This window comes from Rhizobium sp. 01N424 (genome assembly GCF_056399485.1).
Map to the genome: position 1 here is coordinate 224,790 of NZ_JBFTRK010000006.1, position 57,671 is coordinate 282,460.

Consider the following 57,671-nt stretch of genomic DNA (forward strand, 5'->3'; position numbering starts at 1 on the left):
GGCGCTATCGCGCTTTCAATTTGCGCTGACCGCGCTCTATCATTTTCTATTCGTACCCCTGACGCTTGGGCTTTCCGTGCTGCTTGCCATCATGGAAACCACCTATGTCATGACCGGCCGCCAGATCTGGCGGCAGATGACGAAATTCTGGGGCACGCTTTTCGGCATCAATTTCGCCATCGGTGTCGCAACCGGCATCGTCATGGAATTCCAGTTCGGCATGAACTGGAGCTATTACAGCTATTATGTCGGCGACATCTTCGGCGCGCCGCTCGCCATCGAAGGCCTGATGGCCTTCTTCCTGGAAGCGACCTTCGTCGGGCTGTTTTTCTTCGGCTGGGACAAGCTTTCCAAGGTCGGGCATCTCGTCGCCACCTGGGCCGTGGCGCTCGGCTCGAACTTCTCGGCACTCTGGATCCTGATCGCCAATGGCTGGATGCAGAACCCGGTCGGTTCGGCGCTCAATCCTCAGACGATGCGCATGGAAGTCACCAGCTTCTTCGACGTGGTCTTCAATCCGGTCGCCCAGGCAAAGTTCGTGCACACGGTCTCGGCCGGTTACGTCTGTGCGTCGATCTTCGTGCTCGGCGTCTCGGCCTGGTACCTGCTCAAGGGACGCCATGTCGAGATCGCCAAGCGGTCGATGACGGTCGCCGCCTCGTTCGGCCTCGCCTCATCGCTGTCGGTGGTCGTGCTCGGTGACGAAAGCGGCTATCTGGCAACGGAAAACCAGAAGATGAAACTCGCTGCGATCGAGGCCATGTGGAAGACGGAGCCCGCTCCGGCCCCCTTCACCGCCTTCGGCTTTCCGGATCAGGAAGCCCGCGAGACGCATTTCGCCGTCCATATCCCCTGGGCGATGGGCCTGATCGGTACCCGCTCGCTGACCACCGAAATCCCCGGCATCGACAAGCTGGAGAAGGAAGCCGAAACCCGCATCCGCGACGGCATCAAGGCCTATGACGCCCTGATGCAGATCCGCGCCGTCCGGGCGCCGGGCCAGCCGACGCAGGAGGTTCGCACCTCCTTCGAAGACCTCGGCCACGATCTCGGCTATGCGCTGCTTCTCAAGCGCTATGTCGACGATCCGCGACAGGCGACGGACGCGCAGATCGCCCAGGCCGCCCGCGATACGATCCCGCATGTGCCGACGCTGTTCTGGTCGTTCCGCATCATGGTCGGCCTCGGGATGTTCTTCATCGTGCTGACGGCAACCTTCTTCTGGCTGTCGGCCCGCCGGCATCTCGACAAGTATCCGCTGCTGCTCAAGGTCGCCGTCTTTGCGATCCCGCTGCCATGGGTGGCGATCGAAGTCGGCTGGATCGTTGCCGAATTCGGCCGCCAGCCCTGGGTGATCGAAGGCGTGCTGCCGACAGCGGCTGCCGTCTCCAGCCTCGGCGCCAGCACCGTGCTTCTGACGATCATCGGCTTTGCGGTGCTCTACACGACGCTGATCATCATCGAGATGGGCCTGATGCTCAAGGCGATCAAGAAAGGCCCCGAGCCCGATGACGAGCCGGAAGCCGAGCTGATCTCCGAAACCCTCGTTCCTGCTGGGGAGTGATTGTCATGATCCTTCACGAACTCATCGACTACGATACCCTGCGGGTCATCTGGTGGCTGCTGCTCGGCATCCTTCTCATCGCCTTTGCCACAACAGGTGGCTTCGACCTCGGCGTCGGAACACTCCTGCCCTTCGTGGCGAAGACCGATACCGAACGGCGGGTCGCCATCAACAGCATCGGCGCCACCTGGGAAGGCAACCAGGTCTGGCTGATCCTCGGCGGCGGCGCCATCTTCGCCGCCTGGCCGCCGCTTTACGCGGTCTCCTTCTCGGGCTTCTACCTGGCGATGTTCGCAATCCTCTTCGCGCTCATCCTGCGTCCGGTCGGATTCAAGTACCGCTCGAAGCGCGACAGCGCGCGGTGGCGCAGCAACTGGGACTGGGCGCTGTTCATCGGCGGCTTCGTTCCGGCGCTGATCTTCGGCGTCGCCGTCGGCAACGTGCTGCAGGGCGTGCCCTTCCGCTTCGCCGACGACATGCGGATCTTCTACGAGGGTTCGTTCTTTGGGCTGCTGAACCCCTACGCACTCCTTTGCGGATTGCTGTCGGTGGCGATGCTCGTCATGCATGGCGCAGCATGGCTGATCCTGAAGACCAGCGGGTCGGTCGCCGAACGCGCCCGGACCTATGGCAGCCTTGCCGCCTTCGCCGCCATCCTGCTCTTTGCGCTCGGCGGCATCTTCCTCGCAGCCGGCGTCGATGGCTACCGCATTACCAGCGACATCAGCCCGACCGGACCGTCCAATCCGCTCTTCAAGACGGCGGAACATGCCGGTACCTGGTTTGCCAATTATGGCACCTACCCGTGGCTGCTGATCGCACCGGCCTGCGGCTTTGCCGGAGCGGCCCTTGCCCTGCTCAGCATGCGCGTTCGGCTGGAGGTCACCACGCTGCTCTTCAGCAAACTGTCGATCTTCGGCATCATCTCGACGGTCGGCGTTTCGATGTTCCCGTTCATCCTGCCGTCCTCGCTCGACCCCCGCTCAAGCCTGACAGTCTGGGATGCATCATCGAGCCATCTGACGCTGTTCATCATGCTCGTCGTCACGGCAATCTTCCTGCCGATCATCTTTCTCTACACAGCCTGGGTCTACAAGGTGCTGTGGGGCAAGGTGGATGAAAAAGCCATCACCGACAAAAGCGGCCACGCCTATTAAAGGAGAAAGACGATGTGGTACTTCGCATGGATCCTCGGCCTGCCGCTCGCAGCCGCCTTCGCTGTCCTCAACGCCATGTGGTACGAGCTGATGGACGACGAAGCCAAGAAAAAGAAATCCTGAGCTTCACGAATTGAGACGATGTCGGGCGCCACAATTGCCGCCCGGCATCCTGCAAACCTGGCACAAGCCTTGCTTCATATTATTCAGGCGGAATATGCCCGCCTGAAGAAGAGGGGTAAGATGGTGTCAGTCACGGATATGATCGGTGCAACGTGGCGTCTCGAGGATGCGATCCGGGACGTGATCGCTGAAAGCCTGAATTTCTCCAGCAATTCCAAACCGATGAGGGACAAGGCGCGCCTGCTGCCACACCTCCTCGTGCAGAAATATCCGCAGCTGTCGGACATCGAGCACGAGCTGCGCGGCGTCTTCGAAACCTGCCGCATCGCGATTGACCATAAATCCATCAGTCCGGTCGTTGCGAAGGCAGCCATTGCGATCGCCGACGAATATCGCGAGATCATCATCAAGCTCAAACATTAGGCGATAGCCTCCCCGCGCGTTTCCAGCGTGGGACTGGCAGGACACACATCCGGGACATTTGCGTGGACCCGGGTGATTGCCGGTTGACGTAACGTTTTACGGGCTCTAGTTCGGCTTCCGAACATCGGGGGACGTTTTTCATGGAAATCTTTACTGCCGCGGGCCTGACTGCGCTTATGCAGGTCATCGCGATCGATCTCGTGCTTGCCGGCGACAACGCCGTCGTTATCGGCCTTGCCGCCGCCGGCCTTCCGGCCGATCAGCGCAAGAAGGCCATTCTGGTCGGCATTCTGGCCGCAACCGTTCTGCGTATCATCTTCGCTTCGATCACCGTTCAGCTGCTCGCCATCGTCGGCCTGCTGCTCGCCGGTGGCCTGCTGCTGCTCTGGGTCTGCTGGAAGATGTGGCGCGAGCTGCGTTCGCAGCATGGTGCGGAAGGTGAAGACGCGCTTGAGGGCGCCGAAGGCAAGCCGAAGAAGACCTTCTGGCAGGCTGCGAGCCAGATCGTCATTGCTGACGTCTCGATGTCGCTTGACAACGTGCTGGCTGTCGCCGGTGCCGCCCGCGAACACCCGACGGTCCTCGTCGCAGGCCTCGCCCTGTCGATCGCCATGATGGGTATTGCCGCAAACTTCATCGCGCGCCTGCTCACCAAGCATCGCTGGATCGCCTATGTCGGCCTCGCAATCATCCTCTATGTCGCGCTCGACATGATGTATCGCGGTGCACTTGAGGTCTGGCCCTATTTGGCCGGCTGACAGGCTTTTCTGAAAAGAGACATCAGGCGGATCGGCGAAAGCCGGTCCGCCTTTTACTTTTCCCAGTAGCTGCCGACGCGCATGCACTGCCGGTCATATTGCAGCTCGTCCTTCAGATATTCGCGGATCGCCACGGCTTCCGCGTTCTCGCAGCCAACCCAAATGAAGGTGGGCGCGGCGCATTGCGGCGCCAGTGAGCGGATCAGCTGCTGAATACCGCCCATCGTGCCGGCCGCAGCACCGTTGCGATGCAGCCAGACAGCCTGGATATCAGCCGCGGATGCGATCGGCTGCTCTTCGAACGCGCTATCCACTTCGCCGAAGAAGCGGACCTTGGTTCCGGCCGGTACCGCTTCGGCAATGCGCAGCATGGCAGGCAATGCCGTTTCGTCTCCGGCAAGGATAAGGTCGGCCGCCTCAGGCATCCAGCCGCCACCCGGTCCCATGATGCCGATCAGATCACCGGCCGCCGCCGTCGCCCCGAAAGTGGCGCCGGGCATGGTTTCGCCCTCGTGCAGCACGAAATCGATATCGACCTCACCGCGCTCCAGATCGACGTTGCGGATCGTGTAGATGCGGACTGCGGTGTTGTTCTCATCCGGCCATTGAATGCGGCCATCATCGCCGACAACGGGCCAGACCGGCGCCTCGCCATTCTGCGGCAACAGCAGGCGCACATGCAGGCCGCCCTGCTGGAAATCCTGAACATTGGCGCAGGCGAACGTCACCCGGCGCATATGCGGCGTGATATTGCGCGCAGCCGCCACCGTCGCCAGGCGCATATTTCCCGGCAGCGCCGGCTTCGGCTTTTCCGACCATGTCAGCTCGAATTTCTGCTCCCCGGCGAAATGGAAAAGGTGCTCGGCCAGCACGGAGCGGATCATCGTCAGCTCGTCCTCGCTGTTCGAGGCAAGCTCGATCGCCAGCGTCTCGCCAGCGATGCGAATATTGGCTGCGCCGATCTCATGCTCGAGATGCACCGTTTCCCCATTTCTGGTTACCGATGCATGCTCTGCGAAATGCTCGGCGATCTCTTCCAGCATGTGCCTGGCATCCGCTGGAATTGCCGTACCCGAAAGCCGAAATTGCGCCGTCATGCCGCTTCCTTTCGCGTCAGGAGCCAGATGAGATAGGGGCCGCCGATCAGCGCCGCGAAGAGGCCGAGCGGGACCTGATAGGGATAGATCACCACGCGCGAGAGCCAGTCGGCCACGACAAGCACGCCTGCGCCAAGCAGGATCGCGGCGGCAAGCTGCTGGCCCGGCCGGTGGAAGCCGGTGAGCCGCGCCAGATGCGGTGCGATGAGGCCGGTGAGGCTGAGCGGCCCGACGAGAAAAGACGCAACCGCGGTCATCAGCGCCGCGATCATCGCCAGCAGCAGACGGCTGGCGCCGACAGGCAGGCCGAGGCTGCGCGCCGAGGGACCGCCGAGTGGCAGGATGGTGAGCCAGCGGCTGAGAAAGGGCAGCGGTGCGGCGAGAACGGCGAGCGAAATCACCGCCGTCCAGGCCTCGAAGCTGCCGGCACGGTTGGTGGAGCCGGTGAGCCAAGTCAGCAACACGTAGCCACGCATATCGCCCTGCGCCAGCACCATCGAGACGATCGCCATCGAAAAGGCGCCGATGGCGATACCGGCAAGCAACAGACGCTCGGGCGCGAACTGGGCGCGGGCGGCGATGGCGATCATGATCAGGAAGGCGGCGAGCGCGCCGATCGCCATGGATGCCAGCATGACGAAGGGCGGCGGGAAACCGAAGATGAAAAGCGCAACCGTGAGGCCGGCGCCGCCACCGGTGCTGACGCCCAGCACTTCCGGGCTGGCGATCGGATTGCCCGTCACCCGCTGCATGATGAAGCCGGCGGCCGCCAGCATCGCGCCCGCACCGGCGGCAACGATGGTGCGCGGCAGGCGAAGCGGCAGCAGATCGGTAAACAGCGTACCGGTGGCGATATGCCAGCCGTCGTCGGCCGGTGCCGTCGTCAGCACCAGTGCGACGACAAGCGCAAGCGCCAGGAGCAGCAGCAGGAACGCGCGGACAGGGCTTTGAAGACGCCTGATCGCCACCGTCGTCTGCGCCGTGACCGACGCGAAGGAGTGGACGCGTGGCAGGAGATAAAGCAGCAGCGGGCCGCCGAGCAGCGCGGTTGCCGCGCCCGCGGGAGCAAGATCGGTAAAGCCCGGACCAAGAAGCTGCGTCAGGCAATCGGTGAAGAACAGCAGCGCGGCACCTGTCAGCGGCGCAGCGATGACGAGCTGCGTCGTGGTGCGGGCACCGGCAAAACGAGCGATCGCCGGGGCGGCAAGGCCGAGGAAGCCGATAATGCCGACCTCTGCGGTGACCGAGGCTGACAGCCACACGGCGAGCAACAGCACGGCGAGCCGGGTCGTATGCAGGGCGACGCCGAGGCTTTTCGCACCGGCATCGTCGAGCGACAGCACCTGCAGCGGACGCAGCAGAAGAACGGCGGCAGCAAGGCCCACGATTAGCCGTGGCGCCAGCGATATCACCGCATGCCAATCCTGCTGGCTGAGCGAACCCGCGCCCCAGATGAAGATCGACATGGCATATTCGCCGCGGGCGAGAATGAGGGTGACGCTGAGCGCCGAGGCAATCAAGGTCACGATCATGCCCGACAGGGCGACGGTTACCGGATCGAGACTGCGCCGCCAGCTAAGTGCCAGCACGATCGCCACCGCCACAAGCCCGCCTGCAAACGCCACCAACTCGCGCGAAAACCCGAGCAGCAGCGGCGAAACGCTGATGCCGATCGTCATGGCAAGCTGCGCGCCGGACGCGATGCCGAGCGTCGAGGCATCGGCGATCGGGTTGCGCAGCACTCGCTGCAGCAGAAAGCCGGAAAGGCCGAGGGCCGCGCCAGCGATCAGCGAAAGTGCTGCGCGCGGCATCATGCTCTGCCATAGCAACACCGCATCGAGCGCCGCCTGCCCTTCCGGCAGACGTGGCCGGAAGGCGACGAGCAGAGCGAAAACCAAGGCGCAGGCCGCAAAAGACGCGGCTATGCCGATGAGCGTGCCGTTCGGGCGGCCATCGGCCGCCCGGCGGCTAACCATTCCATGCATCGGTGAGCCCCTTCGCAAGCAGATCGGCAAAGCGCGACGCCGCAGGCAAGGCGCCATAAGGATTGATGGAGCCAAGTGTCAGCACCCGGCCTTCCCGGACGGCGGGAAGCGCCTGCCAGAAGGCACCGCTCTGCAGCGTCACCATCGCATCCGGCGGATGCGGCGGGATGAAGACGATCCAGGTGTCCGGCATCGATGCCAGCGTCTCGATGCCGATCGGCGCCATCGCCGTATAGCTCGTCTTGCCCTGCCAGGCGTTTTTCAGCCCGGTACGGGCCAATACTTCGCCGAACATGCTGTCGCTGCCGAAGACGCGGTAGTGGCGCGCATCGCCGAGATTGATCGGCAGGATCGTGCGGCCATCACCGGCCGCAAACAGCGCCCGGTAATTGTCGAGCCTGGCCATCAAATCGTCGGCATAGCGCTTGCCGCTATCGAGCTGCAACTCGGCCGCCATCGCCAGTGTCACATCCTGCGCCCGTTGGAAGGGACTATCGCCCATGCGGTAGATCGCATGTGTCTTCACCGGCGCGATCCGGCTCATCAGGCCATCGGCCCAGCTGTAGAAATTGGAATTGAAGATCAGGTCCGGCCTGGCGAAGCGCAGCACTTCGAAATTCGGCGTGCCCCGAAGGCCGAGATCGGCAACGCCCTCGGGCACGGCGGGTTCGACGGCGATCTGCCGGTAGCCGCGCAACTCGCTTCCCGCCACCACATTGGCGCCGATCGCCAGCAGCGTTTCCAGCAGGGCCCAATCGAGCGCGGCCACACGCGGCTGCGCGGCAGCCCTAAGCACCGAAGGAGCGGCCAGAGCCGCCGACATCGCCAGGAAATTGCGCCGTGTCAGAGCTTTCATCGGCATCACAGCAGGTAGCTGACCGGCTCGCCGCGCGCCGGATGGGTGAAGACGCCCATGCCGACGCCGAAGATCGACTGAAGCCGTTCGGCCTGCATGATCTCTTCAGGCTCGCCCTGCGCGGTGATCCGGCCGCGATTGAGGGCGATGATCTCGTCGCAATGGCGGGCCGCCAGATTGATATCGTGGAGAACGATGACGACGGTCAGCCCGCGCTCGTGGCTGAGCGATTCCACCAGCGACAACATGGAGGCCTGATGTGCCAGATCCAGCGCCGAAGTCGGCTCGTCGAGCAACAGGCAGCTGGCATTCTGTGCCAGCATCATGGCAATCCACGCCCGCTGACGCTCGCCGCCGGACATGTTGGCAACCGGACGCGCGGCGAATTCTTCGAGACTCGTCCGGGCGATAGCATCATCGACCAGATCGTGATCGGCCTTGCCGAAGCGGCCAAGCGTGCCGTGCCAGGGAAAGCGCCCCAGCGCCACCAGCTCGCGCACCGTCATGCCATCGGTCGCGGGCGTGAACTGCGGCATATAGGCGATCTTGCGGGCAAATTCCCGCGCGCGCCAGGCGGCCGCGTTCCTGCCTTCGAGTTCCAGTGTCCCGCCGGTTGCCGCATGCTGGCGGGCGATGATCTTCATCAGCGTGCTCTTGCCCGACCCATTCGGCCCGACCAGCCCATAGATCCGCCCGCTCTCCAGTGTCAGATCGATGCCCGAGAGGATGGTGCGCTCACCTGCAGAAAAGCGGACATCCGACATTTTCAGAAATGGCGTGGACATGAAACGGGCTCCTGAAACAGCTGCGGGAGGGGCACCGCCCTCCCGCCGTTTTGCTTGGTGCAAAACTTTACTATGATTGTCAACTTACCATTTTTTGCTGAGCTTGAAGGTGATGGTGCGGGCGTCGCCGTAGCCGCAGGTGGTCAAGCCGCCGCAACCTTTCACGTATTCCTTGTCAAAGAGATTGGTCACGTTGAGAGACGCGCCCCAACCCTCGTTCTCGTAGCGAATAGCAGCGTCGAAGACAGCGGCACCCGGAACCTTGCTCGTGTTGGCAAAATCAGCCCAGGACCAGCCCTGATAGCGAACACCACCGCCGACGCTGACGCCTTCCAGCGCGCCGCGCGGGATCGTGTAGTCCAACCACAAGCTGGCCTGAACCTTCGGCTGAAGATAAGGCGAGTTGCCGATGAGCGACGTGTTGGCGTCCTCAGTGATTTCGAGATCAGTATAGGAGAAGCCAGCGATTGCCTTCCAATCGTCGGTGATATTCGCCTTGCTTTCGAATTCGAAACCACGTGAGCGCACCTCGCCGATCTGGCTGGACAGTGTGGTACCCGGATCCGTGACAACAACGTTCTGCTTGGTGATCTGGAAGAGCGATGCGGTGATGGTCCCGTCGAAGAAGGTGGGCTCGTATTTCACGCCTGCTTCGACCTGACTACCTTCCTCGGGCTTGATGGTGTTCGACAGGCTTGTCGCGATGATTGGATTGAAGAAGGTAGCGACACTCACATAAGGCGTGATGCCATTGCTGAATTCATATGCAAGACCAGCCCTGCCGCTGACGGCCGTCTTGTCGTACCCGTAGCTATTGTTTTGCGTCGGCGCCCAGAAAGTCGGGCCGTTGTCGGTCTTCGTGTCCACGTAGTCGTAACGGCCATTCAAAGTCGCGAGCCAGCCACCACCGAAGCGGAACTGATCCTGGATATAGGCGCCGAGCTGCTGCTGGGTCGTGACCTGATTGATGTAGCTGCGATTGGCGGGCTGCGGGAGCCCGTAGATCGGGTCGGTTACGCTGATCGGCGTCGCGCTGTTTGCAGCCTGCACCTGATCGATCTGGAAATACTTGTAGTCCAGCCCAAGCATCAGCTTGTGGCTCGTCTCACCAAGATCGAATTCGGTCTCGGCGCGATTATCGACAGAGAATGAATTGACTTCAGTCTGATGCTCGAAGTTGATGCGATTCAACTCGATTGGGCTCGCATAACCATAGGCGTAGGGCGCAACCTCATGCTTGTTGAGATGCCCATAGCGGGCGTTCTGTGTCACCGTCCAGCCGCTGTCGAACTCATGCTTGATCTCGTAGCCAAGCATCTGTTGCTGGTAATTGCCTTGATCGATATCCGGTTCGCCCGGGAAGAAGTCGCGCGGAATCCTGCCAAAGGGCGCATCGACGACAGTCCCGACATAGGGGAAGAAGCCGTTGCCGGTGTGAACCTGATCGAGCACGCCCGCATAGCCCCAGATATTGATGGAAGTGGCATCATCGGGTGCGATCGTCAGCTGCGGCATGATAAAACCGCGCGTGTCGTGCGAAAAGTCGGAGTAGTTGTCGCCACCAGCAACCTTGCCAGTCAGGCGATAGGTCATCGTGTCGCTTGAGCCGACCTTGTCGGAAAGGTCAACACCGGTGAAAGCGTTGCCGTTACTATTGATGCCGATATCGGTATAGTAGAGCGGCTCATCGGTTGGCCGCTTGCGGACCAGATCGATGATACCACCAGGGTTCGAACCACCGTATAGAACCGAAGCGGGGCCTTTCAGCACTTCGACGCGTTCGAGCATAAAAGGATCGGCCTGGAAGCCGCCAAAGCTGTAGCTGAACAGGTTGAGGCCGTCCATGAACACGCCGGTCTGGGTCGCGTCAAATCCGCGTATATAGAACCAGTCCGTATCACCGTCATTGCCGAAAGGCTGCGCGTTGACTCCAGGCGTATAGGACAGAGCCTCATCGACCTTGTTGACGACACCGCGATCGTCCATTTCCTGCGTTCCGATCACCGACACAGACTGCGGAATCTCGTTGATCGGCGTGTCGCTCTTCGAGCCCGTCGCCGACCGCTTTGCCACATATCCCTTGACCGGGCTGGTCGCCGTCACCTCGGAATTTGCCGCTCCGGCCTGCCCCTGGATGGTGATCGGCGCCAATGCCGTCGCGTCCTGGGCCTGCGCCGGCATGGCGGCTGCAAGGCCGATGGCGGCGGCGCCGGTCAGAAGGTTGGTCTTGAAGATGAGAGCCTTGGTCTGCCCACGCATTGTCTTACCCCACTCGCGCCGCGCAAACCCCAAAGTCACCCGGCTAAACAGCTTGTTGATAAGATGAGCGTTTAACTCAGATTTAAGGGGTTGGATTGTCGCGATCCGGGGAATTTGAACGTTCTTGGGCAAATTTCTGCGCTTTAAACAAATGCTCGTGAGGCGTGGTTTTCAGGCAACGTGAGCCTTCTTCCACAGCGCCGGGGTGGCGCCGGTCGTCTTGCGGAAGACGCGGGTGAAATGGGCCTGGTCGGAGAAGCCGGTCTCGGCGGCAATCGCTGGAAGACTGAAATCGCCCTGCAGAAGCAGATGCTTGGCTTTTTCGACCCGGGCATTGGTCTGCCACTGATGGGGCGCGATCCCGGTCGAGGCCTTGAAGGCGTGGCTGAAATGCGATTGCGACAACCCGGTCAGGTTTGCAAGCTCCTCGAGCCTGATGTTGCGAAGGCAATTCTGTTCAATGAAATCGGTTGTGCGGCGAAGCTGCCAGGTGGCCAGCTTGCTGCGCTTGCGCGGCTGCGCCTTGGACAGCTTCAATACGTCGATGATCAGCGACAGGCACAGGCCATCGCCATAGAGATCGTGTAGCGGCTGCGGGTTCAGGCATTCGGCACCGATCAGATTGGCAAGCGCCATCACCCGCTCGTCGTGAAACAGCAGTCGGGCATCGGCAAGCCGTGACGGGTCGATATCTTCCATCAGCCGCCGTCCGACAATGTCGGCATCGAAATGGATATCGAGATGGCGGACGAACTGGACATCGACGAGATCGGCCCAGAGTTCCATCCCGGCGGGCACATAGGAGATCGGCCGGCGCACGGTGTCCTGGACGGCTCCTGCGCTCTTCGGTGTCAGCTTGACGCGTGAATCGCCGGGGCCGCGCATGTCGAGCAGAATGAAAAGCCGCGGATCGTGGGCGACATAATAGCCACCAGCATAGGGCGCGCACTCGACATCCCAGACATCGGCCACGATGCCATTCCAGTTGCGGCGGTTCATTTCGCCGACGACAGAAAAGCCCTCGATCCTGTTCTGCATGCGCGGCTGAAAGGTCATTTGCGGCCCAATTAAACCTTCTTTTTATAATCAAGTTTTCTCTAGCGAATATGTGCGGGAATGGCAATAAGCATTCGCTGCAGCGCAATAGACCGGAAGAGGCCCCTTCATTTCCGGCTGCGGCTGTTCTAGCATCGGCCCATGAGCCTCGAATCCGTCCGCGCCTTTTTCAGCGCCCATGCACCCGATATCGCCATCATCGAAACCGAAGCCAGTTCTTCGACGGTGACGCTTGCGGCCGAAGCCCACGGGGTCGAGCCCGCGCAGATCGCCAAGACGATCTGCCTGCGCGTCGGCGACGAGGCCATGCTGGTGGTCGCCAGCGGCACGGCGCGGCTGGATAACCGCAAATTCAAGGACACGTTCGGCGGCAAGGGCCGCATGCTCGGGGCCGACGAAGTGCTCGAAATCACCAGCCATCCGGTCGGCGGCGTCTGCCCTTTCGGCTTGCCGTCGCCGCTGCCGGTTTATTGCGATGCGTCGCTCAAACAATTCGCCGAAGTCATCCCCGCTGCCGGTTCGCCAAATTCGGCGGTGCGCATTCAAACCGGGCGACTGGCGGAGCTGACGGCTGCAAAATGGGTCGATGTATGCCAATAGAACTTTGGCATAACTTCAAATTGCCGAAAGAGCCCCTATATTAGGCTGCAACATGCCGTGGTTGTGCATGAGAGGAGATGAAATGCCGGGTGCCGTTTCGCGTTTTGCCAAGATTGCGGCGATTGCCGTTCTGACGAGCGCTACTGTTTTTGCTGCCTATGGTGAGGCCGAGGCCCGGCGTGCGGGCGGCGGTTTCAGCAGCTTCGGCAGCCGTGGCACACGCACCTTCCAGGCTCCTCCCGCAACCCGCACGGCGCCGGCACCTGCTGCACCCGTCGAGCGCTCCATGACACCCCAGCCGCAGACGACGGCCCCTTCGATGGCGCAGCCCGGCATGGCGGCGCAGCGTCCCGGCGGCATGTTCGGCGGCTTCGGCCGCTCGATGGTCGGCGGCCTGATCGCCGGTGGCCTGCTCGGCATGATGCTCGGCCATGGTTTCGGCGGCGGCTTCGGCTTCCTCGGCCTGCTGCTGCAGATCGCGCTGATCTTTGGCGCCATCACGCTCGCCATGCGCTTCTTCGCCAATCGCCGCCAGCCCTCCTACGGCTCGGCAGGCGGGCCGTCCTATAGCAACATGTCGTCGAACAACAACAGCTCGTTCCGCATTCCGGCGATCGGTTCGGGTGCCGCCGCCACTGCTCCGCAGCGCAACAACCAGCGCCCCAGTGACGAAATCGGTCTGGCGCAGGCAGACCTCGACCAGTTCGAGGAGCTGCTGACCGAAGTGCAGACCGCCTATGGCGCCGAAGACTACGGCACGCTGCGCAAGCTGACGACGCCGGAGGCGATGTCCTATCTGGCGGAAGAACTTGGCGAGAATGCCACCAATGGCATTCGCAACCGGGTCTCCGACGTGAAGCTGCTGCAGGGCGATATTGCCGAAGCCTGGCGTGAAGACGGCCTCGACTATGCAACGCTTGCCATGCGCTATTCGTCGATCGACGCGATGGTCGAGCGCGACAGCGGCCGCGTCGTCTCCGGCGACGATCAACGCCCGAGCGAAAGCACCGAAGTCTGGACCTTCGTTCGCAAGAACGGCGCCGACTGGAAGCTTTCCGCCATTCAGGGCACCGAGCAGCGCGCCGCCTGAGCGGCGCGCGTTTTCTTCCTCAGCCCTTGAAGGTGTAGTCGGCGATCGACTGCGCCTTCATCTCGATCGAGAACCCCGGCTTCGACGGCGGCATATAAGCCGCGTTCCTGATATCGCAGGGGTCGAGGAAATGTTCGTGCAGGTGGTCGACATATTCGATCACCCGTCCTTCCTTGGAGCCTGATACGGCGATGTAATCGATCATCGACAGGTGCTGCACATATTCGCAGAGCCCGACGCCGCCGGCATGCGGCCAGACCGGCAGGTCAAATTTCGCGGCAATCAGCAGCACCGCCAGCACCTCGTTCAATCCCCCCATGCGGCAGGAATCGATCTGCACGATATCGATCGCGCCTTCGGCGATGAACTGCTTGAACATGATGCGGTTCTGGCACATCTCACCGGTCGCGACCTTCACCGGCGCGATCGCCTGGCGGATCTTGCGGTGACCGGCAACATCGTCGGGGCTGGTCGGTTCCTCGATGAAGAAGGGCTTGGCGAAGGCGAGCTTGTTCACCCAGTCGATCGCCTGCGGCACTTCCCAGACCTGGTTGGCGTCGATCATCAGGTAGCGGTCTGGCCCCATGACCTCGCGGGCGATCCGCAGGCGGCGGATGTCATCCTCAAGATCGCGTCCGACCTTCATCTTCACATGGTTGAAACCTGCATCGATCGCTTCCTGGCAAAGGCGGCGCAGCTTTTCGTCGTCATAACCCAGCCACCCGGCGGATGTCGTATAGCAGGCATAGCCATCGGCCTTCAGCGTCGCAATCCGCTCCGCCTTGCCGGCCTCGGCCTTCTTCAGGATTGCTATCGCCTCGTCGCGCGTCAGAACGTCGGTCAGGTAGCGGTAATCGACGATATCGGCAATCTCTTCGGCCGGGAGTTCTGACACTAGCTGCCAGACGGGCTTGCCTTGCTTCTTCGCCAGCAGATCCCAGAAGGCGTTAACGACGGCGCCGGTTGCCAGATGCATGGCGCCCTTGTCGGGGCCGATCCAGCGCAGCTGGCTATCGCCCGTCAGGTGGCGCCAGAACTTTCCCGGTGCTGCACGGAAAGCTTCGAGATACTGGCCGACGACGAGGTGATCCATCGCCTTGATTGCCAGGCAGCAGATGTCGTTGCCACGGCCGATCGTGAAGGTCAGGCCGTGGCCGTTAAGACCCGGCTCATCGGTATCGAGGATCACGTAGGCGGCGGAATAATCCGGATCCGGGTTCATCGCATCCGAGCCGTCGAGGCTCTGCGAGGTCGGGAAACGGAGATCGAAGACACGAAGGCCGGTGATACGAGTCATGATTTTCCTCCGGATTAAATCGTCCAGCCGCCATCGATGGCGTAGGCCTGACCTGAGGTGTAAGTGGCGCCGGCGAGATAGACGGCGAGCTCGGCGATCTCTTCCGGTGAGCCCAGACGGCCCATTGGCTGGCGCGAGATGAAGGCGGCGCGCGCCGTCTCGTAATCGCCCTGCGCCTTCATGCGATCCTGCAGCGATGGGCTCTCGACAGTGCCGGGGCAGATGGCGTTGCAGCGGACACCCTGCGCCACGTAGTCGGCAGCAACAGACTTCGTCAGGCCGATGACGGCAGCTTTGGTGACGCCATAGGCGAAGCGGTTCGGCACGCCCTTGATGCTGGATGCGACGGAGGCCATGTTGATGATCGAGCCATCCTTGCGCTGGAGCATGCCGGGCAGCACGGCGCGGATGGTGCGGATCATCGCCTTGACGTTGAGATCGAGGGCGAACTCCAGATCGGCGTCCTTCATCTCCAGGATCGAGCCTGCATGGACGAAGCCGGCGCAATTGAAGAGCACGTCGACCTGGCCGATCTCTGAGACCAGCGCATTGACCGCCGCTTCGTCGAGAACGTTCAGCTTGTGGGTCGCAATCCCGGTTTCGGCCGTCAGCTGCGCCAGTGCATCGGCGTTGATGTCGGTGGCATGTACCGCAGCACCTGCCTGCTGGAAGGCGATCGCCGAAGCGCGGCCGATGCCCTGTCCTGCGGCGGTGATCAAAACGGTCTTGCCGGAAAGTGAAATGGTCATATGTCGGAGCCTCCCTTGATGTCGCGCATGGAAGGAGCGAAGGCGGTCTTCGCCGCTTCTTCGCTCGCATTGTCATATTATCGATAAAAAACAGAACTGGAAAAAGCAATGCCGAAGTTTGCGATTGCTGGCCTTGACAGCGAGGCACGCCGGCCGGGAGCGGTGAGCGATTTTTCCTGCGGCTATATATTCTATTAATTTAGACGCCTTATGATTGCGCCTACAAATATCCGTAACCCATTATTTAGACATCATTAAAAGACTTTCGCTTTCCTGATGAACGACCAAACGAACGACAAATTGAGCGCCCGATGAGCGAATATCAGAACCGAGCCGTCGAACTCATGCAAACGCTGATCGGCAACCAATCCACCGCGGACATCAACGACCGCCGCAACGCCTTCATCTTCAGGGCCATCGGGCTCTACCAGGCTCTGGGTGGCGACCCGGAAGCCGTGCAAGGCGTCGTCGAGAAGGTCTATGCCGTCCGTGCGCCGCGGATCGACACCGCCGTCGGCGATCTCATGTACAATCTGGCGGGCGTCGGCCATGCCTCGGATCTCGACATCATCCAGGCTGCCTATAACAAGCTCGATCAGGCCACGCCGTCAGCCGTTCCGCTGAAGCGCGCCCGTACCTGATCTCCGTCGCCGGTCTCAAGCCTTCCCGTAGCCACCGCCTGTCGGCGTGGTGACGATGAAGGCTTCGCCGGCTTCCAGCTGCGTGTGGGCACTGCCGATCAACACATCGAGTGCGCCGGAATTCCGGCGCACCGCATTGCGGCCAAGCCCGCCCGGCTTCCCGCCGTCTAGCCCGAAGGGCGCCACGCGGCGATGGCCGGAGAGAATCGCGAATTCCAGCTTTTCACGCGCCCGGATCGTCCGTTCGGTACCATCGCCCGCCGACCATTTTCCGCGGCCGCCGGAACCCTTGCGGATATGGAAATCCTCCAGAACGACAGGGAAGCGCGTCTCCAGAATTTCCGGATCGGTCAGCCGTGAATTGGTCATATGCGTGTGGACGGCGTCCGCGCCGTTGAAGCCCGGACCAGCGGGCGCACCGGAGCAGATCGTCTCGTAATACTGATAGGTCGCGTTGCCGAAGGTCAGGTTGTTCATCGTGCCCTGCGCCGCTGCCATGGCGCCGACGGCACCGAAGAGGCAGTTGGTGACCGCCTGGCTAACCTCGACATTGCCGGCGACCACAGCCGCCGGATATTCCGGCGTCAGCATCGTGCCCTTGGGAACGATGATGCGGATCGGCCGCAGGCAGCCTGCATTCATCGGGATATCGGCCTCGACGAGGACGCGGAAGACATAGAGCACGGCTGCGCGGGTGACCGGCTGTGGCGCATTGAAATTGTCGGCGCGCTGCGGCGAGGTGCCGGTGAAATCGACGGTCGCCTCGCGCTTTTCCTTGTCGACAGTCACCTTGACGACGATCTTGCAGCCTTGGTCCATCTCGTAGCTGAATTCGCCGTCCTTGAGACGGTCGAGCACACGGCGCACGCTCTCGGCGGCATTGTCCTGGACATGGCCCATATAGGCATCGACGACATCCTCGCCGAACAGCACGATCATCTTGGCGAGCTCGGCGACACCCTTTTCGTTGGCTGCCACCTGCGCCTTCAGATCGTTGACGTTCTGCGCCAGCTGGCGAACCGGATAGCGGGCGCCGGTGAGCAGCGCTGCCAGCTCTTCCTCGCGGAAACGGCCGCGATCCAGAAGCTTGAAATTGTCGATATAGACGCCTTCCTCCTCGATATGGGTCGCGAGCGGCGACATCGATCCCGGCGCAATGCCGCCGATATCGGCGTGATGGCCGCGGCTGGCCACCCAGAAGCGAATGCGGCTTCCTTCGTTGTCGAAAACCGGCGTACAGACCGTCAGGTCGGGCAGATGCGTACCGCCATTATAGGGCGCGTTGATCAGGAAGACGTCGCCCGGATGGATGACCGGGTTCTCGCGGATCGCAGTCGCCACTGAAGCATCCATCGATCCCAGATGCACAGGCATATGCGGCGCGTTGGCGACCAGATTGCCTTCGGCATCGAAGACGGCGCAGGAGAAATCGAGGCGTTCCTTGATATTCACCGAGTAGGCGGTGTTCTGCAGCGTCACGCCCATCTGCTCGGCGATCGACATGAAGAGATTGTTGAAGATCTCCAGCATGACAGGATCGGCCTTGGTGCCGATCGCGGTGCGCTCCGGCAACGCCTTGATGCGGGTCAAGACGATATGGTCATGAACCGTCAGCTTCGCCTGCCAGCCGTCTTCGATGACGATCGTCTGGTTCGGCTCGATGACGATTGCAGGACCTGTCACGGTCTGCCCTGATTGCATCGAGGAGCGGAGAACGACGGCCGCGTCATGCGCTTCGCCCTGCGAATGGAAGCGCGTACGCCGCGCGGATTCAGCCTCCCCGCCCGTGCCTTCCTCGTTGCTGACATCGATCTGCGCCGCCGCACCACCAATCGCCTCCACCTCGATCGCCTCGACCACCAGCGGCTTGTCTTCGGCAACGAAGCCAAAGCGACGCTTGTGCAGCTTTTCGAACTCTGCCCGCAGCCGCGCCGCATCGTCGGCTGCGGGAAACAGCGTTTCGACCGATATCAGCGTATCGGTACCGGCATAGCGGATATGGGCGCGCGCAATGGTTTCGATGGCAGACGCCGGAACGCCTTGTGCCTCTAGCTCCGGAGCGCATTCGCGCTGCAGCTCGGCTGAAAGCGCGGAGATCGCCGATGGCGCATCGGCATCGAGCGGAACGCCGAGGGCCTTCTGGCGGGTGGCCCGGATATCGGCGAGGCCCATTCCATAGGCCGAGAGCAGGCCGGACATCGGATGCAGCAGGATGCTCTTCATGCCGAGCGCATCGGCCACCAGGCAGGCATGCTGCCCACCGGCACCGCCGAAACAATTCAGCGCATAGCGGGTGACGTCATAACCGCGCTGGACCGAGATCTTCTTGATCGCCTCGACCATGTTGGCGACGGCGATACGGATGAAGCCATCGGCCACTTCTTCCGGGCTCCTGCCGTCACCGATCCGGGCTGCCAGTTCGGCGAATTTCGCCCTAACGGTATCGACATCAAGCGGCTGATCCTGGTTCTGCCCGAAGATCGCCGGGAAGAATTCCGGCAGCAGCTTGCCGGTCATGACATTGGCATCGGTGACCGCCAGCGGCCCGTCGTTGCGGTAGCAGGCAGGACCCGGATGAGCGCCGGCCGAATCCGGACCGACGCGAAAACGGTTGTCCTCGAAATGCAGGATCGAGCCGCCGCCGGCGGCCACCGTATGGATCAGCATCATCGGTGCGCGCACGCGGACGCCCGCGACCTCGGTCTCGAAGGCCCGCTCATACTCGCCGTCGAAATGCGCGACGTCGGTGGAGGTGCCGCCCATGTCGAAGCCAATGACACGGGAGAAGCCCGCCTGCTCGCCTGTCTTGGCGAGGCCGACGACGCCACCAGCCGGACCTGAAAGAATGGCATCCTTGCCCTGGAACATATCGGCGGCGGTCAGGCCGCCCGATGACATCATGAACATGACGCGGGCGCCAGTGCGCTTGACGTCGAGTTCATCGGAAACCTGCGCCACATAGCGGCCGAGCACCGGCGACAGATAGGCATCGACCACCGTCGTGTCCCCGCGGCCGACCAGCTTGATCAGCGGCGAGACCTCATGGCTGACGGAGACCTGCTCGAAGCCAATCTCGCGGGCGATGCGCGCGACAGCTGCCTCGTGCGCCGGGAACTTGTAGGCATGCATGAAAACGATGGCGAGCGCCCGGTAGCCCTCGGCCCGCAAGGCCTCCAGCGCATGGCGCGCCTCAGCCTCATCGAGCTCCGACTCGACCGTGCCGTCGGCCAGCACGCGTTCGCCGATCTCGGCAACCGTATCGTAAAGCGCATCGGGTTTGATGATCTCGGTCGCGAAGATCTTCTTTCGCTCCTGATAGCCGATCCGCAGCGCATCACGAAAGCCCTTGGTGGTGACCAGCGCCAGCCGCTCGCCCTTTCGCTCCAGCAGCGCATTGGTCGCAACCGTCGTGCCCATTCGCACTTCGCCGATCAGCCCGGCCGGGATTGGCTCGCCCGCCGTCAACCCCAGATGCAGCCGGATGCCGTGGACTGCCGCATCGCGATAGGCGGCCGGATTTTCCGAGAGAACCTTGCGCGCATGCAATTCGCCCTCGGGGTCGCGGGCGACGATATCGGTAAAGGTGCCGCCGCGATCGATCCAGAAATCCCAGCGCTTGGCGTCCGTCGCTTGCATTGAACCGTCCTCAAGATGGATTGTGGAATTGCACGTTGATAAAATATCGATAAAATGACGACATATTCTCGTCAAGACAGGAGATGGATGTGGCGGATCAGAAAAGCGAAGGTGGCAACTGTTTCTCCGGCACAGTACCGTTCGGGCCAATCGTCTCCTCCGCCCATCTCGCCGAAGGCGGCTCACCTGCTTTGTCGGAGATAGAGTACGGCCTCATCCTCGCCTCGCATGCCTTCGACCGCTGGATCGTCCGCTGCATGGCGGCGGCCGGATTTCCGGGTCTATCGCCGATGGAAATCCTCATCCTTCACTCGATCCGCCATCGCGATCGGGAAAAGAAGCTCGCCGATATCTGCCTGGTGCTCGATATCGAGGACACGCATGTGGTCACCTATGCGATCCGCAAGCTCCAGGCCGCAGGCCTCTTGACGACCGGACGCACCGGCAAAGAAAAGACCGTAAAGATCACCGAGAGGGGTGCGCAGGCTTGCAAGACCTATGCGGAAGTGCGCAAACATCTGCTCGTCGATCCGACCGCCAATGCCCGCCCCGCGGAGCAGACGCTGTCGGAAACGGCCGCCATCCTGCGCTTCATCTCCGGCGCTTTCAATCAGGCGGCGCGGGCAGCCGCGACGCTTTAGGCACCGGCGGAAGCCGGCCCGAAAATTGTTGATCGCCACACGCCGTTTGTGGCCTTGACAAAGAACGGATGCCTGTATTTTATTCAAGCCTGCGGATTAGGCAGACGAGCCATACCGCATTCACATGACTCCGATAGTCGCTGGGCAGTTTCGCCCCATGACGCCCCATCGATGATGGGCCCGCGTCGTGGGGTTTTTGGTTTTTTAGGTTCCGCATGACCGACGCGCTGAAAATCGGCATTCTCTACTCGACCACGGGCCCCTACGGCTCGATGGGACGGGATGCGCGCGACGGCGCGGAATTCGCGCTGGCGGAAATTTCCGCCGCCCGCCAGGTGAGGATCGAGCCGGTCTTCTTCGACCCGCATGCCGATCTTGCCGCCTATCTGGAAGGCGCGCGTCAGCTGCTGCGCTCCGGCTGCCGCCATATCGTCGGGACGATCACGTCGGCCGCCCGCAAGGAAGTCATTCCGCTGGTCGAAAAGCATGACGGCCTGCTCTGGTACATGTGCCCCTACGAGGGTTTCGAGGCCAACGAGAATGTCATCTATGTCGGCGGCTGCCCGAACCAGCACCTGATCCCGCTATTCGAACATCTGATCCCGCGCTTCGGCGCCCGTCCCTATCTCGTCGGCGCCAACTATGTCTGGGGCTGGGAAATGAACCGGCTGGCCCGCGAACTGATCACCAATGCCGGCGGCGAGGTGCTTGGCGAGCGCTATCTGCCGCTGGAGGAAACCGCGGTCGAGCGGATCGTTGCCGATATCGAGCAGCGCCGCCCGAGCTTCATCCTCAACAACTTGATCGGTCCGTCGAGCTATGCGTTTCTCGCCGCCATCGGCCGGCTTGCCGAACGCGATCCGGCTTTCCGCCCGGAAAATTGCCCGGTCGTCAGCTGCGACCTGATGGAATGCGAGCTTGCCGATATCGAGCCCGGTAAGGCAATCGGCCAGCTTTGCGCCGCCTCCTATTTCGACAATCTCTCGACGCCCGAAAACCTCTCCTTCAAGATCCGTGTCGCAGCCCGCTATGGCGCGAACCGGCGCATTTCGAGCGTCTTTGCCAGCGCCTATACGGCCGTCAAGCTTTGCGCCGATGCGATCATCGCCGCAGGCAGCGACGAACCGGCCGCCGTGCGCCGTGAACTCTACGACACACAGCGCCCAAGCCTGTTCGGCTCGATTGCCATCGACCGTGAAACCCATCATGCGCCGCTGCCCTTCCATCTCGGCCAGATCAATGCCGAAAATGGCTTCGACGTCGTGGCCTCGCGGCCGCCGCTTGCCGCCGATCCCTATCTGACCGGCCGCAACAAGCCGGCCTCGCCGAAATTGCGGGTGGTCTCATGAGACAAACGCCGAATTTCACAGGCTGGCACGCCGCCATCATCCACCGCGAAGACAGTAATACCGAAAGACTGATCCGTCAGCTTCGGCTGCTCGGCATCCGCACCAGCCTGCAATGGGCACCGCTTGCGGCCACCGACCTGCCGGATCTCGTCATCGTTGATGCAGACCAGGGCTGGGACGATCTGTTGCCCTGGAAGGATCCGGCAGCGGCCTGCCCCGTCGTCGCCCTTCTCGGCTCCGAAGCGCCGGGCCGCATCGCCTGGGCGCTGGAACAGGGCGCGGGTGCCATCATCGCCAAACCGATCGCCACCTCGGCCGTCTATCCGGCCCTTGTCATGGCCGTCTCTATCCATCAGGAACGCAAGAACAATGCCGAACGGCTGCAATATCTCGAAGAGCGCGTGCGCCTTCGCCCTCTCGTCCATGCCGCGGTGGAAAAACTGATGGCCGCACACCGGGTCGATGAGGAACGCGCCTACGCGATCCTGCGCGATTGCGCCATGCGCCGCCGCCTGCCGATGGAGCAGATCGCCGCCTTTATCGTTGGCGGTGCCGAGCCCCTGCCGGAGGCCGGCTGATGCGCGTGCTGAAAGAAATGCTGCGCCAGCCTGCGGCGCTGTTCGGTCTCGTGGTCGTCCTGCTCGTCGTGGTGATGGCAATCGCCGCTCCGTGGATTGCGCCCTTCGACCCCGACAACCAGATGTTTGACGGCCTTTCGCTCGAAGGCGCACCGCTCCCGCCCGGCGGGCAATTCCTGCTCGGCACCGATACGCTCGGCCGCGACCTCTTCTCGCGCCTGCTCTACGGCGCCCGCACCTCGCTGGTGATCGGCCTGGTGGCAAACGGCATCGCGGTGGCGATCGGCCTCTTCGTCGGCATCATCGCCGGCTATGTCAAAGGCTTCGCCAGCAATGTGCTGATGCGCTTTACCGACCTGATGATGGCCTTCCCGGCGCTGCTGCTCGCCATCGTGCTCGCCGCCCTGCTGCGCCCCAGCCTCTGGATCGTCGCGATGGTCATCGCGCTGGTCAACTGGGTTCAGGTCGCCCGTATCGTCTATACCGAGACACGTGGCCTCTCCGAGCGCGACTTCATCATGGCCGAACGCTCGCTCGGCGCCGGTCACATGCGCGTGCTGTTCATGCATATCCTGCCGCATCTGGTGCCGACGGCGATCGTCTGGGGCACGCTCGGCATCGCCACCACGGTGCTGCTCGAAGCAACGCTCTCCTTCCTCGGCATCGGCGTGCAGCCGCCGCAGGCTTCCTGGGGCAACATCATCTTCGAAAGCCAGAGCTACTTCCAGGCGGCTCCCTGGCTGGTGTTCTTCCCCGGCATCGTCATCCTGCTGACCGCGCTGTCCTTCAATCTCGTCGGTGACGCGCTGCGCGATATCCTCGACCCGACGCAGCGGGGGAGAAACTGATGTTCCTCGTTCTCCGCCGCCTCGCCCAGGCGTTTCTCATCCTGCTCGGCGTTGCCGCCATCACCTTCGTGCTGCTCTATGCGCTTCCCGCCGATCCGGCGCGGATGATCGCCGGGCGCAGTGCCACGGCGCAGACGGTCGCCAACATCCGCCACGAGCTCGGCCTCGACCAGCCGCTGCTCGTGCAGTTCTGGCACTATCTGACCAATCTTCTCTCCGGCAATCTAGGCCGCTCCTATGCGCAGAAGACCGATGTCTGGACGCTGATCATTGCCCGCCTGCCAGCCACGCTGACGCTGATGCTTGCAGGCATCCTGGTCGAAGTCATTCTCGGCCTGACGCTCGGCACCATCGCCGCCATCCGCCGCGGCGGCTTCGTCGACCGTCTGGTGATGATGGCCTCCTTCGTCGGCGTCTCTGCCCCGCAATTCGTCGTGGCACTGCTGCTTCTCTACGTCTTCGCCGTCACGCTCGGCTGGTTTCCGATGAGCGGTTACGGCACGCTCGCCCATGTCGTGCTGCCGGCCACCACTCTTGGCGTTCTTGGCGCCGGCTGGTATGCCCGCATGGTGCGCTCGGCGATGATCGACGTGCTCAATCAGGATTATGTCCGCACCGCCCGCGCAAAGGGCCTGTCGTCGCGCCGCATCATCTTCCGCCATGCGCTACCCAACGCCATCCTGCCGATCATCGCGATGATCGGTATCGACATCGGCCAGTTCATGGGCGGCGTGGTCGTGGTCGAGGCCGTTTTTGGCTGGCCCGGCATCGGCCAGCTTGCCTGGCAGGCGATCCAGCAGGTCGATATCCCGATCATCATGGGCGTGACGCTGACGTCAGCTCTGGCAATCGTCATCGGCAATCTGCTTGCCGACCTCATTGCGCCGGTCATCGACCCGCGTATCCGCACACGTTGACAGCAACCAAAGAAGGGGAACCAATATGTTCAAAAGCTGGCTTCGAATGACAACCATGGCATCGGTGGTGGCACTGGGGCCGCTCTCGGTCATAGCACAGGATGCACCCAAGCAGGGCGGCGACATTATCGTCACCTACAAGGATGATATCGCCACTCTCGACCCGGCCATCGGTTACGACTGGGTCAACTGGTCGATGATCAAGAGCCTCTACTCGCGCCTGATGGACTACGAGCCGGGTACACCGAACCTCGTTCCGTCGCTCGCCGAAAGCTTCACCGTTTCGGATGACGGCCTCACCTACACGTTCAAGCTCCGCAAGGGCGTGAAGTTCTCGAACGGCCGTGAAGTCGTCGCTTCCGACGTCAAGTACTCGATCGAACGCGCCGTCAACCCGAAGACGCAGGGCCCGGGCGCCGGCTTCTTCGGCGCCATCAAAGGCTTCGAGGACGTGACGGGCGGCAAGTCCGAAACGCTTTCCGGCATCGAGACACCTGACGCAGGCACCGTCGTCTTCACGCTGTCGCGTCCGGACGCCACCTTCCTGCACGTTCTCGCCATCAACTTCGCCTCCGTCGTTCCGAAGGAAGCAGTCGAGGCAGCAGGCGGCGATTTCGGCAAGAAGCCCGTCGGCTCCGGCACCTTCACCCTGAAGGACTGGACGATCGGCCAGAAGCTCGTGTTCGAGCGCAACAAGGACTACTTCGTCAAGGACGTCCCGCATGTCGACAGCTTCACGGTCGAAGTCGGCCAGGAGCCCCTGGTCGCACTGCTGCGCCTGCAGAAGGGCGAAGTCGATATCGCCGGCGACGGCATTCCGCCGGCCAAGTTCCTCGAGATCAAGAATTCGGCCGATGGCGCGAAGATGATCGTCGATGGTGCGCAGCTCCACACCGGCTACATCACGCTGAACACCAAGGTGAAGCCGTTCGACAACGTCAAGGTTCGCCAGGCCGTCAACATGGCCGTCAACAAGGACCGCATCACCCGCATCCTGAACGGCCGCGCAACGCCTGCCAACCAGCCGCTGCCGCCGCTGATGCCGGGTTATGACAAGTCCTTCACCGGCTATACCTACGACGTTGCCAAGGCCAAGGCGCTGCTCGCCGAAGCCGGTTTCCCGGATGGTTTCGAAACGACGCTCTACTCCACCAACACCGATCCGCAACCGCGTATCGCCCAGGCGATCCAGCAGGATCTGGCCGCTGTCGGCATCAAGGCTGAAGTCCGTGCGCTGGCACAGGCCAACGTCATCTCGGCCGGTGGTACCGAAGGCGAAGCGCCGATGATCTGGTCGGGCGGCATGGCCTGGATCGCCGACTTCCCGGATCCGTCCAACTTCTACGGCCCGATCTTGGGTTGCTCGGGTGCGGTTGCCGGTGGCTGGAACTGGTCCTGGTATTGCAACAAGGATCTCGATGCCCGCGCTGTCGCGGCAGACTCGATGTCCGACCCGGCCAAGGGTGCTGAACGCACCGCTGCCTGGGGCAAGATCTTCACCGACATCATGGCCGATGCGCCGTGGGTTCCGGTGATCAACGAGCGCCGCGTCGTTGCCAAGTCGCTCCGCATGGGCGGCGCTGACAACGTCTATATCGATCCGACGCGCGTCATCAATTACGACGCGATCTACGTCAACCAATAAGCCCTGACGGGTGAACGTCCTCCCGGCTCCGGCCGGGAGGACGCCATAAGAACGAGGGAGACACACAAGATGTGCATTGCCTGCACCCACACCATTCACCGCGCCCAGCACAATTTCGGCTGGAACAAGGATTTTGCCCCGGCTGTCGTCGCCAAGCCGGGCGAGACGATCCATTTCGAATGCATGGATTCCTCGGGCGGCCAGCTCGGCCGCGATGCGACCCTCGATACGCTGCGCGATCTCGATTTCGGCAAGATCAACCCGGTTTCCGGCCCTGTCTATGTCGAGGGCGCGAAACCCGGCGATGCGCTGAAGGTGACGCTGCGCAAATTCATTCCGTCGGGCGTCGGCTGGACGGCCAATATTCCGGGATTCGGCCTGCTCGCCGACCAGTTCAAGGAACCGGCGCTGCATGTCTGGTCCTATGATGCCAACAGCATGGTTCCGGCGCTCTTCGGCCCCGGCGGCCGCGTGCCGTTGAAGCCCTTTGCCGGTACGATCGGCGTGGCTCCGGCAGAGCCCGGCACCCATTCCGTCGTCCCGCCCCGCCGCGTCGGCGGCAATATGGACATCCGCGACCTCACGGCCGGCGTGACGCTCTATCTGCCCGTCGAAGTCGAGGGCGCCCTGTTCTCGATCGGCGATACCCACGCCGCCCAGGGCGACGGCGAAGTCTGCGGCACGGCTATCGAAAGCCAGATGAATGTCGAGGCTACGATCGAGCTCGTCAAGGACGCACGGCTGCAGTCGCCGCGCTTCACCACGACGGAGCCGGTTACCCGCCACCTCGACGGCATGGGCTATGAAGTCACGACAGGCATCGGCCCCGGTCTGATGACCGGCGCGCGCGAAGCCGTCATGCGGATGATCGATCTTCTGACGGTCGAACACGGCCTCAACCCTGTCGATGCCTATATGCTCTGCTCCGTCTGCGGTGACCTGCGCATCAGCGAAATCGTCGATATGCCGAACTGGGTGGTGTCCTTCTACTTCCCGAGGATCGTGTTCTCGTGACATTGCCCGCCACTACAGCGCCGGTCCTTTCCGTCCGCAATCTCAGCGTCGATGCACGCACGCCCGAAGGGCTGAAGCCTGTCCTCAGGGACATCAGCTTCAGCCTCTCAAGCGGCGAAACGCTCTGCATCGCCGGCGAATCCGGCTCGGGCAAATCGGTGACCTCGCTTGCCATCATGGGACTGCTGCAGAAGGCGTCGCTGCGCGTCACCTCCGGCAACATCCTGCTTGGCGAGCGTGACCTGCTGACGCTGTCGAACCGCGCCATGCGCAGCGTGCGCGGCGGCGATGTCGCCATGGTATTCCAGGAACCGATGACCTCGCTGAACCCGGTCATGTCGATCGGCGCACAGCTGACCGAGGCGATCCGCGAGCACCAGGGCAGCGAGAATGCCGAAGCGACAGCGCTGAAGATGCTGGATGCGGTGCAGATCACCGATCCGGCGCGGCGGCTGAAGCAATATCCGCACGAGCTATCCGGCGGCATGCGCCAGCGTGTGATGATCGCCATGGCGCTCTCCTGCCAGCCGAAGGTGCTGATCGCCGACGAGCCGACGACGGCGCTCGATGTCACGGTTCAGGCGCAGATCCTCAAGCTGATGCGCGAGTTGAAGGCCGAGTTCGGCACCTCGATCGTGCTCATCACCCATGACATGGGCGTTGTCGCCGAAATGGCCGATCGCGTGCTGATCATGCAGAACGGCCGGATCGTCGAGGAAGGCCCATCGCTCGCGATCTTCAACCGTCCCCAGGAAGACTATACCAAGCAGCTGCTCGCCGCCGTGCCGCGCCTCGGCGCACTTGCCGGCACCGATGGCCCGCCGCGCGTGACGCCACGCAAGATCGAGCCCGAGCGGACCGGTGCTGCACCCGTGATCGCCGTTCGCGATCTCGACGTCCACTATGGCAGCCCGGTGGGACGGTTCTTCAAGGGCAAGCCACAGGTGCAGGCCGTCAGCGGCGTTTCCTTCGACCTGATGCCCGGCCAGACCCTCGGTCTCGTCGGTGAAAGCGGGTCCGGCAAGTCGACGACGGGCAAGGCCGTACTCGGCCTCATTCCTTTCACCGGCAGCGTGCTGATCGACGGCCAGAACATTGCCGGCCTGACGCAGCGCCAAATGCGCCCGGTTCGCCGCTCCGCGCAGATGATCTTCCAGGATCCCTATGCCTCGCTCGACAGCCGCATGGCCGTCGGCCCCGCCATCGCCGAACCGATGCTCATCCACGGCATCGGCAACAAGAGTGAGCGGCAGGATCGTGTCGCCGAACTGCTGCGTCGCGTCGGCCTGACGCCGGATGCGGCAACCCGCTATCCGCACGAATTCTCAGGCGGCCAGCGCCAGCGCATCTGCATCGCCCGCGCACTTGCCGTCGGCCCGAAGGTGATCGTCGCCGATGAGAGCGTGGCGGCACTCGACGTTTCCGTCCGCGCCAAAGTGCTGGATCTGATGCTGGAACTGCAGGAGACGATGGGGCTCGCCTATCTCTTCATCTCGCATGACATGGCGGTGATCGAGCGCATGTCGCATCACGTCGCCGTCATGCGCGGCGGCAAGATCGTCGAGACGGGAACGCGGCGGGAAATCTTCGAAAATCCGAAGGACGACTACACCAAGGCGCTGATCGCCGCGGTGCCGATCCCCGATCCCGAGGTCTATCAGAAGCGGGCGCAGGCGCTCGCTTGAAAGTCCGCCGGGGCCGCAAAGCCCCGGCGTTTCTTTTTGATGCTTACTGACGCGAGGTCAGATCGTCGGGCAGTTCGGCATTGTGGAACTGGCGATAGATATCGCGCAGCACCTTGTTGTCGAAATTGGTCTTCACCCAGCCATCGAGCCAGCCCTTCAGCGCCGTTTCGCCCTTGGGTATACCGATACCGAGGTTGGTTTCCTTCTGGGTGAACTTTATCTGCAGCGGATTGGCGGTCATCTTCTTGTTGATGCCGTTGATGACGGCCGACTGGCTGGAGAGAATATCGACCTGGCCGGAGACGACGGAGGTGATCAGCGTCGCATCGTCTTCGAATCGAACGATGTCGGCACCCTTGGCCTTGGCCGTGATGTCCTGGTCGTTGGTGGTGGCGCGCGTCACGCCGATGCGCTTGCCGTCGAGATCGGCATAGTCCTTGATCGCGGCGTCAGCCGGACCGGCAACGACGAGCGCCAGCGTTGCGTAGGGAACCGAGTAATCGATCGCCTTCTTGCGCTCTTCGGTGATGCCGAGCGAGGAGACGACCATGTCGGCCTTGCCCGTCTGGACCGAGGGAACGCGGGCAGCGTTGGTGATTTCCACCAGTTCCAGCTCGACGCCGAGATCCTTGGCGATCAGCTTTGCGGTTTCGACGTCGGAGCCTGTCGGCTTCAGGTTTTCGTCGACGAAGGAATATTCCGGAATACCCATCGCAACCGCGATGCGCACTTTTCCGGCCTTCTTGATATTGTCGAGTACATCGGCATTGGCGGCCGATGCGAAGGCCAGCAGGCTTGCGCCTGCGATGAGTGCCAGTTTCGAAATCATTGTCGTCGGCATATGAGTCTCCTCTCTCGTTTACCCGACCCTGCGCGCATGCGTGCAGGTACTCCTCCTTGAATTCAGAGCTCTTCGGCCATGAATTCCTTCAGTTCCGGCGTCTGGGGATTGGAAAGGATGTCTGCCCCTCCCGTCTCCCAGACCTTGCCGGTATGCATGTAGATGACGCGGTTGGCGGCGCGTTTGGCGAAGCCCATCTCGTGGGTGACGACGATCATCGTCATGCCGCCGCGGGCGAGATCTTCCATCACGCGCAGCACTTCGCCCGTCAGCTTCGGATCGAGCGCCGAGGTCACCTCGTCGAACAGCATCACCTTCGGCTGCATGGCGAGCGAGCGGGCGATCGCCACGCGCTGCTGCTGTCCGCCGGAAAGCTGTTCCGGATAATTGTCGATCTTTTCCGACAGGCCGACCTTGGCGAGAACCTCAGTGGCGATCTCGCGGGCCTGATCCTTGCGCATCGACTTCACGCGGCGCAGCGCCAGCATGATGTTTTCGGCCACCGTCATGTGCGGGAAGAGATTGTAGCTCTGGAACACCATGCCGATATCCCGGCGCAGTGAGCGCAGATCGAGCTTCGGATCCTCGACCTGGTGGCCGCAGACCTCGATGGTGCCGTCCTGGATCGTCTCCAGCCGGTTGATGCAGCGCAGCGCCGTGCTCTTGCCCGAACCGGACTGGCCGATCAGCGCCACGACTTCGCCGGCGTTGATTTCGAAGGAGACGCCCTTCAGCACCTCCAGGGCGCCGAAGCGCTTGACGACATTGGTGAGTTTAACGGCGGCCGACATTGAGTTTCCTCTCAAGCGAACGGCTCCAGACCGACAGCGGATAGCAGACGCAGAAGTAGAAGAGCGCTGCGACGCCGAAGACCAGGAACGGCTGGAACAGGGAATTGTTGATGACCTGCGCCGCACGCGTCAGCTCCAGGAAGCCGACGACGGACGCAAGCGAGGTGTTCTTGACGAGCTGCACGAGGAAGCCGACCGTCGGCGGCGTGGCGATCTTCAGCGCCTGCGGCAGGATGACGTCGCGCAGCGCCTGCCAGCGGGTCAGACCCAGGCATTCGGCAGCCTCGAACTGGGTCTTGGCGATCGATTCCACCGAGCCGCGCCAGATCTCGCCGAGATAGGAGCTCGAATAGACCATCATGCCGAGACCGGCGGCGGCAAGCGGCGGCACCGAGATGCCGAAGACGCCGAGACCGAAATAGAGCAAAAACATCTGGATCAACAGCGGCGTGCCCTGAACGATCTGGATGTAGACGAGAGCGGTACGCCGCAGCCAGCGGAAGCGCGAGATGCGTGCCAGCATGACGAAGAAGCCGGCGATGCCGCCGAGAATGAAGGCGAGCGCGGACAGCACGATCGTCCAGAGCAGGCCATCCAGCAGGTAGATCAGGTGATTGGTCGAGAAAGCTCCGAGCATCGTCACCTCACACGCCGAGCCCGAGCCGGCGGCGGCGCGGGAATGCAATGAGGCCGAGTCCGAAGAAGGCGGCACGCATCAGATAGGTGATGACGATATAGAGAAGCGCCACGACGAAATAGGTCTCGAGCGAGCGAAAAGTGTTCGACTGGATGTTGTTGGCGACACCGGTCAGTTCCTCGGCCGAAATCTGCGAGCAGATCGAGGTCGACAGCATCATCAGGATGAACTGGCTGGAGAGCGCCGGATAGACGCGCTCGATCGCCGGCAACAGGATGATGTCGCGATAGATCTGGAATTTCGAAAGGCCAAGCGCTTCGGCAGCCTCGATCTGGCTTGGATGGATGGAATCCATCCCGGCGCGCGCGATCTCTGCCGTATAGGCGCCGACATTGATCACCATCGCGAAGACGGAGGCGGCAAGGATCGGCAGGCGGAAACCGATGGACGACAGCCCGAAGAAGATGAAGAAGATCTGCACGATAAACGGCGTATTGCGCACCGCTTCGATATAGATGCCGACGACCGTGCGCAGCAGCGGCACATCGGACCGGCGCGCGATGGCGCAGGCGATGCCGATCGCAAGCCCGATGATCACCGAAAACACGGTGATCTCGATCGTCGTCAGCGCGCCCGACAGGAAATCCTGCCAATAGGGCATCAGCGCCGCAAAATCGAACTGGTACTGCATGTCTCCTCCAGACGCGGCCCGCGGGCGGGCGCGAATTCACTCACTCGTTCAGCGCGCCAGCCAGCCGCCATCGACGGGGATCACGGTGCCGTGGACATAGTCGGATGCAGCCGACGCCAGGAACACGGCCGTCCCGCCAAGTTCGGCCGGCGTGCCCCAGCGGCCTGCCGGAATACGCGCAAGGATCGCAGCGTTGCGGTCCGGATCGTCGCGCAGCGCCGTGGTGTTGTTGGTGACAAAATAGCCGGGCGCGATCGCATTGACGTTGACGCCCTTGCCCGCCCATTCGCAGGCGAGCAGCCGGGTAATGCCGGCAAGCCCGCTTTTCGAAGCCGTGTAGGACGGGATGCGGATGCCGCCCTGGAAGGAAAGCAGCGACGCGATGTTGACGATCTTGCCGCGGCCCTTCTCGATCATGTGGCGGCCGGCTGCCTGCGACAGGAAGAAGGCGGTCTTCAGATTGGTGTCGATGACCGCATCCCAATCCTCCTCGGTGAAATCCACCGCATCGGCGCGGCGGATGATCCCGGCATTGTTGACCAGAATATCGAGGCCGCCGAAGGTCGAGACCGTCTCCGAGACGATATCCTTGACCGGCGCGATGCTGCCAAGATCGGCCTTGATGGCGTGGAAACGGACGCCCGCCTTGCTGACCAGCGCCTCGGTCTCGTCCATCGACGAGCGGCCGACAGCGACGATTGCGGCACCGGCCTCGGCCAGCGCCAGTGCAATGCCCTTGCCGATGCCGGTATTGGCGCCGGTGACGACGGCGGTGCGACCCGAGAGATCGAAGGGATTGGCCATCGTCCTACCTCAGATCCGCAATGGCGATATGGTCCATGTCGGTGAAGCTCTTGTTGTCACCGGCCATCGCCCAGATGAAGCTGTAGTTCTTGGTGCCGGCACCCGAATGGATCGACCAGGGCGGCGAGATGATCGCCTGCTCGCTAGCCACCAACATGTGACGGGTCTGCTGCGGCTCGCCCATGAAATGGAACACGCGCTGATCGGCTTCGAGATCGAAATAGAGATAGGCTTCCATCCGCCGGTCATGGGTATGCGACGGCATGGTGTTCCAGACGCTGCCCGCATCGATCATCGTGAAGCCCATGGTCAGCTGGCAGGATTGGCAGACTTCAGGATGGATGAACTGGTAGATCGAACGCTTGTTGGCGGTCGCAGCTTCCCCCGGCGTCAGATGACGCGCCTTGTCGCGGGTCAGGAGAACGGTCGGATGGGTCTGGTGCGCCGGCGTCGAGACCAGGTAGAACTTGGCCGGGTCTGCCGCATCGGCGCTTTCGAAGCTGACGTCTTTGGCGCCCTTGCCGACATACAGGCAATCATATTTGGCGAGATCGTAGCGCTTGCCGTCAACGGTGACGCTTCCCGCGCCACCGACATTGAGGGCGCCAAGCTCACGCTCGGCGAGGAACGTCTCCTGACCGATTTCCTTCGGCGCACCAAGGACCAGCGCAGCAGCAAGCGGCGTGGCGCCACCGATCACCATGCGATCGTAATGCGAGTAGGTCAACCTGATGTCTCCGCCTTCGAAGACGGTCTCGATCAGGAAATGGCGGCGCAGCGTATCGGTGTCGTAACCACGGACGGTTTCCGGATGCGAAGCATGGCGGACGTCGATCTTCATTGAATTTTTCCCTTCTGATCAGCGGATGCCAAGGGAGATTTCGCATCCTCGATGAAATAGTTCGGATCCCAGATTTCGGCCTTCTCGACTTCGCCGAGCAGCTTGCCGAGATGGAAGCCCATTGCCGAGGCAGCACCCGCCTTGTCGCCTGCCTTCATGCAGTCGATGACGGTGGAGTGCTCTTCGATGACACGGGCGAGACGCCCTTCCTGCGGCAGGGTCAGCAGGCGGTAGCGGTCGGAATGGACCTTGACCTGCTGGATGATCGCCCAGATGCCGAGAAAGCCGGCAATATCGCTGATCAGCTTGTGAAAATCATTGTCGACCACATGGAAGGCAGCGACATCGTCRTCGCGGACGCAGGCGCTGAGATCGGCGAGATTGCGTTCAAGCGCGCGCAGACCGGCGGGCGTCATCTTCTCGACGGCGATCGAGACGGTGGTGTCTTCAAGCGCCTTGCGCACAAGGATCGCCTCGTAGAGCGCATGGCGCGGAATGCGGGACACGAAGGTTCCGGACTGCGGAAAGACATCGACCAGACCATCGTCCGACAGACGCAGCATCGCTTCGCGGATCGGCGTGCGGCTGACGCCGAACTGCGCTTCCAGCTCCTTCTCGTTCAGGAGATCCATCGGCTTGCGGCGGAGCGAGATGATGTCGTCGCGCAGCGCGTTATAGACCAGCGTCGCGGCACGTGGCGCGGCGGCTCGCTGATGCGAGAGATGGGTAACGCCGGCGAGCGAGCGCTTCTTGCGGGTCTCGCTCATCGCGTCCCGGCCCCCGTTTCAATCGTGATGCACTGACCTGTTGTCCTCACCCGTCGCCACCTCCCGTTGGCTTGGAAGAAGTAGTATATTAGTATCCAACTTGGCGCAAGCGGGTAAAGGCAAGGACTTTTCCACAATGAAAAAGCCGCGGAGATCGCTCTCCGCGGCTTACTTTTGCTATTATTTTTCAGGTACTTAATTTTCTGAAAGCCTGAAGCGGGCAATGAGGTCGCCCTCGCACCACATCGGAAAATTCGTGCCCCACTTGTTGTTGTGGAGATTGAACCGGATGCCGCCGGAGAAATCCGGACGCGCCTTGCAGAAGGTCATGAAGTCCCAGCTTGCGGGTGCTGCGAGCGGCGTATCCAGCGGCTCGATCTGCAGCGCACTGGTGCGCGCGGCGCTGACGACCTGCAGCTGCGCCCCGCCGCTTTCGGCGATCGCGCCCGACTTGTGCCAGAGCCCCATCTTGCGGAAACTCCACGCCGCATCCCCGGCAGGCGTGACGAAGAAGAAGCTCGCCTCCGGCATGCGATTGGCAGGTTTGGCATGCAGCGTCAGCTGAATGGAAAGCGCATCGCCTTCATCCAGGAACCGCAGCGAAACATGCTTTGGCGCCCCATATGACGACGATGCGCGCTCGGGCAGCGACAGCAGCATCATGTTGCCGGCGGCCGCCTCGAGAACCGGTGGAAACACTTGAGACAGCGCCGCGCCGGATTGGGCGAGGCCAAGCTTGTCATGATCGAGCACCGCCCATTCCTGGCGGTGCGTCAGATAGGTGTCCATATGCCTGCCGACATCGGCGGCATCGTAGCTTTCGTAACGATAGCCAAGAAGCGCGCCGCCGCGGCCCGAGATCGTCGTTCCCGCCGGCGTTGCGATCGAGGCAATGTCGCCGCTTTGACCGTCGAGCGTCACCGTCCAGCCGCCTGCCGTCAACTCTGTCTGCTTGGCCGACAGCACGGGCAAGGCGGGCGCCCCAAGCGTAGCAACAGCTTGGGCCGCCGCCGCGGCGTCATCGGGCTCCAGCATCGAAATGGCCTTGTCGAGATAATCGCGCTGCTCCTGCCAGGACTGTTCGGCATAGGCGAAGCGGTAATCGGTCTTGCGCGCCGCCTCGAAATTCAGGCGCGACCAGGCCTTTTCTTCTCGGAGATAGGATTTGATATCGACGCCGCATGTATGTTCGGCGACCATCGCCAGCTCACGGCCAAAAGCCAGACGGCTGCGGTTCAACCCCTCGCCCGCGAAGCGGTCATAGAGCCGCTGCAGCGCCAGGAAGCCGGCGGTCTTCTGCGGGTCGGTGGCGCTGCCATGGATCCAGCTGTCGCCGAGCTCGACGTCGAGAACCGGAAAGCGCTCGCGGGCTTCCCAGAGCAGCGCGCCGTAATCTTCCAGCGTCGCCGCGCGGATCACCGCATCCGGCTCACGGTTGCGGATCTCGCGCAGCGCTTCCGCCGTCTGCGGCACGCTTTGCGGGCCGATATTGTCGTTGGTATGAGCAAAGCTCAGCCCATCCGAGAAGCCTTCAGGGAAATAGGTCTCGCCATAGGAACGCTGATACATGACCACGACTTCGGCGCCATCGGGTGCCCGCCAGCGAAAAACATCCGGCACGTCGGGCGGTGGCGAGGCGGTGTTGACGCCGAGATGCAGGAAGCGGATCCCGGCTTCGGCGAGCAGCGGCACCATGCCGAGCGTATGGCCGGGCACATCGGTCATCTTCGCTGCAATCGTCGTCTTGCCGAAGCGGCGGTCGAGCTCCTGAGAATAGGACAGACCAGCGCGGAAAAGATCCGGCGACATCAGCTCCGTATGCGTCGTGAACGGCAGGCCGTGCCAGCGGATCAGCCCGCGCTCGATCGCCTGCTCAAGGGCTGCGACTTCCGCAGACGAGCGCGAATTCAGATGATCCCAGATCAGCCAGGCACCCGTCGTCCAGATGAACTTCGGCTCATGGGGGTTCTCTGCATGGAAATGCGCCCCGGTTTCAATCGCCTGCGGAATGAACCGCTCGTGATACTGGCGGCGAACCTTTTCCGCGTGATCCGTGAAACCGATATCCAGATGGGTCTTGAAGACCAGATGCACGCGCTTTTCTGACATGTCCATTCCGCTCGCTGGCCTCGGCAACCGCACCGGCCGCTTCGACATCTACGAGACAATGTAAACGTGTTCAAGACGACTTTTGTCACAGGTTGCAAAGCTGAGAGGTCGCCGGATCGCGCCTCTGCCCGTTACAGACGTGAAATCAGAGCTTTATACGGTAGAATCAGCTTTGCGCGGAGAAGCTCCAGCCGGTGAAAATCAGTGTAATCGTATGCACAGATCGGCTCAACGCTATCATCCGCCGCGGATCGAGCCCCGCCACACAAGCTCCGCATGCAGCCTGATTGACCGCCCCTGTCCGTCGTCCTCCGCGCTTCCGGGCTCCGCCAGAAAAGCGACGGCTTCACGCGCGATGGCTTCGACGGGCTGGGCGAAGGTGGTGAGATCGTAGGATGACCAGGAGGTCTGCTCGATATCATCGAAGCCGGCGACGCAGAGCTGATCGGGGACCGACATCATGAACTGATGGCGGGCCGCGTCCATGACACCGCAGGCAAGCAGGTCGTTGGCGCAGAAGATCGCGTCGGGCCTTTCCCTGCGGGTCAGCAGCCGCTGGGCGACGACCTTGCCCGCCTCGTAGCCGGTGGGACCGAAGCGCTCGACGGCGACCTCCATACCGAGTGCTGCGGCAGCGGCAACGAAGCCGTGCTCGCGGGCCATCAGGCTGGGCGTCCCGACTTCCGAATTAGCGAAAGCCAAGCGCCGGCAGCCGGCGCGCACGAAGGCGGTGAGGATGCGGCTTGCCGCTTCCTTGTCGTCGAGATTGATCCTGAACGGGCCCGGCTGCGCGTCGTCGCGGTTGATCAGCACCAGTCGCTGGCCGTTCTTCAGGCAGAGCTGGGTGATCGACTTGTCGGGCTGGCCGGACAGGATGATCGAGGCATCGGCGCGGTAGCGGATCGCCTGCCGCAACGCCCGGTCGACACTGCCGTCGGAGCGGTCGGTATTGATCAGCATGGCGATCTTGCCGGAGTTCTGCAGATATTGCGTCACCGCCCTGATCAGCGACGAGCGATAAGGCGTGCCCATCTCCGAAACGATCAGGCAGACGATGCCGCTCTCGTTGCGCATCAGCCCGCGGGCGAGATGATTGACGTGATAGCCGAGCGCCTCGGCCGCCTCCATGACCCGCTTGCGTGTCTCGGGCGCGACGCTGGCCCCTGGCGTAAACGTGCGCGACACAGCCGAACGGGAAACCCCCGCTTTTTCCGCGACTTCCTGCGCGCTGACAAAGACCTTCGTGACCAACTGAATCTCCCCTTGCACGCGACTGTGCACGATATTGCAATTGCGTGCAATATCCCTGCGAATGGATTTATGACAGTTTTGTGACAAAAACTGTTGACAGGCTTTCCTGGGTCATGCAGCATTTGCACACGCTTGCAAAGGCGATCGGCGTGGAGGCGCCGCCACATCCAGGAGGAAAGAATGCGTTCAGCTAAACTTGCCGCGGCAGCGCTTGCCGCGAGTGTGACTTTTGCTGCCTTTTCGGCTCATGCCGCTGGCAATCTCAATGTGATCTGCTCTGCAGACCAGGAGGTCTGCGACCTCATGAAGGGGCTGTTCGAGAAGCAGTCCGACATCAAGGTCAACATGGTGCGCCTCTCGGCCGGCGAGACCTATGCGAAGATCCGCGCCGAGGCCCGCAACCCGAAGACCGACATCTGGTGGGCCGGCACCGGCGACCCGCATCTGCAGGCAGCCGCCGAAAACCTGACGCTGGAATACAAGTCGCCGCTTTTCGACCAGCTGCAGGATTGGGCCAAGAAGCAGGCCGAAAGCGCCAAGTACCGCACGGTCGGCGTTTATGCCGGTGCGCTCGGCTGGGGTTACAATACCGACATCCTGAAGCAGAAGAACCTCAAGGAACCGAAGTGCTGGGCCGATCTGCTGGACCCATCCTACAAGGGTGAAATCCAGATCGCCAACCCGAATTCCTCGGGCACGTCCTACAACACGCTGGCAACGCTGGTGCAGATCATGGGCGAGGACAAGGCCTTCGACTATCTGACGAAGCTGAATGCCAACGTTTCGCAATATACCAAGTCCGGTTCGGCACCGGTGAAGGCCGCCGCCCGCGGCGAGTCGACCATCGGCATCGTCTTCATGCATGACGCGGTTGCGCAGACCGTCGAAGGCTTCCCGATCAAGGCGGTCGCGCCTTGCGAAGGCACGGGCTACGAAATCGGCTCGATGTCGATCGTCAAGGGCGCCAAGAACCTCGAGAATGCCAAGAAATGGTATGACTGGGCACTCAGCGCCGAGGCGCAGTCGCACATGAAGGACGCCAAGTCCTTCCAGCTGCCGTCCAACAAGTCGGCCGAAATTCCGAAGGAAGCGCCGAAGTTCGAAGACATCAAGCTCATCGACTACGACTTCGCCAAATACGGCAATCCCGATGTCCGCAAGGCGCTGCTTTCCCGCTGGGACAAGGAAATCGGCGCCAAGGCGAACTGATTTTAAGTGATCTCGATGGCCGGCTGCCGATGGCTGCCGGCCGCCAAGCATAATGCCGTGCTCAAGCGGGAGCGAACCATGAAGAACCACAATCGCAGACTGGATATCGCTCTCGTCTTCGCCATTGCCGCCCTGATACTGCTCCCGTGGTATCGGATCGAAGGCGGCTTCTTCGGCCTTGGGTGGCTGTCTGATTTTCTGGGCGATCCCTCCACGGCGCCCGGCATCCTGCAGATCACCACCTATGGCCGATGGTGGCTCGCGATCGCCGTCTTCCTCGTAATGCTAGGCGGCATCGCGCGCTTCCTTCCCGATCCGAAGCAGCGCGCTACGCTACTGGCCTGGGCCGGTGGCCTGGGCGTGCTGTTCCTGACGATCGAGGGATTGGCGATCAATCTCTCCGGCTGGAGCTGGACATTCGCCGAAACCCTCTTCGGCGCGCTCCCTGACGGCCAGCCGTCGATGGGTGCGGGCGCAGTAGTGACCGGCCTTGTCTTCGTGTTCTTCTTTGCCTTCGGCCTTGCCGAACGCGGTGTGATGAAAGGCGATGGCTTCGTGGTCGGCGCTATCGCCATGCTGGTGTTCCTCGTCGCCATCTTCGTCTTCTATCCCGTCGGCAGCATGTTCGTCGGCGCCTTTCAGGATTTCGACGGCTCTTTCAATCCCACCGGCTTTCTCACCAATATCCAGGATTCATCGGTCTGGAGCCTCGGCTGCGTTGTTGGCGGCGAGCGCTGCGGCGTTGCCTGGCGCACGCTCTGGTTGGCGATCATGACGGCGGCCGGATCGACGACCCTCGGCCTCTGCTTCGCGCTGGTCGCCACCCGCACCCGCTTTCCCTACAAGAAGGGTCTGCGGCTGCTGACCATCCTGCCGATCATCACGCCGCCCTTCGTCGTCGGCCTGGCGCTCACCCTGCTCTTCGGCCGTTCCGGTGTCGCCACACAGCTTGTATCTTCCCTGCTTGGCGTCGAGCCCGGCCGCTGGCTCTATGGCCTGACCGGCATCTGGATCGCCCAGGTTTTGTCCTTCACGCCGATTTCCTTCCTGGTGCTGATCGGGGTCGTCGAAGGCGTCAGCCCGTCGATGGAAGAGGCGTCGCAAACGCTGCGCGCCGACCGCTGGCGCACCTTCTGGCGCGTCTCGCTGCCACTCATGAAGCCCGGCCTCGCCAACGCCTTCCTCATCGGCTTCATCGAAAGCATGGCCGATTTCGGCAACCCGATGGTGCTCGGCGGCAGCCATGGCGTGCTGTCGACGGAAATCTTCTTTGCCGTCGTCGGCTCACAGAACGATCCGGCCCGCGCTGCCGTGCTCGCCATGATCCTGCTCGTTTTCACCATGTCGGCCTTCATCGCCCAGCGTTTCTGGCTGCAGGGCAAGAGCTATGCGACCGTCACCGGCAAGGGCGATTCCGGCCAGCACATCGCCCTGCCGCGCGGCGTCTCGATTGCCGTTCATTCCCTCGTCATCCCATGGGCGATCTTCACCATCGTCGTCTACGCGATGATCCTGTTCGGCGGTTTCGTGCGCACCTGGGGCCTCGACAATACGCTGACATTCGAACACTACATCCGCGCCTTCTCGATCGGGTTCCGTGATGACGGCGGCCTGGCGTGGACGGGGGTCGCCTGGAATTCGTTCTGGACGACAATGGAGATCGCCCTGATCTCCGCCCCGCTCACGGCTGCTGTCGGCCTGCTGACCGCCTATATCATCGTCCGCCAGAAGTTCGTCGGCCGCAACGTATTCGAATTCGCGCTGATGCTGAGCTTCGCGATCCCCGGCACGGTCATCGGCATCAGCTACATTATGGCCTTCAACCTGCCGCCGCTGGAAATGACGGGGACGGCGCTGATCCTCGTTGCCTGCTTCGTCTTCCGTAACATGCCGGTCGGCGTGCGCGGCGGCGTGGCGGCCATGAGCCAGCTCGACAAGAGCCTCGACGAGGCATCGCTGACGCTGCGCGCCAACAGCTTCCGGACGATCCGCAAAGTCATCCTGCCGCTGCTGCGCCCGGCGATCACCGCAGCCCTCGTCTATTCCTTCGTGCGTGCCATCACCTCGATCAGCGCCGTGATCTTCCTGGTCAGCGCCGAATACAACATGTCCACCGCCTATATCGTCGGCCTTGTCGAGAATGGCGAATACGGCGTCGCCATCGCCTATTCCTCGGCCCTTATCGTCGTCATGGTCACGGTCATCGCAGGCTTCCAGTTCCTCGTCGGCGAGCGCCGCCTGCGCCGCGAAAACCGCGTCGCCATGGCGGCACCGGCGGCTATAGCATCCGCACCTCTCGGTCAGGAGAAAACCGCATGAGCAGCAACAAACCCGGTTCCGTCGTCTTCGAGAACGTGCGCAAGACCTTCGGCGCCTTCACCGCGATCCCCGATCTGTCTATAACCATCGAACCCGGCACGCTGGTGACGTTGCTCGGCCCGTCGGGCTGCGGCAAGACGACGACGCTGCGCATGCTCGCCGGTCTCGAACATCCGAGCGCCGGCCGCATCCTGATCGGCGGCAAGGACGTGACGATGCTGCCGGCCAACGAGCGCGACGTGTCGATGGTCTTCCAGTCTTACGCGCTTTTCCCGCACATGACCTCGCTCGATAACGTTGCCTACGGCCTGGAATCTTCGGGCATCAAGCGCAAGGAAGCGCGTGAGCGCGCCGAGGAGGGCCTGAAGCTCGTCGGTCTCGGCGGCATGGGCCAGCGGCTTCCGGCCGAACTCTCCGGCGGCCAGCAGCAGCGTGTCGCGGTTGCCCGGGCATTGGTGCTGGAGCCGCAGGTGCTGCTGCTCGACGAGCCGCTCTCGAACCTCGACGCCCGGCTTCGGCGCCGCGTCCGCACCGAAATCCGCGAGCTGCAGCAACGGCTCGGTTTCACCGCCGTCTATGTCACCCACGATCAGGACGAGGCGCTTGCCGTCTCCGACCAGATCATCGTCATGAAGGATGGCGAAGTTGCGCAGAAGGGCGCGCCGCGCGACCTTTACGATCAGCCGGTTTCGGCCTTCATCGCCGACTTCATGGGCGAGGCCAATGTGGTGCCCTGCGATGTCATCGGCATCGATGGCGATCACGCGACGATCAATGTCCAAGGCCTCACCCATCGCATAACGGGCCGCAACATGCGACCCGGCCCGGCGCAGCTGGCGGTCCGCCCGAACGCCATCACGCTGGCGCCGAAGAACGGCGGCGCCTTCAGCGGCAAGATCACCCATGCCGCCTATCTCGGCGATCATGTGGAGTACGAAGTCAAAACCAGCAACGGCACGCTCTTCGTCGTCGATCCCGCAGTGGAAAGGGCTTTTGCGCCTTTGACAGAGGTGGAGATCGGCTTCAAGGATCGCGGCATTGCCATCATCGGCGGCTGAGCGCCGCATTTCATCAAGGGAAGATTTTCATGACGTCGCATGTCGTACCTGGGCTCGAAGCGCGCCTTGCGCTGGCTGAAGCCGTTGCCCGTGAAGCCGGAGCGGTGGCGCTCGACTATTTCAAGCGCCGCGAAACGCTGGTCATCGAAACCAAGCGCGATCCGCAGGACGTGGTTTCGATCGCCGACCGCGAGGTCGAAAACCTGATCCGCAAGCGCTTCAACGAAGCCTACCCCACCGATGGCGTTCTCGGCGAGGAATACGGCCTGGAGACCGGCACATCGGGCTTCACCTGGGTGGTCGATCCGATCGACGGCACCAGCCCCTTCGTCAACGGCATGCCGAACTGGTGCGTCTCGATCGGGCTCCTGCACGATGGCATCCCGGTTGTTGGTGTCATCTCGGCGCCCTGTCACGACGAGCTCTATGCGGCGGCTCTCGGCATGGGCGCCACGCTAAACGGTAAGAAGCTGTCGCTCGACCCGTCGCGCACCATCCGCAACGCCGTCACCGGCATCGGCGCCAACAACCATGTGACGCCGGCCTTCGTCGGCAAGATGGTGGAAAGCCTGCTGGAAGCCGGCGGCAATTTTATCCGCAACGGCTCCGGCGCGCTGATGCTCGCCTATGTCGCGGCCGGCCGCCTGGTCGGCTATTACGAACCCTACATGCATGCTTGGGATTGCATGGCGGGCTATTGCCTCGTCAAGGAAGCTGGCGGCTGGTACCACCCCTTCCCGACCGAAGGCGAGCGCCTGACCAAGGGATCGCCGGTTTTGGCCACCGCTCCCGGCGCCACCGACGACCTGCGCAAGATCGCGGGTATCTAAGGGATTTTCGCATCTTCGACCTGCCCAATCCGGCGTCATCGGCGCCGGATTTTTTGTGCATGGCGAAGATCGCAGCCTAATTTTTGTGCGCTGCAAAAATTGCACAAAAAACCGCTTGACGAGGTGGACCAATATGGTTTTGGATTGAACCAATAAGAAATTGGTTCGGACCATTCGCATGGATGAGACCACGGGGAACTCCAATTACGCACTCGACAAGCTGCGTGCGCTGCTGCGCTCGGACAGCCTCGATGCCGATGGCAAGCTGCCGACGGAGCGGGCACTTTCGGAGATGCTCGACGTCAGCCGCCGGGCCATCCGCCGCGCGCTCGAAGTTCTCGAAGCCGAGGGATTGATCTGGCGCCGCCAGGGATCCGGCACCTTTGCCGGAAGGCGCCCCGACGGCTGGAGCGAGCATGTGGATTCGATCGTCGCCGGCACCGACCTGATGGAAATCATGGAAGTGCGCCTGCGCATCGAGCCGCAGCTCGCTCAGCTTGCCGCCATCCGCGCCAAGAAGCACGACGTCGAGCGCATGTATGAGCTGGTCAAGAAGATCTACGAAAGCACCGATGCCGACGGCCGCGAACTGTGGGACGGGGCGCTGCACCGCCATATCGCCCAATCTGCCGGCAACCAGTTCTTCCTGACGATCTTCGACGTCATCAACCGTGTGCGCCAGGACGAAGCCTGGCAGACGATCCGCGAACGCGCCCGCGCCGCCAGCAAGACGCGCACCGTGACCTACGGACAGCATACCGCAATCGTCGATGCCATCGCTGCCCGCGATCCGGCGAGAGCCGGCGAAGCAATGCGCCAGCATCTGCTGACGCTGCAGGAGAGCCTGGTCCGCATGACCTCGCTCGACCACCAGATACCGGAGACCAAAGAAGAGCTCACCTGAAGAGCCACCGGCAATGAAGCAAATAAAAAAGAACCAGAGGAGAGTGAAATGAAGACCGCCAGTTTCGTGACGACCCTTCTAGCCGGGGCAATTGTTGCCCTTCCATCCTTTGCCGCCGAGCTTAAGATCGGCCTGCAGGACGATGCCGACGTGCTCGATCCCGCGCAGTCGCGCACCTTTGTCGGCCGCATCGTCTATACCGCGATGTGCGACAAGCTCGTCGACGTGACCCCCGACCTGAAAATCGTGCCGCAGCTCGCGACCGAATGGAAATGGTCCGACGACGGCAAGACCCTGACCATGAAGCTGCGCGAAGGCGTCAAGTTCCACGACGAAACGCCGATGAACGCGGCGGCCGTCGTCGCCACCATCGAGCGCAACATGACGCTGCCGGAATCGCGCCGCAAGAGCGAACTGACCTCGGTTGAGAAGGTCGAGGCCTCGGGCGAATACGAGGTGAAGTTCACGCTGAAGAGCCCCGACGTGACGCTGCTCGCCCAGCTTTCCGACCGCGCCGGCATGATCGTTTCGCCGAAGGCTGCCAAGGAACTGGGTGCCAATTTCGGCAATCACCCGGTCTGCGCCGGTCCCTTCAAGTTCGTCGAGCGTGTCCAGCAGGACCGCATCGTGCTCGAGAAGTTCAAGGATTACTGGAACAAGGACAATATCTTCGTCGACAAGGTCACCTACCTGCCGATCCCGGATACCACGGTGCGCCTCGCCAACCTGCGCTCCGGCGATCTCGACATGATCGAGCGCCTGGCGCCGACCGATGCCGCTTCGGTGAAGGAAGATACGACCCTCACCTATGCCGATGCGATCGGCACCGGCTACATGGCGCTCTACGCCAATGTCGGCAACGGCGCCCGCGCCGACAATCCGTTCGGCAAGGACAAGCGCCTGCGCCAGGCCTTCTCGCTGGCGCTCGACCGCGATGCGCTGAACCAGATCGTCTATGAAGGCACCTCGGTTGCCGGCAACCAGTCGTTCCCGCCGAACAGCCCATGGTTCGACAAGGACATCCCGGTTCCCGCCCGCGATCTCGACAAGGCCAAGGCGCTGATCAAGGAAGCCGGTTTCGACCGCGTGCCGATCGAGCTGCAGGTGCAGAACAACCCGGTCGCCTCGCAGATGATGCAGGTCGTCCAGTCGATGGTTGCCGAGGCCGGCTTCGACGTCACCATCCGCTCGACGGAATTCGCAACGCTGCTATCGGAGCAGACGGCGGGCAACTACCAGCTCAGCCGCTCGGACTGGTCGGGTCGTATCGATCCTGATGGCAACATCCACCAGTTCATCACCTGCAAGGGCGGCATCAACGATACCAAGTATTGCAACGCCGAGGTCGACAAGCTGCTGAACGAGGCCCGTGCGTCCACCGACGACGCAGTCCGCAAGCAGAAGTATGACGCCGCGGCCGTGATCCTCAACGACGACATGCCGATCATCTATCTCGGCCATAACTCGTGGATCTGGGCGATGCACAAGAACGTCACCGGCTTCGTCGCCTCGCCTGACGGCATGATCCGCCTGACCGGCGTCAAGAAGGAAGGCTGAACCAGCCATCGCGGCGGCGGGTAATGCCCGCCGCCTCTCCCCGCTCGCTCAGGATCGCTCATGTATACCTACATCGCCAAGCGGCTTCTCGTCGCCATTCCGACGCTGCTGATCATATCGGTCTTCGTCTTCTCGCTGCAGAAGCTGCTGCCGGGTGATCCCATCCTCGCCATGGCCGGCGAAGAGCGGGATCCGCAGGTCATCGAATATCTGCGCGAAAAATACCGGCTGAACGATCCGGTGCCCTACCAGTATGTTTCCTGGCTAGGCTCGGTGCTGCAGGGCGATCTCGGCATCTCGCTCAGAACCAATCAGCCAGTTCTGGAACTGGTGGCCGAGAAGCTGCCGGTCACCATTCAGCTCGCCATCATGTCGATGATCTTCGCCTTCGTGATCGGCGTTCCCATGGGCATCCTGGCGGCGGTGAAGAAGAACACCGCGTTCGATTACATCGCCAACCTGATCGCGCTTTCCGGCCTTTCGATCCCGAATTTCTGGCTCGGCATCATGCTGATCCTGCTCGTCTCGGTGAAACTCGGCTGGCTGCCCGCCTCCGGATACGAACCCTTCTTCAATGATCCGATCCGCTCGATCCAGACGATGCTGATGCCCTCCTTCGTGCTCGGCAACGCGTTGGCCGCGACGCTGATGCGGCATACGCGCTCGGCGATGCTGAGCGTGCTCAGCGCCGACTATATCCGCACCGCCCGCGCCAAGGGCCTCTCTGAGCGCTCTGTCGTGCTGGAACACAGCTTCCGCAACGCCGTGCTGCCGATCGTGACCCTGAGCGCCCTGCTCTTCGGCGAGCTTCTGGCGGGCGCGGTTCTGACCGAGCAGATCTTCACCATTCCGGGCTTCGGCAAACTGATCGTCGATGCCGTCTTCAACCGCGACTATGCGGTCGTCCAGGGCGTCGTGCTCTGCACCGCGATCGGCTTCATTATGATGAATCTCATCGCCGATATCCTCTATGTCCTTCTCAATCCGCGCATGAGGGCCTCGCTATGACCGCCATCGATCAGGTCGCTGTCACCACGGAACAGCGCGTGCCGAGCCGCGCCTGGCGCAAGCTGAAGGCCAACAAGGGCGCGCTTGCCGGTCTCTGCATCATCGCCTTCTTCGCGATCCTGGCGATTGCGGCACCTCTGCTGCCCATTCCCGATCCGAACGGCACCAGCTGGTCGGCGATCCGCAAGGCGCCATCGGCTGCCCACTGGCTCGGCACCGACGATCTCGGCCGCGACATTCTTTCGCGGATGATCTGGGGGGCACAGGCCTCGCTGATGGCCGGCGTCTTCTCGGTGGCGATCGCTGTCATCGTCGGCGTGCCCTTCGGCCTGATGGCTGGCTATTTCGGCGGCTGGGTTGATCAGATCATCTCGCGCATCACCGAAGCCTTCCTTGCCATGCCGTTCCTGATCACCGCGATTGCGCTTGCCGCCTTCCTCGGCCCGAGCCTCACCAACGCGATGATCGCCATCGGCCTTTCGGCCATGCCGATCTTCATCCGCCTCACCCGCGGCCAGGTTCTGGCCGTCAAGACGGAGGAATATGTCGAGGGCGCCCGCTCCATCGGCCTCAGGCATTTCAGGATCATCACCCGCTACATCCTGCCGAATGTCGCCGCCCCCATTCTCGTGCAGGCGACGCTGACGATCGCAACCGCGATCATTGCCGAGGCCAGCCTCTCCTTCCTCGGCCTCGGCCAGCAGCCGCCCGCCGCCAGCTGGGGCTCGATGCTGAACGTTGCCAAGAACTTCCTCTCCCAAGCCCCATGGATGGCGATGTGGCCGGGGGCGGCGATCTTCCTCGTCGTCATCGGCTTCAATCTCCTCGGCGACGGCCTGCGCGATGCGCTCGATCCGCGCGAAGCATGATTTCCTGAAAGGACATTCGAAATGACCGCATTCACGACCCGTCCCGAAATTCTCGGCACGTTCGGCGTCGTCACTTCCACCCACTGGATCGCCTCGGCGGTCGGCATGAGCATTCTCGAAAAGGGCGGCAACGCCTTCGATGCGGCTGTCGCCACAGGCTTCGTGCTGCAGATCGTCGAGCCGCATCTCTGCGGCCCGGGCGGCGACATGCCTGCGGTGCTCTATTCGAAGAAAAAGGACAAGGTCGAGGTCATCTGCGCGCAGGGCCCGGCACCGGCTGGCGCGACGATCGAGCACTACACATCCGAAGGCTTGAAGCTGATCCCCGGCGACGGTCTGCTTTCGACCGTCATTCCCGGCAGCTTCGACGGCTGGATGCTGATGCTGCGCGACTACGGCACGATGAGCGTTCGCGACGTGCTGGAACCGGCGATCTATTACGCTGAAAACGGCCATCCGATGCTGCCGCGCGTCGCCGCGACCATTGCAGGCCTCGCCTCCTTCTTCGAGAAGGAATGGCCGACATCCTACGAGACCTGGCTGCCCGGTGGCGCCGCACCCGAGCCGCTCTCCAACTTCAAGAACCCGGTTCTCGCCGGGACCTGGAAGCGGATCATCGCAGAGGCAGAAGCCAAGCGTGGCCGCGAGGAACAGGTCGAGGCTGCGCGCGATGCCTTCTACCGCGGCTTCATCGCCGAGGCGATCGAGCGCTATGCCGGTTCGACCGAGGTGATGGATGCGAGCGGCATCAAGCACAAGGGCGTCATCACCGCCGATGACATGGCCAACTGGTCCGCAACGATCGAAGCGCCGCAGACCTACGACTATCACGGCTGGACGGTCGCCAAGATCGGCCCCTGGGGACAAGGGCCGGTGTTCCTGCAGACGCTGGCGCTGCTCAAGGGCATCGATATCGCCTCTATGGATCCCGCCGGTGCCGATTTCGTCCATACCGTCACCGAGGCGATGAAGCTCGCCTTCGCCGACCGCGAAATCTATTACGGCGATCCCAATTTTTCGAAGATTCCGATCGAGCATCTGCTGTCGGACGCCTATAGCGACGAGCGCCGCAAGCTCATCAAGCCAGAGGCATCGCTGGAGCTGCAGCCGGGTATCGTGCCGGGCTTCGAAGACCAGTATGCGCTGACGATGGACATGCTCGGCGTTACCTCCAAGACCGGCGCGGTCTATGAGCCGACCATGGCGCATCTCTCCGAAAAGCGCGGCGACACCGTCCATATCGACGTCATCGACCGCGAGGGTAACATGGTGTCGATCACCCCTTCGGGCGGCTGGCTGCAGTCTTCGCCGACGGTGCCGGGCCTTGGCTTCTGCCTCAATTCCCGCGCCCAAATGTTCTGGCTGAAGCCCGGCCTGCCGACCTCGCTTGCGCCAGGCAAGCGGCCGCGCACGACGCTGACGCCGTCGATCGCGCTTCATGAAGGACGCCCGACCTTGTCCTTCGGCACGCCCGGCGGCGACCAGCAGGAGCAGTGGCAGCTTTCCTTCTTCCTGCGCTATGTCCATCACAAGATGAACCTGCAGGCGGCGATCGATCAGCCGCTGTTCCACACCTCGCATTTCCCGGGCTCCTTCTACCCCCGCACCCGCGAGCCGGGCAGCCTGATGGCAGAAGCGAATTTCGGCGAGGACGTGCTCGAGGCCCTGCGCAAGAAGGGTCACAAGCTGACGGTTGCCGATCCATGGACCGTCGGCCGCCTGACCGCCGCACGCCGCGATGCCGATGGGCTGCTGCGGGCCGCGGCGACGCCGCGCCTGATGCAGGCCTATGCGGTGGGGAGATAAACCGTGACCTATTCCATCGTCGTCCGCGACCCCAGCACCGGCCATCTCGGCATCGCCGTCGCCAGCCGCTTCTTCGCCGTTGGCGGCATCGTCCCGCATGTTCGAGGCGGGATCGGTGCGGTGGCGACGCAGGCTTTCGTCAATCCGCTGAACGGCGTCGATGGACTGGCGATGATTGGCGCCGGACAAGCTCCGGAGGCAATTGTTGCCGAGCTGGCTGCGCGCGACGATGGCCGTGATCAGCGGCAGTTCCATATGATCGACGCGACCGGCCGCAATGCCGCCTTCACCGGCGAGAAATGCATCGACTGGGCGGGCCATCTGATAGCTGACAACGTTTCCGTCGCCGGCAACATGCTTGCCGGTCCCGAGGTGATCGCGGCAACGCTCGCGGCCTATCAGAAGACCGCAGGCAGGCCGCTGGCCGAACGGCTGCTGGAGGCCATGCAGGCCGGTGAAGATGCCGGTGGCGACAAACGCGGCAAGCAATCGGCCGCCCTCGTCATCTACCGCGACCAGGATTACACCTGGCTCAATATCCGCGCCGACGATCATACCGATCCGCTGGAGGAATTGCGGCGGCTCTATGCGGTCGCAAGCGAGCGCTACCTCTATGTCGCCGAGACGATGGCGACGCGCCAGAACCCGAGCGGCATGATCGACCGGCGCGAGATCGACGCGAAAATTGCCGCCGTCGAAGCCACCCGCACCGCCGAAGGGCGGCCCTCCGCCTCCTTTGCCACGCCGCTCAAGACCTGAGACCGAACCATGAAGCAGGAAAAAGACATGGGTGAAGCTGCAAATCCGGTGCTTTCGGTCAAGAACCTGACCACCTCGTTTCTGGTCGATGGCGCTTGGAAGCCCGTCGTCCGCGATGTCTCTTTCGATGTCATGCCCGGCGAGACCGTGGCGATCGTCGGTGAATCCGGCTCGGGCAAGAGCGTCACCTCGCTGTCGATCATGCGGCTGCTCGCCAAGAAGCAGAGCCGCGTCGAGGGCAGCATCCTGCTGAACGGCAAGGACATTCTGGCGCTGTCCGACAAGGAGATGCGAAAGGTCCGCGGCAACGACGCTGCGATAATCTTCCAGGAGCCGATGACCTCGCTGAACCCGATCTTCACGATCGGCCGCCAGATCTCAGAGGCGCTGACCTGCCATGGGGAGATGACCAAATCCGAAGCCCGCGCCGAGACGATCCGGCTGCTCGAAAAGGTCCGCATTCCGAATGCATCCTCCCGCTTCGACGAATATCCGCACCAGTTTTCCGGCGGCATGCGCCAGCGCGTGATGATCGCTATGGCGCTCGCATCCCGACCAAAGCTCTTGATCGCGGACGAGCCGACGACGGCGCTCGATGTCACGATCCAGGGCCAGATCCTCGACCTGATCAAGCTGCTGCAGGAAGAGGAAGGCATGTCCGTTCTCTTCATCACCCACGACATGGGCGTGGTCGCCGAAATCTCCGACCGCACCATCGTCATGTATCGTGGCGAGGCGGTCGAGGCCGGGCCGACCGACGATATCTTCCACCGCGGCAAACACCCCTATACCCGCGCGCTGCTCTCGGCCGTTCCACGGCTGGGCTCGATGACCGGCCACCAGTGGCCGCTGCGCTTTCCTGTTGTCGACACCACCACCGGCGAGCGTACTGAGCCAGTTGCTGTCGCCGATACCGTCGATCGCGGCAAGACGCCGATCCTCGAGGTCAAGAACCTGACGACGCGCTTCGCAATCCGTGGCGGCGTTTTCGGCACGCGCACCGGCGCGATCCATGCGGTCGAGGATGTCTCCTTCGACCTTTTCCAGGGTGAGACGCTGTCGCTGGTCGGCGAATCCGGCTGCGGAAAATCGACGACCGGCCGATCGATCACCCGGCTGATCGAGCCGAATGCCGGCACGGTCAATCTCGACGGCTACGACGTGACAGGTCTGGATTCATCGCGCCTCCGGCACATGCGCCGCAGCATCCAGATGATCTTCCAGGACCCCTTCGCCAGCCTCAACCCGCGTATGACCATCGGCGCCACCATCAGCGAGCCGATCGTCGCCCATGATCTCGGAACGCGGGCGCAGGCACGTGAAAAGGCGGCCGATTTGCTGGAGCGTGTCGGGTTGAAACCCGACATGATGGAGCGCTATCCGCACGAATTTTCTGGTGGCCAGCGCCAGCGTATCTGCATCGCCCGCGCACTGGCGCTCGATCCGAAGGTCATCGTCGCCGACGAGAGCGTCTCGGCCCTCGACGTCTCGATCAAGGCGCAGGTCTGTAATCTGCTGATGGACCTGCAGCAGAGCCTCAAGCTGGCTTTCCTGTTCATCTCGCACGACATGGCCGTCGTCGAGCGCGTTAGCCATCGCGTCGCGGTGATGTATCTCGGCGAGATCGTCGAGATCGGCCCGCGCGAGGCGGTGTTCGGCAATCCGCAGCACCCCTATACCAAGAAGCTGATTGCCGCCGTTCCGGTTCCCGATCCGTCGCGCCGCGGCATCAAGCGCGGGCTCTCCACGGACGAACTGAAAAGCCCGGTACGCCCGCTCGGCTACGTGCCGCCAAAGCGCTGCTACAAGAGTCTCGGCAACGGCCATATGGTCCAAGTCGAGGCCTGAGACATACACTCCCAGAAGCGATGCGGGCGGCTCTCGATCCGAATATTAATTCCCTGTAATTCTTACCGTTTTGCAATGAAACGGTAATGAACATTTAATTTGTAAATGAACCCTGAGCGGCGCATATCAGTATCAAGCGCTAGTTCTTCACGAACACCAGTAATCGCTAAGTAAAGCGGCGGTTTTTAATTCGAAGAATTTGTGCATTTCGCCCGACGCCCGCGTTCCCCGGAACATCGACGCCGCTTAGCAACCATTTGCAAGGGACCATTCGCCATGCCCAATATCCTTCTCAAGCACCGCACTGCAGCGCTTCTCGGCGCCGCCCTGATTGCCGGCACTGCGGCGCTGCCTTTCACCATCAATGCCGCCTCCGCGGTTGCCGCGCCTGCCGAAGTCAGCGGCACCTTTGCCCCCGGCGGCTCGTTCGCGCCGATCGTCGACGCCGACAAGCCGGCCGTCGTTACAGTGACCACGACGATGAAGGCCACCGATGCCAGCGACCAACAGTCGCCGATGGATGAGCAGTTCCGCCAGTTCTTCGAGCAGCAGGGCATCCCCATGCCACGCCAGGCACCGCAGCATGACAGCGGCCAGCATGCGATGGCACTCGGTTCCGGCTTCATCATCAGCCCCGATGGTGTGATCGTCACCAACAACCACGTCATCGACAACGCCATCGACATCAAGGTGACGCTGGATGACGGTACCGAACTGCCCGCCAAGCTCGTCGGCACCGATCCGAAGTCGGATATCGCCGTCCTGAAGATCCAGGCTCCCAAACCGCTGGCGACCGTTGCCTGGGGTGATTCCGACAAGCTGAAACTCGGCGACCAGATTCTCGCCATCGGCAACCCGTTCGGCATCGGCACCACGGTGACCGCAGGTATCGTCTCGGCCCGTGGCCGCGACCTGCATAGTGGCCCGTATGACGACTTCATCCAGATCGACGCGCCGATCAACCACGGCAATTCCGGCGGCCCGCTTGTCGATCGTGACGGCCATGTCGTCGGCATCAACACCGCGATCTACTCGCCGAACGGCGGCAGCGTCGGCGTCGGCTTCGCCATCCCGTCCGCTGAAGCCCGCACCATCGTCGCCAAGCTGCAGAAGAACGGCTCGATCGACCACGGCTATCTCGGCGTGCAGATCCAGGCCGTCACCAAGGATGTCGCCGATGCCGTTGGCCTGACCGATGCCCAGGGCGCTCTCGTCGCTGCCGTATCGGATGATACCCCTGCCGCTCATGCAGGTATCAAGACAGGCGATATCGTCACCGCCGTCGGCGGCGAAGCCGTCAAGACGCCGAAGGACCTGTCCCGCCTCGTTGCCGACATGTCGCCCGGCGCCAAGCAGACGCTCACCGTCTGGCGCGACGGCAAGAGCGCCGAACTCAACGTCACCATCGGTGGCAATGACGACGGACAGAAGCAGGCCGCTGCCGATGAAGGCGATGGCAAGGTTCAGACCGGCCCAAGCATCGGCGTCGGCCTCGCCGACCTGACGCCGGACACCCGTCAGGAACTGAACCTGCCGCGCGGCGTCACCGGTGCCGTCGTCGCCAGCGTAAACCCCGACAAGACGGCCGCTGCAGCCGGTATCCAGACAGGCGACGTGATCGTCTCGGTCAACGACAAGCCGGTGCATGGCGCGAGCGATGCCAAGACCGCTGTCGCCGAAGCTGCCAAGTCTGGCCGCAAGTCGGTGCTGCTGCTTGTCGAACGCGGCGGCAACAAAACCTTCGTGGCCGTGCCCTTCTCCGCCGCTTAGGGCCCCTAAACGGTCATGGAAGCGCCTCGCATCTCCGGATGCGGGGCGTTCTTGTCATATTCCACAACTTGCCTGCACCGGCGCTTGACAGCATCGGCCGGTTTCAGCAATATGAAACCGGTTTCAATCGTGCTTGGGGAGAGCGATCGTGCGGTTCGACCTTTCGATCCTTTTGCCGCATATCGGCTTTCTCGCCAAAGGCGCCCTGCTGACGGCAGAGGCCTGCGCCCTGGCGTTGCTCGGCAGCGTCATCATGGGCGCCTTCGTGGCGATCGCCCGCACCTCGTCTTCGAAGACGCTGCGGCGCGTTGCCTTCGTCTATGTCGATATTTTCCGAAACGTGCCGTTCATCGTCCAGCTGTTCTTCTTCTACTATGGCCTGCCGGAACTCGGCATCTATATCGATGCGTTCACGACCGGTGTCGTGGCGCTGTCGATTGCCGGCGGCGCCTATGCTTCCGATGTCATCCGCGCCGGGATCCTGGCGATCGACCCCGGCATCATCGAAGCCGCCGAAGTCAGCGGCCTGTCGCGCCGGGTGACTTTTACCAAGATCGTTCTGCCGATCGCGCTCAGGACCTCGATCCGGCCGCTCGGCTCAGTGCTGATCAATCTGATCCTGACATCGTCGATCCTCTCGACCATCACGCTGAACGAGCTCACCGGTTCGGCACAGATCGTCGTGTCGCAGACTTACCGGCCGTTCGAGGTCTATGTCGTGCTGCTCGTTGCCTATGCCGTGCTCACCTATCTCGTGTCGCTCGGCATCACCCTTCTTCACCGCCGCCTCAACCGTGACTTGATGGAGGCCGTCGGCTGATGCGCTATACCGATTTCACGCCTTTCGATATCGTTCTTCTGGCCCAGGGCCTCGGCGTCAGCGTCGCATTGTTTTTCGGCACGTCGCTGATCGGTCTGCTGATCGGCATTCTCTGGGCCGTCGTGCGCTTCTACCGCGTACCGGTGCTGCTGCAGATCGTTACCTTCGTCTCCGAGCTCCTGAAGAACTCGCCTGTTCTGGTGCAGCTCTTCCTGGTCTTCTTCGGCCTGCCGGCGCTCTTCCATATCCGCATCACGCCTGTTACGGCCGCGACGATCACGCTGTCGGCGAACACCGCCGCCTTCGTCTATGTCATCGCCGTTTCGGCGATCGAATCGATCGGCCGCGACCAGATCGAGGCAGCCCGCGTCTTCGGCCTGACCCGCTGGCAGGTACTGCGCCATGTCGTGGCGCCGCAGGCAATGGCCTTTGCGATCGGCCCGCTGATCGCGCTGCTCGTCAACCAGCTGCAGGTGACGTCGCTGATCTCGGTGATCGGCGTCGTCGATCTCACCAAGATCGGCAACATCCTGAACCTCAGGACGCTGAAGCCGTTCATCGTCTGGACGGCCGTCGGCGTGCTCTATTATGCGACCGCGAAGCTCGTCGCGCTTCTCGGCACCCGTTTCGAAAACCGCCTCAGGGCTCATAGCGCCTGGAGAGGGCTCTGACATGCTCAAAGTAGAAAACGTCAAGAAGGCGTTCGGCTCGACCACCGTCCTCGACGGCATCGACCTGACCATCAATCCGGGTGAGGTCGTCTCGATCCTGGGATCGTCAGGTTCCGGAAAATCGACGCTGATCCGCTGCATCAACGGCCTGGAAAAGCTGAATGGCGGCCGGATCCTTGTCGACGAATTCGACACCGGCAAGCCCAAGGAACTGGCCGAGGCGCGCAAGCGCTCCGCCACCGTCTTCCAGCTGTTCAATCTCTATCCGCACATGACGGTGCTCGGTAACATAACCCTGGCTCCGATCGAGGTTCTGAAGAAGCCGCGGGCCGAAGCCGAAGCAACCGCGCGCGCCCTTCTGGCTTCGGTCGGTCTTGGCGAACGTGCCGATGCCTATCCGGCCCAGCTGTCCGGCGGCCAGCGCCAGCGTGTCGGCATCTGCCGGGCGCTGGCCATGCAGCCACGCTATCTGCTGCTGGACGAAGTGACGAGCGCGCTCGACCCGGAAATGACGTCCGAGGTGCTGGCTATCCTCGCCAAGCTCGCCGAAGAGGGCACGACCATGCTCTTCGTCACCCACGAGATCGAATTCGCCCGGCAGATTTCCGACCGGATCGTCTTCCTCGACAAGGGCAAGCTGCTTGTCGATCTGCCGACCGAACAGTTTTTCGCCGCCGATGGCGGCATGGCGCAGCCCCGCGTTGCCCAGTTCCTTTCCAAAATGCGTAAAGATTAGAGGTTTTTCATGCTGCTTATCGCCAACAAAGAAGCCTGGCCGGGTTTTCCGCACACCGTCGATTTGCTGCGCAGCGGCGCCAACAGCCTCGACGCCATGGTTGCCGGCATCGGCAAGGTCGAGAGCGAAGTTAAGGTTCGCAGCGTCGGTTTCGGCGGCTGGCCGAACATGATCGGCGACATGGAACTGGACGCCGCCGTGATGGACGGCACGACCCGTGACGTCGGCGCCGTCGGCGCTGTACCCAATACGCTACCGGTCGCGAAACTCGCCCACGAAGTCATGAAGCGTCTGCCGCATGTGATGCTGACAGGCAATGGCGCGCGCCGCTTTGCCAGTGAAATCGGTTTCCCCGAAGACGACGTGTTGTTCGAAGACAGCAAGCGCGTCTGGTGGGAGCGGCTGGAAAAGGAACTGTCGGCCGAAGAGCTGGCGAAATTCCCGAACATTCCGCTGGCGCCGCTCAGCAAGGCGATCACCGATCCAGAGCGCGTGCGCGACACGACCGTGTTCCTCTCGGCCGATCCCGCTCGCGGCATTCATGCTGCGACCTCGACTTCGGGCTGGGCGTGGAAATATCCGGGCCGTCTCGGCGACTCGCCGATCCCCGGCGCCGGCTTCTACGCTGACAGCCGCTATGGCGCGGCCGCCTGCACCCATACCGGCGAAATGACCATGCGCTGCTCGACCTCGCGCACCATCGTGCTCGCCATGAAGCTCGGCTATTCGCTCTCCGACGCGATCAAGCTTGCCGTCGAGGAGCTTAGCGAACTGGGTACCGGTTTCCTTGCCGGCGTCGTCATTCATGCGGTTGACGCAAAAGGAAATCATGAGGTGGTGAATTTCAGATGCGAGGGCGAAATCAGCTACTGGCTCTGGGAGGATTCGATGTCCGAACCGGAATTGCGGACTGCGAAACAGGCATAATCAACGAAGAGGGAATGGAACAATGAAACGCTTACTCACCGCAATTGCTGCGATCGCTGTTGTCGCAGGCTCGGCTCTGCCGTCCTTTGCCGGCATGCTCGATGATATCCGTTCGCGCGGCACGATCCGCATCGGCGTGTCGCTCGGCGGCGAGCCGATCGGCTTCCGCGACGACCAGAACAACCCTGTCGGCTACGACGTCGATGTCGCCAAGCGCCTGGCTGAAAAGATCGGCGTGCCGGTCGAATTCACCGACGTTTCAGGCGACGCCCGCATTTCCATGCTGGTCTCCGGCCAGATCGACGTGGCGATCGCCAATACCTCGGCCACGCTCGAACGCGCCAAGGTCGTCAATTTCTCGATCCCCTATAACCGTGCCGGCCTGCGCATCATCGTGCAGAAGGATGCGGGCATCAAGGATCTGAAGGATCTCGCCGGCAAGAAGATCGTCGTCGGCCGCGGAACGACGGGCGAAACCTTCCTGAAGACCGCCGTTCCGGATGCGGAACTCGTCTACGTCGACCAGTTCGCGCCCGACGGCGTGCTGCAGCTGCAGCAGAAGCGCGTCGATGCGGCGATCGAGGACTCCTCGCTGCTCGACTATCTCGCGACCAAGAACCCGACGCTGGTGACGCTTGCCGGTCTCTATTCCAACGACCCGATCGGTATGGCCGTCGCCAAGGGCGACCCGGAATTCGTCCGCTGGCTCGACATGTTCGTGTCCGATTACATACAGTCGGGCGCCTATGAGGCAAACTACAAGAAGTGGTGGGGCGCTGAAGCCAACCCGCCGGCTCTGAACCCGCAGTGGTAAGACAATAAAGGCCGCCTCCGGGCGGCCTTTTTCATTACGAGGTGGCGCGCAGCACGAAGCGCGTCGGCACCATGATCGGCGGCTGTCCCGGCTTGAACGCCTCCGGATTGGCAATGAAATCGACGATGTGCCGGACGTAGTCGGACTTATCGTAGCCGATCGACGAGATCGGATAGGCCTCGAAATCGGTCAGCGACAGGTTGTCGAAGCCATAAAGCCGGAAACGCGGCGGCCGGTTGCCCGGAAAATCCGAACGGCAGACATCGAGAATGCCCATCGCC

52 protein-coding genes (2 of these 52 cut by a window edge) are annotated in these 57,671 nt (G+C 62.4%); 33 read left to right on the forward strand and 19 right to left on the reverse strand.

Going from position 1 to position 57,671, the window contains the following annotated elements; all coding sequences use genetic code 11:
- From AC1DNK_RS17470 to AC1DNK_RS17490, 5 genes are all read left to right on the forward strand, one after another.
- Window positions 1-1,564, forward strand: partial view of a cytochrome ubiquinol oxidase subunit I gene (locus AC1DNK_RS17470; RefSeq protein WP_477942411.1) — the 3' portion only. 17 nt of this gene lie to the left of the window's left edge; only the last 1,564 of its 1,581 coding nucleotides appear in the window; its start codon lies off the left edge, out of view; its stop codon occupies window positions 1,562-1,564.
- A gap of 5 nt (window positions 1,565-1,569) precedes the next feature.
- Complete coding sequence (gene cydB, locus AC1DNK_RS17475) at window positions 1,570-2,721, forward strand: cytochrome d ubiquinol oxidase subunit II (RefSeq protein ID WP_477942413.1); 1,152 nt, start codon at window positions 1,570-1,572, stop codon at window positions 2,719-2,721.
- A 12-nt stretch (window positions 2,722-2,733) separates the two neighbouring features.
- Entirely contained in the window at window positions 2,734-2,844 is a 111-nt protein-coding gene (cydX, locus tag AC1DNK_RS17480) for a cytochrome bd-I oxidase subunit CydX (RefSeq protein ID WP_112388881.1), read from the forward strand.
- A gap of 18 nt (window positions 2,845-2,862) precedes the next feature.
- Window positions 2,863-3,267 carry a hypothetical protein gene (locus tag AC1DNK_RS17485; protein ID WP_477942415.1) on the forward strand — a complete coding sequence of 135 codons (405 nt, stop codon included), beginning with the start codon at window positions 2,863-2,865 and terminating at the stop codon, window positions 3,265-3,267.
- A 140-nt stretch (window positions 3,268-3,407) separates the two neighbouring features.
- Window positions 3,408-4,025 carry a TerC family protein gene (locus tag AC1DNK_RS17490; RefSeq protein WP_112597985.1) on the forward strand — a complete coding sequence of 206 codons (618 nt, stop codon included), beginning with the start codon at window positions 3,408-3,410 and terminating at the stop codon, window positions 4,023-4,025.
- A gap of 53 nt (window positions 4,026-4,078) precedes the next feature.
- On the opposite strand, the gene AC1DNK_RS17495 is transcribed toward AC1DNK_RS17490, so the two are convergent.
- The 6 genes from AC1DNK_RS17495 to AC1DNK_RS17520 form a co-directional block, all read right to left on the reverse strand.
- On the reverse strand, window positions 4,079-5,122 hold the full coding sequence (locus tag AC1DNK_RS17495; RefSeq protein WP_477942417.1) for a DUF2218 domain-containing protein: 1,044 nt from the start codon (window positions 5,120-5,122) through the stop codon (window positions 4,079-4,081).
- Window positions 5,119-7,107 (reverse strand): Fe(3+)-hydroxamate ABC transporter permease FhuB, encoded by a 1,989-nt coding sequence (gene fhuB, locus AC1DNK_RS17500; protein ID WP_477942419.1) that lies wholly within the window; start codon window positions 7,105-7,107, stop codon window positions 5,119-5,121. Before fhuB ends, AC1DNK_RS17495 begins: the two co-directional genes overlap by 4 nt.
- Complete coding sequence (locus tag AC1DNK_RS17505; RefSeq protein WP_477942420.1) at window positions 7,091-7,963, reverse strand: ABC transporter substrate-binding protein; 873 nt, start codon at window positions 7,961-7,963, stop codon at window positions 7,091-7,093. The genes fhuB and AC1DNK_RS17505 overlap by 17 nt, the downstream gene beginning before the upstream one ends.
- A gap of 5 nt (window positions 7,964-7,968) precedes the next feature.
- Entirely contained in the window at window positions 7,969-8,748 is a 780-nt protein-coding gene (locus AC1DNK_RS17510; protein WP_477942422.1) for an ABC transporter ATP-binding protein, read from the reverse strand.
- 84 nt (window positions 8,749-8,832) lie between these two features.
- A complete protein-coding gene (locus AC1DNK_RS17515; protein ID WP_477942424.1) occupies window positions 8,833-11,007 on the reverse strand; it encodes a TonB-dependent siderophore receptor in 2,175 nt (724 codons plus the stop codon).
- A 171-nt stretch (window positions 11,008-11,178) separates the two neighbouring features.
- On the reverse strand, window positions 11,179-12,063 hold the full coding sequence (locus tag AC1DNK_RS17520) for a helix-turn-helix domain-containing protein (RefSeq protein WP_477942426.1): 885 nt from the start codon (window positions 12,061-12,063) through the stop codon (window positions 11,179-11,181).
- Window positions 12,064-12,204: 141 nt separating this feature from the next.
- On the opposite strand from AC1DNK_RS17520, the gene AC1DNK_RS17525 reads away from it, so the two are divergent.
- Entirely contained in the window at window positions 12,205-12,663 is a 459-nt protein-coding gene (locus tag AC1DNK_RS17525) for a YbaK/EbsC family protein (RefSeq protein WP_112388874.1), read from the forward strand.
- A gap of 82 nt (window positions 12,664-12,745) precedes the next feature.
- Complete coding sequence (locus tag AC1DNK_RS17530; protein ID WP_477942428.1) at window positions 12,746-13,753, forward strand: Tim44 domain-containing protein; 1,008 nt, start codon at window positions 12,746-12,748, stop codon at window positions 13,751-13,753.
- Between the two features lie 19 nt (window positions 13,754-13,772).
- Here AC1DNK_RS17530 and AC1DNK_RS17535 read toward each other — a convergent pair whose 3' ends face one another.
- Window positions 13,773-15,050: an L-fuconate dehydratase gene (locus tag AC1DNK_RS17535; RefSeq protein ID WP_477942430.1), complete on the reverse strand. Its 1,278-nt coding sequence runs from the start codon at window positions 15,048-15,050 to the stop codon at window positions 13,773-13,775.
- 14 nt (window positions 15,051-15,064) lie between these two features.
- Window positions 15,065-15,799, reverse strand: a complete 735-nt coding sequence (locus AC1DNK_RS17540) for an SDR family oxidoreductase (RefSeq protein WP_477942432.1) — start codon at window positions 15,797-15,799, stop codon at window positions 15,065-15,067.
- Between the two features lie 311 nt (window positions 15,800-16,110).
- On the opposite strand from AC1DNK_RS17540, the gene AC1DNK_RS17545 reads away from it, so the two are divergent.
- On the forward strand, window positions 16,111-16,440 hold the full coding sequence (locus AC1DNK_RS17545) for a hypothetical protein (RefSeq protein ID WP_310290391.1): 330 nt from the start codon (window positions 16,111-16,113) through the stop codon (window positions 16,438-16,440).
- Between the two features lie 15 nt (window positions 16,441-16,455).
- Here AC1DNK_RS17545 and AC1DNK_RS17550 read toward each other — a convergent pair whose 3' ends face one another.
- Window positions 16,456-20,076, reverse strand: coding sequence for a hydantoinase B/oxoprolinase family protein (locus AC1DNK_RS17550; RefSeq protein ID WP_477942434.1), 3,621 nt, complete (start codon window positions 20,074-20,076; stop codon window positions 16,456-16,458).
- 83 nt (window positions 20,077-20,159) lie between these two features.
- Here AC1DNK_RS17550 and AC1DNK_RS17555 point away from each other — a divergent pair, with 83 nt between their 5' ends.
- From AC1DNK_RS17555 to AC1DNK_RS17590, 8 genes are all read left to right on the forward strand, one after another.
- Complete coding sequence (locus AC1DNK_RS17555; RefSeq protein ID WP_477942436.1) at window positions 20,160-20,717, forward strand: winged helix DNA-binding protein; 558 nt, start codon at window positions 20,160-20,162, stop codon at window positions 20,715-20,717.
- A gap of 215 nt (window positions 20,718-20,932) precedes the next feature.
- Entirely contained in the window at window positions 20,933-22,066 is a 1,134-nt protein-coding gene (locus tag AC1DNK_RS17560; protein ID WP_477942437.1) for a transporter substrate-binding protein, read from the forward strand.
- Entirely contained in the window at window positions 22,063-22,644 is a 582-nt protein-coding gene (locus AC1DNK_RS17565) for an ANTAR domain-containing response regulator (protein ID WP_477942439.1), read from the forward strand. Before AC1DNK_RS17560 ends, AC1DNK_RS17565 begins: the two co-directional genes overlap by 4 nt.
- Window positions 22,644-23,492, forward strand: coding sequence for an ABC transporter permease (locus AC1DNK_RS17570; protein ID WP_112388866.1), 849 nt, complete (start codon window positions 22,644-22,646; stop codon window positions 23,490-23,492). Before AC1DNK_RS17565 ends, AC1DNK_RS17570 begins: the two co-directional genes overlap by 1 nt.
- Window positions 23,489-24,409 (forward strand): ABC transporter permease, encoded by a 921-nt coding sequence (locus tag AC1DNK_RS17575; protein WP_477942517.1) that lies wholly within the window; start codon window positions 23,489-23,491, stop codon window positions 24,407-24,409. The genes AC1DNK_RS17570 and AC1DNK_RS17575 overlap by 4 nt, the downstream gene beginning before the upstream one ends.
- Window positions 24,410-24,434: 25 nt before the next feature.
- On the forward strand, window positions 24,435-26,054 hold the full coding sequence (locus tag AC1DNK_RS17580) for an ABC transporter substrate-binding protein (RefSeq protein WP_477942440.1): 1,620 nt from the start codon (window positions 24,435-24,437) through the stop codon (window positions 26,052-26,054).
- Window positions 26,055-26,123: 69 nt separating this feature from the next.
- On the forward strand, window positions 26,124-27,068 hold the full coding sequence (locus tag AC1DNK_RS17585) for an acetamidase/formamidase family protein (RefSeq protein WP_477942441.1): 945 nt from the start codon (window positions 26,124-26,126) through the stop codon (window positions 27,066-27,068).
- Window positions 27,065-28,753: an ABC transporter ATP-binding protein gene (locus tag AC1DNK_RS17590; protein ID WP_477942443.1), complete on the forward strand. Its 1,689-nt coding sequence runs from the start codon at window positions 27,065-27,067 to the stop codon at window positions 28,751-28,753. Before AC1DNK_RS17585 ends, AC1DNK_RS17590 begins: the two co-directional genes overlap by 4 nt.
- Before the next feature lie 43 nt (window positions 28,754-28,796).
- Here the strand turns inward: AC1DNK_RS17590 and AC1DNK_RS17595 are convergent, their stop codons facing one another.
- From AC1DNK_RS17595 to AC1DNK_RS17635, 9 genes are all read right to left on the reverse strand, one after another.
- A complete protein-coding gene (locus tag AC1DNK_RS17595; protein WP_112388861.1) occupies window positions 28,797-29,594 on the reverse strand; it encodes a transporter substrate-binding domain-containing protein in 798 nt (265 codons plus the stop codon).
- Window positions 29,595-29,656: 62 nt separating this feature from the next.
- Window positions 29,657-30,385, reverse strand: coding sequence for an amino acid ABC transporter ATP-binding protein (locus AC1DNK_RS17600; RefSeq protein WP_477942445.1), 729 nt, complete (start codon window positions 30,383-30,385; stop codon window positions 29,657-29,659).
- On the reverse strand, window positions 30,369-31,022 hold the full coding sequence (locus tag AC1DNK_RS17605; RefSeq protein ID WP_112388859.1) for an amino acid ABC transporter permease: 654 nt from the start codon (window positions 31,020-31,022) through the stop codon (window positions 30,369-30,371). The genes AC1DNK_RS17600 and AC1DNK_RS17605 overlap by 17 nt, the downstream gene beginning before the upstream one ends.
- A gap of 7 nt (window positions 31,023-31,029) precedes the next feature.
- The gene (locus tag AC1DNK_RS17610) at window positions 31,030-31,713 is read right to left on the reverse strand and encodes an amino acid ABC transporter permease (RefSeq protein ID WP_477942447.1); all 684 of its coding nucleotides are present in this window, start codon (window positions 31,711-31,713) and stop codon (window positions 31,030-31,032) included.
- A gap of 48 nt (window positions 31,714-31,761) precedes the next feature.
- Window positions 31,762-32,517 (reverse strand): 2-dehydro-3-deoxy-D-gluconate 5-dehydrogenase KduD, encoded by a 756-nt coding sequence (gene kduD / locus AC1DNK_RS17615; RefSeq protein WP_477942449.1) that lies wholly within the window; start codon window positions 32,515-32,517, stop codon window positions 31,762-31,764.
- A 4-nt stretch (window positions 32,518-32,521) separates the two neighbouring features.
- On the reverse strand, window positions 32,522-33,358 hold the full coding sequence (kduI, locus tag AC1DNK_RS17620; RefSeq protein WP_477942451.1) for a 5-dehydro-4-deoxy-D-glucuronate isomerase: 837 nt from the start codon (window positions 33,356-33,358) through the stop codon (window positions 32,522-32,524).
- The gene (locus AC1DNK_RS17625; protein WP_477942453.1) at window positions 33,355-34,125 is read right to left on the reverse strand and encodes a GntR family transcriptional regulator; all 771 of its coding nucleotides are present in this window, start codon (window positions 34,123-34,125) and stop codon (window positions 33,355-33,357) included. The genes kduI and AC1DNK_RS17625 overlap by 4 nt, the downstream gene beginning before the upstream one ends.
- Window positions 34,126-34,320: 195 nt before the next feature.
- The gene (locus AC1DNK_RS17630; RefSeq protein WP_477942455.1) at window positions 34,321-36,234 is read right to left on the reverse strand and encodes a DUF5054 domain-containing protein; all 1,914 of its coding nucleotides are present in this window, start codon (window positions 36,232-36,234) and stop codon (window positions 34,321-34,323) included.
- A gap of 237 nt (window positions 36,235-36,471) precedes the next feature.
- On the reverse strand, window positions 36,472-37,485 hold the full coding sequence (locus AC1DNK_RS17635; protein WP_477942456.1) for a LacI family DNA-binding transcriptional regulator: 1,014 nt from the start codon (window positions 37,483-37,485) through the stop codon (window positions 36,472-36,474).
- A 180-nt stretch (window positions 37,486-37,665) separates the two neighbouring features.
- On the opposite strand from AC1DNK_RS17635, the gene AC1DNK_RS17640 reads away from it, so the two are divergent.
- The 17 genes from AC1DNK_RS17640 (at window position 37,666) to AC1DNK_RS17720 (ending at window position 57,390) form a co-directional block, all read left to right on the forward strand.
- Window positions 37,666-38,694, forward strand: coding sequence for an ABC transporter substrate-binding protein (locus AC1DNK_RS17640; RefSeq protein WP_477942458.1), 1,029 nt, complete (start codon window positions 37,666-37,668; stop codon window positions 38,692-38,694).
- A gap of 78 nt (window positions 38,695-38,772) precedes the next feature.
- Entirely contained in the window at window positions 38,773-41,013 is a 2,241-nt protein-coding gene (locus tag AC1DNK_RS17645) for an ABC transporter permease (RefSeq protein WP_477942459.1), read from the forward strand.
- Complete coding sequence (locus tag AC1DNK_RS17650) at window positions 41,010-42,071, forward strand: ABC transporter ATP-binding protein (RefSeq protein ID WP_477942461.1); 1,062 nt, start codon at window positions 41,010-41,012, stop codon at window positions 42,069-42,071. Before AC1DNK_RS17645 ends, AC1DNK_RS17650 begins: the two co-directional genes overlap by 4 nt.
- A gap of 29 nt (window positions 42,072-42,100) precedes the next feature.
- On the forward strand, window positions 42,101-42,901 hold the full coding sequence (locus AC1DNK_RS17655; RefSeq protein ID WP_112598027.1) for an inositol monophosphatase family protein: 801 nt from the start codon (window positions 42,101-42,103) through the stop codon (window positions 42,899-42,901).
- 172 nt (window positions 42,902-43,073) lie between these two features.
- On the forward strand, window positions 43,074-43,805 hold the full coding sequence (locus AC1DNK_RS17660; RefSeq protein ID WP_112538782.1) for a FadR/GntR family transcriptional regulator: 732 nt from the start codon (window positions 43,074-43,076) through the stop codon (window positions 43,803-43,805).
- A 48-nt stretch (window positions 43,806-43,853) separates the two neighbouring features.
- Window positions 43,854-45,362, forward strand: coding sequence for an ABC transporter substrate-binding protein (locus tag AC1DNK_RS17665; RefSeq protein ID WP_112598029.1), 1,509 nt, complete (start codon window positions 43,854-43,856; stop codon window positions 45,360-45,362).
- Between the two features lie 60 nt (window positions 45,363-45,422).
- A complete protein-coding gene (locus AC1DNK_RS17670) occupies window positions 45,423-46,370 on the forward strand; it encodes an ABC transporter permease (protein WP_477942464.1) in 948 nt (315 codons plus the stop codon).
- Complete coding sequence (locus AC1DNK_RS17675; protein ID WP_112538753.1) at window positions 46,367-47,239, forward strand: ABC transporter permease; 873 nt, start codon at window positions 46,367-46,369, stop codon at window positions 47,237-47,239. Before AC1DNK_RS17670 ends, AC1DNK_RS17675 begins: the two co-directional genes overlap by 4 nt.
- A gap of 21 nt (window positions 47,240-47,260) precedes the next feature.
- Window positions 47,261-49,045: a gamma-glutamyltransferase family protein gene (locus AC1DNK_RS17680; RefSeq protein WP_477942466.1), complete on the forward strand. Its 1,785-nt coding sequence runs from the start codon at window positions 47,261-47,263 to the stop codon at window positions 49,043-49,045.
- Between the two features lie 3 nt (window positions 49,046-49,048).
- Entirely contained in the window at window positions 49,049-49,804 is a 756-nt protein-coding gene (locus AC1DNK_RS17685) for a DUF1028 domain-containing protein (RefSeq protein ID WP_477942468.1), read from the forward strand.
- A gap of 27 nt (window positions 49,805-49,831) precedes the next feature.
- Complete coding sequence (locus AC1DNK_RS17690; RefSeq protein ID WP_477942469.1) at window positions 49,832-51,652, forward strand: ABC transporter ATP-binding protein; 1,821 nt, start codon at window positions 49,832-49,834, stop codon at window positions 51,650-51,652.
- Window positions 51,653-51,928: 276 nt separating this feature from the next.
- Window positions 51,929-53,422, forward strand: a complete 1,494-nt coding sequence (locus tag AC1DNK_RS17695; RefSeq protein WP_477942471.1) for a DegQ family serine endoprotease — start codon at window positions 51,929-51,931, stop codon at window positions 53,420-53,422.
- Window positions 53,423-53,570: 148 nt separating this feature from the next.
- Window positions 53,571-54,242 carry an amino acid ABC transporter permease gene (locus tag AC1DNK_RS17700; RefSeq protein WP_477942473.1) on the forward strand — a complete coding sequence of 224 codons (672 nt, stop codon included), beginning with the start codon at window positions 53,571-53,573 and terminating at the stop codon, window positions 54,240-54,242.
- A complete protein-coding gene (locus AC1DNK_RS17705; protein WP_477942474.1) occupies window positions 54,242-54,913 on the forward strand; it encodes an amino acid ABC transporter permease in 672 nt (223 codons plus the stop codon). The genes AC1DNK_RS17700 and AC1DNK_RS17705 overlap by 1 nt, the downstream gene beginning before the upstream one ends.
- A gap of 1 nt (window position 54,914) precedes the next feature.
- Window positions 54,915-55,649 carry an amino acid ABC transporter ATP-binding protein gene (locus AC1DNK_RS17710; protein WP_477942476.1) on the forward strand — a complete coding sequence of 245 codons (735 nt, stop codon included), beginning with the start codon at window positions 54,915-54,917 and terminating at the stop codon, window positions 55,647-55,649.
- Between the two features lie 9 nt (window positions 55,650-55,658).
- Window positions 55,659-56,576, forward strand: a complete 918-nt coding sequence (locus AC1DNK_RS17715) for a glycosylasparaginase (RefSeq protein WP_477942478.1) — start codon at window positions 55,659-55,661, stop codon at window positions 56,574-56,576.
- A 22-nt stretch (window positions 56,577-56,598) separates the two neighbouring features.
- Complete coding sequence (locus AC1DNK_RS17720) at window positions 56,599-57,390, forward strand: transporter substrate-binding domain-containing protein (RefSeq protein ID WP_442209299.1); 792 nt, start codon at window positions 56,599-56,601, stop codon at window positions 57,388-57,390.
- Window positions 57,391-57,424: 34 nt separating this feature from the next.
- Here AC1DNK_RS17720 and AC1DNK_RS17725 read toward each other — a convergent pair whose 3' ends face one another.
- Window positions 57,425-57,671, reverse strand: partial view of a LacI family DNA-binding transcriptional regulator gene (locus AC1DNK_RS17725; protein ID WP_477942520.1) — the end only. The gene runs 755 nt beyond the window's last position; 247 of the gene's 1,002 nt are visible here — the last part of the coding sequence; the start codon falls outside the window, past its right edge — the gene reads right to left on this strand; it ends in the stop codon at window positions 57,425-57,427.

Coding starts and splice junctions, on each gene's coding strand:
- cydB (WP_477942413.1), top strand. CDS start 1,570: ATGATCCTTCACGAACTCATCGACTACGATACCCTGCGGGTCATCTGG.
- cydX (WP_112388881.1), top strand. CDS start 2,734: ATGTGGTACTTCGCATGGATCCTCGGCCTGCCGCTCGCAGCCGCCTTC.
- AC1DNK_RS17485 (WP_477942415.1), top strand. CDS start 2,863: ATGTCGGGCGCCACAATTGCCGCCCGGCATCCTGCAAACCTGGCACAA.
- AC1DNK_RS17490 (WP_112597985.1), top strand. CDS start 3,408: ATGGAAATCTTTACTGCCGCGGGCCTGACTGCGCTTATGCAGGTCATC.
- AC1DNK_RS17495 (WP_477942417.1), bottom strand. CDS start 5,122: ATGACGGCGCAATTTCGGCTTTCGGGTACGGCAATTCCAGCGGATGCC.
- fhuB (WP_477942419.1), bottom strand. CDS start 7,107: ATGCATGGAATGGTTAGCCGCCGGGCGGCCGATGGCCGCCCGAACGGC.
- AC1DNK_RS17505 (WP_477942420.1), bottom strand. CDS start 7,963: ATGAAAGCTCTGACACGGCGCAATTTCCTGGCGATGTCGGCGGCTCTG.
- AC1DNK_RS17510 (WP_477942422.1), bottom strand. CDS start 8,748: ATGTCCACGCCATTTCTGAAAATGTCGGATGTCCGCTTTTCTGCAGGT.
- AC1DNK_RS17515 (WP_477942424.1), bottom strand. CDS start 11,007: ATGCGTGGGCAGACCAAGGCTCTCATCTTCAAGACCAACCTTCTGACC.
- AC1DNK_RS17520 (WP_477942426.1), bottom strand. CDS start 12,063: ATGACCTTTCAGCCGCGCATGCAGAACAGGATCGAGGGCTTTTCTGTC.
- AC1DNK_RS17525 (WP_112388874.1), top strand. CDS start 12,205: ATGAGCCTCGAATCCGTCCGCGCCTTTTTCAGCGCCCATGCACCCGAT.
- AC1DNK_RS17530 (WP_477942428.1), top strand. CDS start 12,746: ATGCCGGGTGCCGTTTCGCGTTTTGCCAAGATTGCGGCGATTGCCGTT.
- AC1DNK_RS17535 (WP_477942430.1), bottom strand. CDS start 15,050: ATGACTCGTATCACCGGCCTTCGTGTCTTCGATCTCCGTTTCCCGACC.
- AC1DNK_RS17540 (WP_477942432.1), bottom strand. CDS start 15,799: ATGACCATTTCACTTTCCGGCAAGACCGTTTTGATCACCGCCGCAGGA.
- AC1DNK_RS17545 (WP_310290391.1), top strand. CDS start 16,111: ATGAGCGAATATCAGAACCGAGCCGTCGAACTCATGCAAACGCTGATC.
- AC1DNK_RS17550 (WP_477942434.1), bottom strand. CDS start 20,076: ATGCAAGCGACGGACGCCAAGCGCTGGGATTTCTGGATCGATCGCGGC.
- AC1DNK_RS17555 (WP_477942436.1), top strand. CDS start 20,160: ATGGATGTGGCGGATCAGAAAAGCGAAGGTGGCAACTGTTTCTCCGGC.
- AC1DNK_RS17560 (WP_477942437.1), top strand. CDS start 20,933: ATGACCGACGCGCTGAAAATCGGCATTCTCTACTCGACCACGGGCCCC.
- AC1DNK_RS17565 (WP_477942439.1), top strand. CDS start 22,063: ATGAGACAAACGCCGAATTTCACAGGCTGGCACGCCGCCATCATCCAC.
- AC1DNK_RS17570 (WP_112388866.1), top strand. CDS start 22,644: ATGCGCGTGCTGAAAGAAATGCTGCGCCAGCCTGCGGCGCTGTTCGGT.
- AC1DNK_RS17580 (WP_477942440.1), top strand. CDS start 24,435: ATGTTCAAAAGCTGGCTTCGAATGACAACCATGGCATCGGTGGTGGCA.
- AC1DNK_RS17585 (WP_477942441.1), top strand. CDS start 26,124: ATGTGCATTGCCTGCACCCACACCATTCACCGCGCCCAGCACAATTTC.
- AC1DNK_RS17595 (WP_112388861.1), bottom strand. CDS start 29,594: ATGCCGACGACAATGATTTCGAAACTGGCACTCATCGCAGGCGCAAGC.
- AC1DNK_RS17600 (WP_477942445.1), bottom strand. CDS start 30,385: ATGTCGGCCGCCGTTAAACTCACCAATGTCGTCAAGCGCTTCGGCGCC.
- AC1DNK_RS17605 (WP_112388859.1), bottom strand. CDS start 31,022: ATGCTCGGAGCTTTCTCGACCAATCACCTGATCTACCTGCTGGATGGC.
- AC1DNK_RS17610 (WP_477942447.1), bottom strand. CDS start 31,713: ATGCAGTACCAGTTCGATTTTGCGGCGCTGATGCCCTATTGGCAGGAT.
- kduD (WP_477942449.1), bottom strand. CDS start 32,517: ATGGCCAATCCCTTCGATCTCTCGGGTCGCACCGCCGTCGTCACCGGC.
- kduI (WP_477942451.1), bottom strand. CDS start 33,358: ATGAAGATCGACGTCCGCCATGCTTCGCATCCGGAAACCGTCCGTGGT.
- AC1DNK_RS17630 (WP_477942455.1), bottom strand. CDS start 36,234: ATGTCAGAAAAGCGCGTGCATCTGGTCTTCAAGACCCATCTGGATATC.
- AC1DNK_RS17640 (WP_477942458.1), top strand. CDS start 37,666: ATGCGTTCAGCTAAACTTGCCGCGGCAGCGCTTGCCGCGAGTGTGACT.
- AC1DNK_RS17645 (WP_477942459.1), top strand. CDS start 38,773: ATGAAGAACCACAATCGCAGACTGGATATCGCTCTCGTCTTCGCCATT.
- AC1DNK_RS17650 (WP_477942461.1), top strand. CDS start 41,010: ATGAGCAGCAACAAACCCGGTTCCGTCGTCTTCGAGAACGTGCGCAAG.
- AC1DNK_RS17655 (WP_112598027.1), top strand. CDS start 42,101: ATGACGTCGCATGTCGTACCTGGGCTCGAAGCGCGCCTTGCGCTGGCT.
- AC1DNK_RS17665 (WP_112598029.1), top strand. CDS start 43,854: ATGAAGACCGCCAGTTTCGTGACGACCCTTCTAGCCGGGGCAATTGTT.
- AC1DNK_RS17670 (WP_477942464.1), top strand. CDS start 45,423: ATGTATACCTACATCGCCAAGCGGCTTCTCGTCGCCATTCCGACGCTG.
- AC1DNK_RS17675 (WP_112538753.1), top strand. CDS start 46,367: ATGACCGCCATCGATCAGGTCGCTGTCACCACGGAACAGCGCGTGCCG.
- AC1DNK_RS17680 (WP_477942466.1), top strand. CDS start 47,261: ATGACCGCATTCACGACCCGTCCCGAAATTCTCGGCACGTTCGGCGTC.
- AC1DNK_RS17690 (WP_477942469.1), top strand. CDS start 49,832: ATGGGTGAAGCTGCAAATCCGGTGCTTTCGGTCAAGAACCTGACCACC.
- AC1DNK_RS17695 (WP_477942471.1), top strand. CDS start 51,929: ATGCCCAATATCCTTCTCAAGCACCGCACTGCAGCGCTTCTCGGCGCC.
- AC1DNK_RS17705 (WP_477942474.1), top strand. CDS start 54,242: ATGCGCTATACCGATTTCACGCCTTTCGATATCGTTCTTCTGGCCCAG.
- AC1DNK_RS17710 (WP_477942476.1), top strand. CDS start 54,915: ATGCTCAAAGTAGAAAACGTCAAGAAGGCGTTCGGCTCGACCACCGTC.
- AC1DNK_RS17715 (WP_477942478.1), top strand. CDS start 55,659: ATGCTGCTTATCGCCAACAAAGAAGCCTGGCCGGGTTTTCCGCACACC.
- AC1DNK_RS17720 (WP_442209299.1), top strand. CDS start 56,599: ATGAAACGCTTACTCACCGCAATTGCTGCGATCGCTGTTGTCGCAGGC.